Source organism: Deferrisoma sp., assembly GCF_054681715.1.
In genome coordinates this window covers 1-57,427 of the sequence record NZ_BAAHFQ010000008.1, presented here as the reverse complement: position 1 = coordinate 57,427, position 57,427 = coordinate 1, and the positions used below count along the sequence as shown (strand labels likewise).

Here is a 57,427-nt window from a genome sequence, read left to right as displayed (position 1 = left end):
CCTGGGACCCGTCGACCCGGGCGATCTCCTCCACCGCGATGATGTACGACACGTAGTCGAGCCCGCTGCCTCCGTACTCGGGGCTCACGAAGATCCCGAAGAGCCCCATCTCCCCCATCTTCCGGGTGAGGTCGTAGCTGAACTCCTCCTTGGCGTCGAGCTCCCGGGCCACCGGCCGGATCTCCTTCTCGGCAAACTCCCGGACGCTTTGGCGCAGGATGTTCTGTTCCGCTGTGAGATCGAACGACAAAGCCATGGATGGTACTCCTCGTAGAAAGCTGGAAGGCTGGAAGGCTGGGAGGCTGGGAAGCCGCCGTTGGCGCGAACTCTCCCGCCGCCTCCACGACCAGCGACGAACGACGAACGGGATGCACCGCGCCCCGGGCCCCTCTCCGGGTTCTCCGTGCCCTCCGTGGTGTTCAACTCCCGATCGGCGCTCAGAGCTTCGAGCGGATGTGCTCCCGGTAGGCCTCGATGTCGCGCTGGAGCATCCGCAACTGCTCGATCCGGTGCTCGATCTGCTCCGGGTGGCGGTCGAGGAGCTCCAGGAGCCGGGGCAGCACCTTGGCGTTGGAGCGGTGGGTGCGGTAAAGCTCCTCGAGCTCCTTCATCTCCTCGAGGCTCAGGCCCAGGAGCTTCAAGCGCTTGATGAACTTGAGCCGCCGCACGTCGGCGTCGGTGTAGATGCGGCGGCCCCCCTCCACCCGGCGCACGCTGTTCAGCAGCCCGATGTCCTCGTAGTACCGGATGGTGCGGGGCGTTAGGCCCACCCGCCGGGCCAGCTCCCCGATCTTGATGGGCGCTGCCGCGCCGTTGCCCCCGTTTTGCGCCATGTCTCGTCAATCCCAGGTGCGCTGGTCGTCCAGCACCTTGCCGTCGTCGGGGAGGCTCTCGGCCCACTCCACCTCGGCCCCGATCCGCAGGACGTCCCGCAGCCGCCCCCCGATCTTCTGGGCCAGGCCCTCCGAGCGCTCCCGGCTCACCACCCGCACCACGAGCCGGTCGCGGTTGGCCTCGCGGGTCACCACGGCCCGGAACCGCTCCACCTCGGGGAACTCCTTGAACACCGTCTGGAGCTGGCCGGGGTGCACGAACATGCCCTTCACCTTGACGAGCTGGTCCGCCCGGCCCAGCCATCCCTTGAGCTTGGGGGTCGCCCGACCGCAGGCGCAGCCCCCCGGCAGGAACGCCGAGAGGTCCCCGGTGCCGAACCGCAGCAGCGGGTAGGCCCTGTGGAACAGCGTGACCACCACCTCTCCGGTCTCCCCCTCGGGCACGGGCTGGCCCGTGGTGGGGTCCACGATCTCCACGACGGCGCGGTTCACCACGTGCATGCCGCCCTTGTGGTAACACTCGTAGGCGATGCAGCCGCAGTCGGCCGTGCCGTAGCCCTGGCGCAGCACGAGCCCGAACATCTCCTCCACCGACGAGCGCAGCGTCTCGGGCAGGGGCTCGGCCGTGACGAAGGCCACCTCCAGGTTGAGGTCTTGGCGCGGGTCCACCCCGAGCTCCTTCGCCTTCTCGCCGATCTGGAGGAGGAACGAGGCCATGCCCACGAACCCCTTCACCCCCAGGCGCTGCATGATCTCCACCTGGGTTTCCCGCTCGCCCACGCCCGTGGGCACCACGGGGCAACCGAGGCTGCGCAGGGCGTCGTCGAACATCATGCCGGCCGGGGTCATGTGGTAGCTGAAGGTGTTGATCGCGATGTCCCCGGGCCGGAACCCGGCCGCAAAGAGGGCCTCCTCCCAGCCCCAGCCCTCGCCCGGCCCCTGGGGGTCGTAGATGGGCCCGGGGGAGCGGAAAATGCGCTGCATGCGCTCGAGCTCCACGCCCAGGAGCCCCCCGAAGGGCGGCTCCGCCCCCTGGATCTCCACAAGCTTGGCCTTGGGGGTCACCGGGAGCTTGGGGAGATCGTCGAGCCCCTGGATGTCGCCGGGCTTGAGCCCCGCCTCGTCCATGACGCGCCGCCAGTAGGGGGCGTTCGCGTAGGCGTGGGCCACGGTGTCCCGGAGCTTCCGCGACAGCTCGGCCCGCTGGGCCTCCCAGCTCTGGGTTTCCAGTGCCTCGTTCAGGAATCCGGTGGTTCGGTCCATGTCAGGGCCTCCGGGGGATTACCGTTCGTCGTTGGTCGCAGGTCGTGAGCCGTTGGGGAACCCTGAACCAAGAACGACCAACGACCCGCGACGAACGACCTCTTAGCGTTCTAGCGTCCCAGCCTCCTAGCCTCCTAGCCTCCCAGCTTCCTAGCGTCCCAGCTTGCCGGACGCCGCTACGACAGCCACCGCTTCCGGCGCTTGTAGTGCTTGGCGTTCTTGAACGAGCGCTTGTGGCCGCTTTCGCCCACGCCCAGGTAGAACTCCTTGACGTCCTCGTTCTGGCGGAGCTTTTCGCTCGGGCCGTCGAGCACGACCTTGCCGTTTTCCATGATGTAGCCGTAGCTCGCCACCTTGAGCGCCAGGTTCGCGTTCTGCTCCACGAGGAGGATCGTGGTCTTCTCCTCCTCGTTGATCTTCTGGATGATCTCGAAGATCTCCTTCACGAGGAGCGGCGCGAGCCCCAGGCTCGGCTCGTCCAGGAGCATGAGCTTGGGCCGGGCCATGAGCGCCCGGCCGATGGCGAGCATCTGCTGTTCGCCCCCCGAGAGGTAGCCGGCGAGCTGGTTCCGGCGCTCCTTGAGCCGGGGGAAGAAGTCGTAGACGAGATCGAGGTCCCGGCGTACCCCGGCCTTGTCCTTTCGGGTGTAGGCCCCGCACAGAAGATTCTCGTGGGTGGTGAGGTCCTCGAACACCCGCCGGCCCTCCATGCACTGGAAGATGCCCATGCGGACGATCTCCTCGGGCTCCTTCCCGTTGATCTTCTCACCCATGAACTCGATGGTGCCCTCGGTGACCTCGCCCTCCTCGCTCTTCAAAAGCCCCGAAATGGCCTTGAGCGTGGTGGATTTGCCCGCCCCGTTGGCGCCGAGGAGGGTGGTGATCTTGCCCTCCTCGCACTCCAGCGACAGGCCCTTCAGCACCAGGATCACGTCGTTGTACACGACCTCGATGTTGTTCACCTTCAGCATGGAACTCGGCTCCGTGGGGTCGGGGGTTGGCCCTTTCCGAGACGCCGCCAGGGTCGGGCGGCGTCTCGGAAAGGGGGAGGCCCCGACGGGGCCTCCCTTCCGGTTCGCGGGCGCTAGAAGCCCAGCCAGTCGGCCCGGCGCTCCAGCACCACCGTGGCCTTGTAGATCATCTTGCCGTCCTGGAACTCGTAGATCTTGGCCGACATGTTCGGCCGGTGGTCGTCGGGCGTGTAGGTGATGGGGGCGGTGAGCCCTCCGGTGTCGAAATCCTTCAGGGTCTCCAGGTGCTTCTTGAGGCCCGGGCCGGTGAGTTCGCCCGCGGCGTCGGCCCGCTTCAGGCCCTCGGCCATGACCATCATCGACACCCAGCCCCGGATGAAGTGGGTCATCTGGTGCTCGCCCTTGGTGACCTCCAGGATCGTCTTCATACCCGGCACGTCGTCGCCGTACACGGCCGCGGCCTGGAGGCCCAGGGCGCCGTTGGCCGCGTCGCCGGCCAGCTTGAACAGGTTCTCGTCGTTCCCCCAGATGTTGATGAGGAACTTGGTCTTGAGGCCGAGCTTCTTCGCGTCCTTCAGGATCACGGCCGTCGAGGGGGTGGTGCCGCCGATCCAGGCGAAGTCGGGCTCGTTCTTCTTGAGATTGAGGAGCTGGGTCGTGGCCTCGATGGCCCGCAGGTCCACGTTCTCCTCCCCCACGATCTCAAATCCGAGCTCCTCGGCGTACTTCTTGCCCGCCGGGATGGGGGCCTTGCCGTAGGGGTCGTCCGGATAGATGAAGGCGATCTTGGGCTTGCGGCTCTCCTTCCAGTTGTCCTTGATGTACTTCAGGCCCGCCCGGAGCTGGGTGGAGTAGTCGGCCGCGATGAAGAAGTTGTAGGGGGCCTTCTTCGGGTCGGTCAGGTGGGCCGAGTACGAGGCCGAGAAGTAAACGATCTTGTCCTTGGCCACCATCTTCGTCAGGGCCTCTGTGTCGCCGGTGCCCCACCCCTGGATGGCGAACACCTTGTCCACGGTCTTGAACTTCTTGTAGAGGTTCAGGGCCTCGGGGATCTTGTAGGCGTAGTCGGACCGCAGGAGTTTCACCTTCTTGCCGTTCACGCCGCCGTTGGCGTTGAGCCAGTCGGCGTAAGCCTGCACGCCATCGGCATAGGGCTTTCCAACTGCTCCGGTCGGCCCCGTAATGTCCGCGATGTGGCCGATCACGATCTCGTCGGCGGCCGGGGCGCTGGCGGCGAGCCCGAGGGCCGCCACCACCGAAAGGGCTTGGATCCAGCGTTTCATGTTTCGTCCTCCTCTTCCCTAGGGTTGGCGGGTACGCCAAAAAGCCAGTGAACCGAAACCGAAAATCCTCCCTCCACGTGCGCTGCTACGCGTTGGGTCTTCGTCTCCGCCGGTTCACCTCCTTTCCCGATCAGTAGCTGAACGGATAGAGTTTCCAGTACGCCTTGATGAGCTTCCACCGGTGGGCCAAGCCGTCGGGCTCGAAGATGAGGAACAGGATCACGATCAACCCGAACACCCCCTCTTTCATGCTCATGATCAGGTCTCCAATGGCGACCCCGCCTCCCACCACGTTAGCTATCACCGACGATCCGTAACTCAGGAGGTTCGGGACCAGGGTCATGAAGATGGCGCCGTAGATCGATCCCAGCACGCTGCCCATCCCGCCGATGATGATCATGGCCAGGTAGTTGATGGACTCGTGGATCGTGAAGTGCTCGGGCGTGATGTACTGGGTGTAGGCGCCCCAGAGGCTCCCGGCGATGCCCACGATGAACGAGCTCACCGCAAACGACAGGAGCCGGTACTTGAAGAGGTGGATCCCCATGATCTCGGCCGAGAGGTAGTGGTCGCGCACCGCCACAAACGCCCGGCCGTCCTTCGACCGGAAGAGATTCGTCGTGTAGATCGTGGCCAACACGGCCACGGTGATGATGACGTAGTAGATGCGCTGGTCCGTGTCGAACGTGAACTCCCCGACCTGGGGCGCGGGGAACATCACCCCGTTGGACCCGCCCGTGATGCCCTCGAGGTGAAGGAACAGGTACTCCAGGATGAACTGGGCCGCAAGGGTGGCGATGGCGAGATAAAGCCCCTTGAGCCGCAGCGACGGGATCCCGAACACCATCCCCACCCCGGCCGTGACGAACCCGGCCATGGGCATGGCGATCCAGAACGGCCACCCCCACTCGTTCATGAAGAACGCGCAGGAGAACGCCCCCACCCCGAGGAACGCGCCCTGTCCCAGGGAGATCTGGCCCGTGAACCCGGTGACGATGTTGATGCCCAGGGCGCCGATCACGGCGATGCCGATCATGTTGGTGAGGCTCACCACGTAGGCGGAGGCGATCAGCGGGAACACGTACAGGAACACCACGAACCCGTACACCCAGAACCGGATGAACCGGGTCTGGAGCACCCGCATGTCGTCCTTGTAGGTCTGCTTGAAATCCCCGCAGTGATTGACGCTCATGTCGGTATTCCGCCTTCTTCGAGAAGGGCGGCCGGTGCCGCCGTGAGTCCGTTCTCCTCAGCCTCGGCGCCCCCTACACCCGCTCGATCTCCTCGGTGCCGAACAGTCCGTAGGGCTTGACCATCAGGATGATCACGAGGAACACGAACGGCGCCACCTCCTTGATGCCCTGGAGCCCGAACCAGGTTTTCAGCAACCCGTCCGAGAAGTTCTCGAGCACCCCGATGATGATGCCGCCCACGGCCGCGCCCAGGATCGAGTCGAGCCCGCCCAGGATCACGGCCGGGAACACCTTGAGCCCGAAGTGGCCCAGCGCGATGTTGATCCCGTTGATGTTGCCGATGAGGATCCCGCCGATCGAGGAGACCACGAGCGAGATGCACCAGGCCAGGGCGAAGATGCGCTTGACGCTGATGCCCATGGAAAGGGCCACCTGGTTCGAGAACGCCGTGGCCCGCATGGCGATACCCGCCTTCGTGTACTTGAAGAAGAGCCCGAAGAGAACGAGGAGCACGATCGAAAGCCCGAAGCTCCACAGGTACACCTGGCTGATGGGGATGCCGGCCACGTTGATCGGCGCATCCGGAAACAGGGGCGGGTTGTAGGTCTTGATCTGGGTGCCCCACACGGCGGTGACGATGGACCTCAGCACCGACGAGAGCCCAATCGTCACCATGATGATCGAGATCACCGGCTCCCCGATCATGGGCCGCAGGATCAGGCGCTCCACCAGGAGCGCGAGCACGATCGAGAACACCATCGTGATCAGGAACGCCCAGAGCCACGGGATCTTGAACTGGACCACCATGGAGAAGCAGAAGTACGCCCCCACCATGAGGAACTCGCCCTGGGCGAAGTTCACCACGCTGGTGGACTTGTAGATGATGGCGAACCCCAGGGCCACAAGGGCGTAGATGGAGCCCAGCACGAGCCCGCTGATGAGAAGCTGAACGTAGAATTCCATGACGCCTCCGAAACCGGTCTACGGGAGCCCGCCCTACTCCAGGGTGCGGACCGCCAGGGTCGTCTTGAGCTGGGAGGTCTTGCCGTCCTGGTACCGGATCACGGTGTCGATGTGGATCTGGTCCTGGCCGGCGTAGATGCCCTCGATGATGTCGGCGTATTTCTGGTCGATGAACCGGCGGCGCACCTTCCGGGTGCGGGTGAGCTCGTCGTCGTCCGCGTCGAGCTCCTTGTAGAGCAGCACGAACTTTCGGATCCGCTGGTGCTCGGTGAGGGTCTCGTTGACCTTGCGGACCTCCTTCTCGATGAGGTCATAGACCTCGGGCTTGGAGGCCAGGTCGGTGTAGGTGGTGTAGTTGATGCGCCGGTCCTCGGCCCATTTGCCCACGATGCCGTAGTCGATGCAGATCATCGCGATGATGTAGTCGCGCTCGTGGCCGATGCACACGGCCTCTTTGACGAACGGGCTGAACTTGAGCTTGTTCTCGATGAACTGGGGGCTGAACCGCTCGCCGCCCTTCAGGGTCATGATGTCCTTCATCCGGTCGATGATCACGAGGTGCCCGTCCTCGTCGAAGTACCCCGCGTCGCCGGAGTAAAGCCACCCGTCCACGATGGTCTCCCGGGTGGCCTCCTCGTTCTTGTAGTACCCCATGAACAGCGCCGGGCTGCGGGAGATCACCTCGCCCACCCCCTTGGGGTCGGGGTTCGCGATCCGGATCTCGGTTTCCGGGATGGGTTTGCCCACCGTGTCGAACTTGACGTCGCCGTCCCGGTGGATGCAGGAGATCCCGGAGATCTCGGTCTGGCCGTAGATCTGCTTGAGGTTCACCCCGAGGGCGTGGAAGAACCGGAACGTGTCGGGCCCCAGGGCCGCGCCGCCGGTGGAGGCCGACCGGATGTAGGTGAACCCGAGCCGGTCCTTGAGGGCCCGGAACACCGCCAGGTACGCGAACGCGTACTGGATCTTCTGCCAGAGGGTGGGCTCCTTCTTCTGGAACTTGAGGTCGGCCCACATGTACCCGATGGGCAGGCACTTGTTGAACATGAACCGCTTGAACGGCGAGGCGTCCATGATCTTCACCTGGACCGTGGCGGCCAGGTTCTCCCACACCCGGGGCGGGCTGAAGATGACGTGGGGCCCGATCTCCCGGATGTTCTCGGTGGCGGTCTCGGGCTCCTCGGGGAAGTTCACGGTGAACCCGAACAGCAGCGCGCTCGCCACGCACATCATCTGCTCCCCGATCCACGGGAGCGGCAGGAAGCTCACGAACTCATCGGACTCGTACTTGGGGTCCACCTTCCCCAGGTTCGCGGCCATGCTCAGCATGTTCCGGTGGCTCAGCATGGCGAGCTTGGGGTTCCCGGTGGTTCCCGAGGTGGTGCAGATCTGGGCGCAGTCCTCGGGGTTGGTGGCGTCGACCATCTGGTCGAAGATGCCGGGGTTCTTCTTCTCGTACTCCCGGCCCCGCTCCTCCACCTCGGGGAAGTAGATCAGCCGGGGGTCGTCGTATTTGCGCATGCCCCGGGGGTCGGTGTAAATGATGTGCTCCACCGTGGGGATCTCGTCGCCCATGTCGAGCACCTTGTCCACCTGCTCCTGGTCCTCGGCCACCACGAACCGGGAGGCGGCGTGGTTGATGATGTAGGAGACCTCCTTGAGGATCGAGTCCTGGTAGATGCCGATCCCGATGGCGCCGGCCGACTGGGCCGCGAGCTCGGCCCACAGCCACTCGGGCCGGTTGTCGCCGATGATCGAGATCGTGTCGCCCTTCTGGAGGCCCATCGAGACGAGCCCGAGGCAGAAGTACTTCACGTGCTCGTAGTAGTCCTTCCAGGTGTAGGGCTGCCAGATCCCGAACTCCTTCTCCCGCATGGCCACCCGGTCGTCACCCCATTTGCGGGCGTTGTGGCGCAGGAGCTTCGGGAAGGTGTCGAGGGGAAGGTCGACCATGGGCTCTTTCTCCTCCAGGCGAATGCGGTCGACGGTCGCGGCTCCCAACGGCCTACCGGCCCAGGAACGTCTCGTCTTCGGCGCCCAGGTAGGCGCGAATCACGTCGGGGTTCTTCTGGACCTCCTCGGGGGTGCCCTCCCCGATCTTCTGGCCGAAGTCGAGCACCACGATCCGGTCCGAGATGTCCATGACGACGCCCATGTCGTGTTCCACCAGCACCACGGTGACGCCCCGCTCCTGGTTGATGTCGAGGACGTACCGGACCATGTCCTCGGTCTCCTCGAGGTTCATGCCGGCCATGGGCTCGTCGAGGAGGATCAGCTTGGGGTCGAGGGCGAGCGCCCGGGCGAGCTCCACCCGCTTCTGGAGCCCGTAGGCCAGGGTCCCTACGATCTTCTTGCGGATGTGCTCGATCTCGAGGAAGTCGATGATGTCCTCCACGAACTCCCGGTGCTCGATCTCCTCGCGCTGGCACGGGCCCAGGTAGATGCCCCCCTTCAAAAACCCGCTCTTCAGGTGGATGTGCCGGCCGATCAGGAGGTTGTCGAGCACGGTCATGCCCTTGAAAAGGGCGATGTTCTGGAAGGTGCGGGAGATCCCGATCTTGGCCCGGGTGGCCGGGGGCTGGTTCGTGATGTCCTGGCCCTCGAACAGGATCCTCCCCTTCTGGGGGTGATACCGGCCGCTGATGCAGTTGAGCATACTCGTCTTGCCGGCGCCGTTGGGGCCGATGATCGAGAAGATCTCGCCCTGGTACACCTTGAACCCCACGCCCATGAGGGCGTTCACTCCGCCGAAGCTCAGATGGATGTCCTCCACCTCAAGCTGCACAGGCCGTTCGCCCATAGCTCCTCCTTATCCACCCTGCGGTCGGTTTCCGGGCTCGGCGTGTATAACATCGTTCGGTTTTGTGAGTCAAACGAAAAACGCACCTAACGTCAAGTGCCCGCCCCTCCCCTTGCGCCCGCCGGCCGGGGCGGGACCCCGGATTCCCACGCGCCCAATGGCGTTTGCGAAGCCTCCCCCCCAAAAAGGGCCTTTCGTGGGCGCCCCGGGGCCCTCCGTTGTCTCCCACAGCTCCCGAGGGGCCGGCCACGGCGGCAGCCCTGGGGTGGAGCGGGAAACAATGTTGACCCAGGCCGAACGAACTCGGTATACAACGGTTCCCATGGAAACCACGCCGCGCAGTCCACCCAGTTTACGTGAACTGGCCCGAAGGGCCCCGAAGGCCGTCATCCTCGTGGACGTTTCGGCGCGGGACGGGCTGCAATCCCTTCCCGTTCGCCTCTCCGCTTCCGCCCGGGCCCATTGGATCAAACGGGTGCTGGAGTCCGGCGTGCCCGAGGTGGAGGCGGGGAGTTTCGTCCACCCCGGCAAGGTGCCCCAGATGGCCGGGACCGACGAGGTGCTGGCCCGCCTGCGGGGGTTCGAACCCCGTCTGTGGGTGCTGGTGCCCAACGCCAAAGGGCTCGAACGGGCGGTGGCGGCCGGCGCACAAAACGCGATTTTCCTGGCGTCGGCCACCGAGGCCCACAGCCGAGCCAATCTGGGCCGCCCGGTGGCCGAGGTCCTCCGGGACCTCGAACCCATGACCGAAACGGCCCGTGCCCACGGGGTGCGGGTTCGGCTCGCGGTGTCCATGGCGTGGACCGACCCGGTGGAGGGCCCCGTTCCAGAAGCCCGCCTCTTGGAGCTGTGCGCCCGGGCACACGACCTGGGTATCCACGAGATCACGCTCTGCGACACCCAAGGGGGAGCATCCCCCCTCGCGGTGGCGCAACGGGTGGAGGCGGTGTCCCGGGTGGTACCCCTCGAGGCCCTGGGGGTTCACCTCCACGACCCGTTCGGAACGGCCGGGGCGGCGGCCTGGGCGGCCTGGCTGTGCGGGGTTCGGCGGTTCGACGGTTCCCTCGGGGGCCTGGGGGGCTGCCCGGTGCTGGAAACGCCCGAGGGGAACCAGGATCTCTTGGAACTGGAGGTCCTGTTTCGCGGCCTGGGGGTCGAGACCGGCGTGGACCGGGAAAGGCTCCAAGCCGCGGCACGGTTCCACCGGGACCTCCTGGCCCGGGCGGAACCGTTGAGACGGTAGGACGTTAGGACGTTGGGACGTTGGACGGTAGGACGTTGGGAAGCTAGAACGGTAAAGCTTTACGGGCCTCCCAGCTTTCCAGCTTTCCAGCCTTCCAGCCTTTACCCGAGGAGGATCCCATGAGCGAACCCACGGTGCTGGTCGAACGAAAAAACGGGCTGTGCCTCATCACCCTGAACCGCCCCCAGGTCATGAACTCGATCTCGTTCCAGATGCTCCTCGACCTCAACCGGGTGCTGGACGAGGTGCGGTTCGACACCTCGGTGCGGTGCGTGGTGATCACGGGCGCCGGGGACCGGGCGTTCTGCGCGGGCGCGGACCTCAAGGAACGGGCGGGCATGACCGAGGACCAGGTTCGCCGGTACATCCACACCATCCGCAACACCTTCACCGAGGTGGAGAACCTGCCCATGCCCGTGATCGCGGCCGTGAACGGGGTGGCCCTGGGGGGTGGCACCGAGCTCGCCCTGGCCTCGGACCTGCGGATCGCGAGCGAGAACGCCACCCTCGGGCTCACCGAGACGAGCCTCGCCATCATCCCGGGAGCCGGCGGCACCCAGCGGCTCCCCCGGATCGTGGGCAAGGCCAAGGCCAAGGAGCTCATCTTCACGGCCAAGCGCATCACGGCGGCCGAGGCTCTGGAGATCGGCCTGGTCAACCGGGTGGTGCCCCTGGCCGGGCTCCTCGACGCGGCCCGGGAGCTCGCGGCGGCCATCGCCAAGAACGGCCCCCTGGCCGTGCGCGCCGCCAAGCGGGCCATCGACCGGGGCATGGAGATGGACCTGGCCGACGCCCTGGTGTTCGAAAGCACCTGCTACGAGACCCTCATCCCTACCGAGGACCGCCTGGAGGGCCTCAAGGCCTTCCGCGAAAAGCGAAAGCCGGACTATCAGGGGCGTTAGGACGTTCGGACGTTAGGACGCTTGGACGTTAGGACGTTGGGAGGCCGCCTAGCCGCCTAGCCGAGCAGGAGGAGGACTGCCATGTGCGATACGATGAGACTGCACCGGATGGACCTGCCCGAAGAGGTGATTATCGGGGAGTGCTGGGCCCGGGACGGGCTCCAGAACGAGCCGCTGATCGTGCCCACCCGCAAGAAGGTCGAGATGATCACCGGCATGGTGGAGGCCGGATTCAAGAAGATCGAGGCCACCAACTTCGCCCACCCCAAGTACCTCCAGCAGTTCGCCGACGCCGAGGAGGTGCTCCGACAGATCCCCCGAAAGGAGGGCGTGGACTACCGGGCCATCTGCACCACCATGAAGGGGATCGAGCGGGCCGTGAGATCCAAGGAGGAGGGCTACGGTGTGGACGAGATCGCCATGGTGATCTCGGCGAGCGAGGCCCACAACCTGGCCAACGTGAACATGACCCACGATGAGAACAAGAAACTTCTCGAGGAGATGACCCGACGGGCCATCGACACCGGCCACACCGTGTTCGGCTGGGTGCTCACGAGCTTCGGGTGCCCGATCAACGGCGACGTGCCCCTGGACCACGTGGCCAAGATGGGCAAGTGGTGGAAGGACATCGGAGCCACCTTCATCGGGTTCGGCGACACCACCGGGGTGGCCAACCCCCGGCAGGTGAGCGAATTCTACGAGTACATGCTGGCCGAGGGGTTCACCACCGACGAGGTGGTCGTGCACTTCCACGACACCCGGGGCTGGGGAGTGGCCTGCTCGCTGGTGGCGCTCACGTTCGGGTTCCGCTACTTCGACACCTCCCTCGGGGCCATCGGCGGCCAACCCAAAACCGGAGCCGCCGAGTACCACCGGGGATACGCGGGGAACACCTGCACCGAGGATCTCGTGGGCATGTTCGAGGAGATGGGGGTCCGGACCGGCCTCGACATGGACAAGCTCCTGGAACTCGGCCGCAAGGCGGAGCAGATCCTGAATCGCCAACTGCGGAGCAACTTCCTGCGGGCCGGCCCGGTGCCCCACCAGGGCATCGTGTACGACAAGGAGAAGGGGATCATCGCGGAGAAGCGCTGATCCGTTGCCAAACCACCGGACCCCGACCGGGGGCGGCCGCGAGGCCCCCCCGGTTTTCCTTTGCCTTCACCGGGGAGTTTCCACTATCATCCGCCACCCCTTCGGTTTTGGCCCGTTCACGACGAAAGGAGGAACCAATGCGCAGGTCCTGGATCCAGACAACGGCCCTTTGCCTCGCCCTGGCGGCGCCCGCCTGGGCCGGCGACACGATCAAGATCGGGTTCAACATCCCGCTCACCGGCGACATCCCCAAGGTGGGCGAGTCGTCCAAGTACGCGGCCGAGATGCTCCGGGAGGACATCAACGGGGCCGGCGGCCTGGAGGTGGGGGGCAAGAAGTACACCCTCGAGTTCGTGTACGAGGACAACGAGTCCAAGGCCGAGTCGGCCGTGACCGCGGCCCTGAAGCTCATCGAGCAGGACGAGGTGCTCGCCATCGTGGGCCCCAACTCCTCGAAGCAGGCCGTGCCCGCCGGCCAGGTGTGCGACGACAACGAGACCCCGATGATCTCCCCCTGGTCCACCAACCCCGACACCACGAAGGACCGGCCCTGGGTGTTCCGGGCGGCGTTCCTCGATCCGTTCCAGGGCCCCGTGGCCGTGGATTTCGCCACCAAGACCTTCGGGGCCAAGACCGCGGCCGTGATCTACGACCTCTCCAACGACTACTCCAAGGGCCTGGCCGAGATCTTCAAGGCCGACTTCGAGAAGAAGCACGGCGCCGGCTCGGTGGTGGCCTTTGAGAGCCACGGCACCAAGGACCAGGACTTCAGCGCCCAGTTGACGAAGATCATCGCGGCGAAGCCCGACTTCATCTTCGTGCCCGACAACTACAACCAGGTGGCCCTCATCGTGAAGCAGGCCCACAACCTGGGCTGGACCGGCCCCTTCATGGGTTCGGACGCCTGGGGCTCGGCCGAGCTCATGGAGCTGTGCGGCGACGACTGCAAGGGCCACTACTTCTCCACCCACTACGCCGCGGCCGGGGCCACGGGCGCCACCAAGGAGTTCATCGAGCGCTACAAGGCGAAGTACGGCTACACCCCGGACGACGTGGCCGCGCTCACCTGGGACGCCACCCGGATCGTGCTCCAGGCCATCCAGGACACCGGCGGGCTCACGGGCGACCTGGAGAAGGACCGCAAGGCCATCCGGGACGCCATGGCCTCGATCAAGGAGTTCGACGGTATCACCGGGAAGATGCGGTTCGACGAGCAGGGCGACCCGATCAAGTGCGCCGTGGTCGTGAAGATCAGCGACCAGGGCGAGTTCGTGTTCACCGAGTCGGTGTGCCCGTAGCCCTCTGCACCTGAACCGACCGGGGGCGGCGGCGCGGGCCGCCGCCCCCGGTTCGTTCTTCCAGCCAAACGAGGCCGGCGTTGCTTTCCACCGTCATCCAGAACGTTCTGAACGCCCTCCAGTGGGGCAGTTTCTACGCCCTGATCGCCCTGGGCTATTCCCTGGTGTACGGCGTGCTCCTCCTGATCAACTTCGCCCACGGCGACGTGTTCATGGTGGGCGCGTACATCGGGTTCTTCGTGGCCACGTTCCTCCTGACCCAGGCCGCGGGATTGCCCGGGTGGGTCGTGCTCGCTGTGACGATCCCGGCCACCATGGCCCTGACCTCGGTGGTGGGGGTGACCCTGGAGCGGGTGGCCTACCGGCCGCTTCGGCGCAAGGGCGCGAACCGGCTCTACGTGGTCATCACGGCCCTGATGGCCGGGCTCATCTTGGAGCACGGGAACCTGGCGCTGCTGGGGGCGAGCCGGAAGAAGTTCCCGGAGCTCATTCCCGAGACCGTGTACACCCTGGGCGGGGTGAGCTTCACGAACCTCAAGGTCGCCGTGATCGTGGCCACGCTCCTCGTGTTCCTGCTCCTTCACTTCATCGTGACCCGCACCAAGATCGGCATGGCCATGCGGGCGATCTCCTACGACAAGTTCGCGGTGCCCCTCATGGGGATCCCCATCGACACCGTGATCGTGTTCACCTTCATCCTGGGTTCGTCCATGGCAGGGCTGGCCGGGGTCCTCTTTGCCATGTCGTACCCCGTGCTCGAGCCCTACATGGGCGCGCTCATCGGCTGGAAGGCGTTCATCGCGGCCGTGGTGGGGGGCATCGGCGACATCCGGGGGGCGTTCGTGGGCGGGTTCCTCTTGGGGGCGGTGGAGATTTTGGTGGTGGCGTTCTTCCCGAGCACGTTCCGGGACCTCATCGCGTTCACCGTGCTCCTGGTGATCCTGTCGTTCAAGCCCACCGGGCTGTTCGGGGTGGCGAAGACGACGAAGATTTAGCTGGGAAGCTAGGAAGCTGGGAGGCTGGGAAGCAAAAGGTCTCCGTCCCAACATCCCAACGACCTAACGTCCCAACATCCCAACGACCAACGACAAACGAGCCGATGACCTCACAACCCTCGACCATCGCGGTGCGGCCCGACGGCGGGGCCGCCGAACCCACGGTGCTCCAGCGCTGGAGCGTGCCGGGCCTGACCCTCGCCGGGCTGGGCCTCATCCTCTGGATCGGCCAGGGCGGGCTCCTCGACAAGTACACCCAGACCGTTCTCATGTTCATGGCGGTCAACGTGATCGTGTCGGCGAGCCTGAACCTGGTCAACGGCTACATGGGGGAGTTCTCCTGCGGCCACGGCGGGTTCATGGCCGTGGGGGGGTACGTGTCGTCGATCCTCGGGGTGCTCCTGTTCGCCAAGGACCGGGTGTTCGGCCCGCCGCTGCTGCCGCCCGAGTGGGCCCTGGTGGGGTTTCCGCTCCTGGTGCTCGCGGGAGGGCTCGCCGCGGCCCTGGCCGGGCTCCTGGTGGCGATCCCGTCGTTTCGGACCCGGGGCGACTACCTGGCCATTATCACGATCGCGGCCAACTACATCGTGATCAGCGTGATCGAGAACCTGGACGTGATCGGGGGCTCCCGCGGGTTCATGGGCATGAAGCGGGTGGTCAAAGCCATGGGCAAGGCCTGGGACCTGCCCTGGATGCTCCTGTGGTCGTTCGTCTTCGCGGTGTTCACGATCTGGATCCTGCGGCGGTTCGTGTACTCCACCTACGGCAAGGGGGTCATGGCCATCTGCCAGGACGAGGTGGCGGCCGAGATCATGAGCGTGGACACGAACCGCATGAAGATCGCCGCCTTCATGCTGAGCTCGGGGCTCGCCGGGGTGGCCGGGGCCCTGTTTGCCCACATCGTGGGGTACGTGAACCCGGGGTCGTTCGGGATCCTCAAGTCCACCGAGGCCCTCGTGATGGTGTACCTGGGCGGCATGGGGAGCCTGTCGGGATCGGTGCTCTCGGCCGTCTTATTCACCCTGCTCCTCGAGGCCCTGCGGCCGCTCCAAATCATCAAGTGGATCGTGGTGCCGCTCCTCCTGATCCTGCTCATGCAGTTCCGGCCCGAGGGGATCCTGGGCAACCGGGAACTCGCCGACGTGTTCCCGTGGCTTCGGTGCTTCTACCGGTTCAAGTAGGGGAGAAGCGCCATGGCCGTGCTGGAGATCCGCAACCTGACCCACTACTTCGGGGGCCTCTGCGCCCTGTCGGAGCTCAACATCACCCTGGAGCCGGGAACGCTCACGGGTCTCATCGGCCCCAACGGCGCCGGCAAGACCACGGTGTTCAACCTGGTGAGCGGGTTTTACAAGCCCAGCCGGGGGGAGATCCGGTTCGAGGGCCGAAACATTGCGGGGCTCAAGCCCCACGAGGTCACGGCCCTGGGGGTGGCCCGCACGTTTCAGAACATCCGGCTGTGGAACGACCTCACCGTGCTCGACAACATCCGCATCGCCCAGCACCACCGCCTGGGATACGGCTTCGCCGACGCGGTGCTGCGTACCCGCAGGTATCAGAGCCGGGAGGCCGAGATCGCCGCCTACGCCAGGGAACTCCTGGAGGTCCTCGAACTCGACCACGTGGCCTCGGAACTCCCGAAGAATCTGCCCTACGGGCTCCAGCGCAAGGTGGAACTCGCCCGGGCCCTGTCGGTGGAGCCCAAGCTCCTGCTGCTGGACGAGCCGGCCGCCGGCCTCAACACGGCCGACGTGGAGGAGCTGATCCGGCACATCCGGTGGATCCGGGAGCGGTTCGACGTGACCATCTGGATGATCGAGCACCACATGGACGTGGTGATGGAGCTGTGCTCCCACATCACCGTGATCGACTTCGGCGAGACGATCGCGTCGGGCACCCCCGACGAGATCCGCACGAACCCGGCCGTGATCCAGGCCTACCTGGGAGACGACGAGATCTGACCCGGGCGCGCGCCCAGGGCGCTCCGGAGCGAGCGGTCGGGGCGGCCGGCCGAAGCTTGCGGCCGAGCCGCGCTAAGCCGCTTGGCGAGGGGAGCGCCCGCGGCGCGTGCCCTCACGCGCCGCAGCGTACCGAGCCATAGCGGCTTCGGCGAGGCCGCCTTTCTTCGCGAAGGACCGGCCGTCCCGACCGCGCCGATAACAGAAGACGGAACAAACCATGCTTCTCGAGATCGAAAACCTGGTCGTCCGGTACGGCAACATCGAGGCGCTCCATGGCATCAGCTTCACCGTGGACGAGGGGGAGGTTGTCACCCTGATCGGCGCCAACGGCGCCGGGAAGACCACCACCCTGCTGAGCGTGTGCCGGCTGCCCCCGCCCGAGGCGCCCCGGGTCGTGGAGGGCGACATCCGGTTCGCCGGGCAGAGCCTGCTGGGGGTGGAGCCCCACGACGTGGTGCGGCGGCTCAAGATGGCCCTGGTGCCCGAGGGCCGGCGGATTTTCGGGAACCTCACGGTGGAGGAGAACCTGGAACTCGCCACCTACGCCCGGCGGGGCGACCCGGGGGTGGCCAAGGACCTCGACCACGTGTTCCAGCTCTTTCCCCGGCTCAAGGAGCGCCGGCGCCAGCGCAGCGAGTCGCTCTCGGGCGGGGAGCAGCAGATGCTCGCCGTGGGCCGGGCCCTCATGACCGGGTGCCGGGTGCTCCTTTTGGACGAGCCTTCCATGGGGCTTGCGCCCGTGCTCAAGTACGAGATGTTCCGGGCCCTGAAGCGGCTCAACCGCGAGGGGGTGACGATCCTGCTGGTGGAGCAGAACGCGGCCCTCGCGCTCAAGTTCGCCCACCGGGGCTACGTGCTCGACACCGGCCGCATCGTGGCCGAGGGCCCCACCGACCACCTCCTCTCCAACGACGAGGTCAAGCGGGCGTATCTGGGCGGGTAACGCCCCTTCGCATCGCCCGATGGATGTCATGGGCCAGCGCCACCCGCCGGAAAAACGGGGGGATTGAGTACCCCCAGCGCCAGGAGACGACCGCGTCCGCATTGTCCTACGGGGCGTAGGGCCGAAACCCGGATCCGCCCCAGGCCGGGAGCCGCGATCGCACCCGGCCGGCCCCAGTCTCCCACCCGCGCCTCGGCAGTGGTTCCGGAGGGTTTCGTATCGGCTTGCCCTCCCCGGGGCGCAGACCGCGGTTACCCGGCCCCCTTCCGAAGGCCGTTGTGACCGGGGAGAAGGAGTAGGAGCGGGGCAATCGCCAGAAACATGAACCCCAGGGCCCACGACACGTCGTTGTAGGCCATCATCGTCGCCTGCCGGTCCACGAGCCGCGAGGCCAGGGCATGGGCCCCCAACGTCCCCGTCCCTCCCAGCGCCGTGGCCCCCACGGCTTGCTCGAACAACCGGTACAACGGATTCAGAGGGCTCACGTGCTTGACCATGTGGGCCCGGTGGAGTTGCTGCCCGCGGGCTACCAAGGTGGCCACGAGCGCATAGCCCACGTTGCCGCCCACCCTTCGCGCCAGGGTGTACAGGCTGGAAGCATCCGTCATATCTTTTCTCGCCACCGTGCTCAGGGCCACGGTGGTCATGGTCACGAACAGGAACGGCATGCCGGCCCCCATGATCAGCAGCATCGGCACCAGGTTCCAGAATCCCGCGTCGAGCGACAGGTGGGACAGGTCGTAGTACGACCAGAAGTTGAGTCCGATGCCCACCAGGATGAGCAGACGGGGATCCACCCGCCGGTACAACCAGCCGGCCAAAGGCATGCATGCCAGCAGGGTGAGGGAGCGCGGCGCGAGCACGAGACCCGCCTCGAACGCCGGATACCCGAGCAGGTGCTGGGTAAACTGAGGAAGCACAAAAGTGGTTCCGAACAGGGCAACCCCGAAGATGGCACCAATGGTCGACCCCACGGTCAACGGTATGTTGCGAAGCAGCCGAAAGTTCACCACGGGTTCCGAAACCCGAAGTTCCCACAGAACGAGCGCAAGCAGGGTCACGCCCCCGACCAACGTGCCCCCCACGATGAACCCCGAATCGAACCAGTTTTTTTCCTGCCCCCGTTCCAAGACCACCTGCATGGCGGTCAGCGACACGGTGAGCAAGCTGATCCCCACCCAATCCACCTTCTTGACTCCCCGGCGCAGGTAGGGGGGATCGTGCACAAACGTGCCGATGAGGGCCATCCCCAGCAGGCTCACGGGCACGTTGATAAAGAAAATCCAGGGCCAACCGTACCGGTCGGTGAGCCAGCCCCCCAGAATCGGGCCCACCGCCGGCGCCAGCACCACCCCCATGCCGTAGATGGCCATGGCCATCCCCTGCTCCTCCTGGGGAAACGTTTCCCGAAGAATGGCCTGGGACACGGGGATCAGCGCCCCTCCCCCGACCCCCTGCAAGACCCGGTACACCATCATCTGGCCGAACGTCTGTGCGGTTCCGCACAACACCGATCCCACGGTAAAGAGCCCGAAGGAGGCCAGATACAGCCGCTTGCGCCCGACGAGGGTGCTGAGCCATCCCGCCATTGTCGCGAGGATGATCTCCGCGATGCTGTAACTGGTGGCCACCCAGGTGATGGCCGAAAGGTCCTGGCCAAAACTCCCCATCATGTGGGGCAGGGCCACATTCACGACGCTGACGTCCATCACGGCCATGAACGTTCCGAACATCACGGTGAACGCCACCAGCCACTTGTCCACCGCGGGGTGGGAGGCGTTCACGGCCGACCTCCTCCGGTTCGGGCACGCGCGACCGCCCCATGGGTCTCAATCCGGGGCGCCCCACAGCGCATCTTCGCCGTGGAGGTCATTGCACCCACACCCGGGGCACCGCCGAAAGACCCGGCACGAGATGGAGTTCGGAAGGAATCGTCTCGTCGAAGCAGATCTTCACCGGAACGCGCTGCACGACCTTCACATAGTTCCCCGTCGCGTTCTCCGGGGGAAGCAGGCTGAATCGCGCTCCCGTACCGGACTGGAAACTGTCCACGTGGGCCCGGAACGTCCGGTCCGGATAGGCGTCTACCCGCACGTCCACCCTTTGGCCCTCGCGCATGCGCGTGATCTGGGTTTCCTTGAAGTTCGCCACCACCCAAAGATCCCCCGGCACCACGGCAAGGAGCGCCTGGCCGCGTTGGACGAACATGCCCGGCTCGACGGCTTTTCGGGTCACCCGCCCGGCCTCCGGCGCCACGATGCGGGTGTACGACAGTTCCAACTCGGCCTTCCGCACTGCGGCGCGGGCGCTCTCCACCTCGGCTTTCGCCGCCTCCAGCCGCGCCGCGCTTTCGGCCACCTGTTGCGGGGCGCCCTTGGCCCCTTCCAGACGGCTCAGCGCCTCCTTGAACCGCGCCTCGGCCTGGTCGCGCTGGGTTCGCGCTTTGGCCAGCTCGTTTCGCGCTGTTTCCTCGGCCGCCCCCACCCGGGACACCTCGGCTCGGGCGGCGTCAGCGGCTTTCTGCGCCGCGGCCAACCGGGCCGCGGCGGCGCGCGCAGTGGAGGCGGCCTGGTCCACCTGCTGGCCCGTTGCCACCCCCCCTTCCCCCAGGGCCCGGTAGCGCTCCCAGTCCGCTTCGGCACGCCGGGCCTCGGCGGCGGCCGCCTCCACCTCCGCCTCTGCCTGCCTTTCCCGGGCCTCGGTCGATCCAAGCAGAGCCCGGACCTCGGCCACCCGACTCTCGGCCGCACGCACCGCGGCTTCGGCCGACCGGACATCCGCTCGGGCCCGGGCCACCGCCGCCTCGGCTTCCCCCAGACCCGCCCCCGAGGTGACGTCCACCAGTTCCAGCGCCTTTTCCGCAGCCCGTTCCCGGGCGAGCGCCACGCCCAGCCCGGCCCGGGCCTCTTGCAGGCGCACCTCGAAATCCGCCGGGTCCAGTTCGACCAGGAGGTCCCCGGCCCGAACCTCCTGGTTGTCGGTCACGTGGACCCTCAGCACGTGGCCGGCGACCCGCGGACTCACGAAGATCACCCGGCCTTCCAGGAAGGCGTCATCCGTGGTTTCGTAGGACTGCGCGCGAACCCAGTACCATGCCGCCGCCCCCCCGGCCCCCAAAACGAGGAGCACCAAAAGCACTCGGACAAGCCGCTTGCCGGCCGGCCGCCGGACTTGGTCGGCCGCCGAAACGCTTTCCGACGTCCCCGCCCCCTTCGCCGTTGTGTCCATGCCTCACCTCGAAAACGAAGCCCCCGCCCATCCTCTCCATCCGGCGCACCGGGCGTCCGGGAACGTTTTGGAAGGAGAGCGGAGAGTGGGGGGCAAATCGCTCTAAACTTGTGCAATATCCGCTCGTTACGAGCGGCAGGACACGTCGTCTGCGGCCTGCCGCTCACGCCCTCGCGGCGAGGCTTCGCCGACAAAACGCCGCCACCTCCGCCTCGAGGGGCGGCGGTTCCAGGGGCCCGAGAAGCCGGTGCCGGCTGATCCCATACAGCAGTCCGCGCAGGATGAACGCGGTCTCCTCCGACGGCACGTCTCGGATCGATCCGTCCTCCCGGCCCCGCTCGATGCACCGCCGGAACAGCCCCACCATGCGGGAGAAACGGTTTTTGAACTCCTTCGCGAACGGCGTGTCGGTCCGCAGAAACGAGTAGGGAACGTCTCGCAAAACCACCCGAAACTCTCTCGTCCTTTCCCGGGTGAAGCGAAAGTGGAAGCGGATCAACTTCTCCACCCCTTCCATCCCGGAGGCCGCGTTCCTCACTTCCTCTTCCCCCCCTCGGATGTAATCATCCAGCATCTCCAGAAGGATCTCTCGGAGCACCCCTTCCTTACTTTTGAAATGATGGAAGATGGTTCCCTCGGCCACCCCCGCCCGTTTCGCAATTTCCGACGTTGGGGTCGACCCGTACCCTCTTTCGGCGAAAAGCTCGATCGCCGCTCGCAAGATGGCCTGCCTGCGGTTCATCACAAACGTCTCCAAAGCTTCCAAAGGGGCGGATCAGGGCGTGCAGGATCTCCGCGTGCGGGCACGGCGGGATGCGGGGAAACGCACGACGGTGGCATTGAGTGAGGACTCAGTCGAAAAACTAACACGGCGATCCCAACAGGTCAACTCGCCATGGACCTGTCCCCAGGTGAACTTGGCCCGCTTTCATAAGCATCGTAGGAGGCGATCGCCCTGGGCGAGGCGGCCCGCGTCCTCTCATACCGAGTCGCGTTCAAAGCTATTTGGCCGTCTGCCTGGAGGGGCAAGGGGCCTGTCGGAGAGCCGGGCGCGGCTCCCTAGCTCGCCGCGCCCCGCCTCTGACGCTCGGACCGCGAAAGGGTTCGGATTCTGCCGCACTGCCATGAAACCAGCTCTTCGGTCCTGTGCCGGCGCGGCGAATCTCAATGTCCGGCTTCGCGCCCGGCCGGAGGCAGGTTCCTTGCCCCTCCCCCGGAACCCTATGCGATGGATGGCAACTTGGTATCACCCGGGGGTGGCCCGCGTGGTGGAGTTCAAGAAGGGACCGATGCCCCATGGCCCTCCACCGTCGATCCGGCTGGCGCCGGAGGACCTGGCTCGGCTGGAGCGGCCGATGGGATTCTCCGAGCCCCAGGTCACGGATCTCGGGGCCGACGCCTACCTGGCGCTGTTCGAGCGGGCCGGAGGGTTGAAGGGGTAGACGCTGGCATCAAGGGGGTTGAGTTTTCATCAGGATGGCCGGGCAAGGTCCAGGCGTTTCATCTTGGAGATCAGGGTGGTGGGCTTCATGCCGAGGCGTTCCGCGGCTCCCCGGGGACCGTAGATCTTCCAGTTGCTGGCCTCGAGGGTACGAAGGAGAAGTTCCCGTTCCAATCGCTTGAGGTCCTCCAGGGTGCGAACCGCCGGGAGGTGCTCTGGAGCCGGGGCGCGAGGTTCGGGCGGGGCAGGGGCCAAAGGGAGGTCCAGCACCAGGCGCCCGCCGCGCGCGAGGATCACTCCCCGTTCGAGCACGTTCTGGAGCTCGCGCACGTTCCCGGGCCACGGGTAGGCGCGCAACCGTTCCAGATCCTCCGCGGTGTATCGGGGCACGGGAACACCCTGGCGCTTCCCGGCCCGCTTGAGAAGGTGGGGAACGAGGACTTCGATGTCCTCGAGTCGCTCCCTCAGGGGGGCAGAGCGATGGGGAACACATTGAGCCGGTAGTAGAGGTCTTCGCGGAACCGACCCGACGCGACCGCTGCGGCGAGATCCCGGTTCGTGGCCGCCACGATCCGGACGTCCACGGTGAAACGGGTAGCGACCCGAGCCTCCAACTAGGGCTTGGCCCGGGGGGGGCCTCCCCCGGGCGCCCTTCTTGACAACAACCGCGGCGGCGGTATGTTCGCGTCCCCGCAAGGACAGGCCTCGGATACTGCGGAGTCCAAGAATCGAAAGGAGACGACGCAAATGAAGATCCAGGTGATTTTCTACAGCATGTACGGTCATGTGTACCGGTTGGCCGAGGCGGTGGCCGAAGGCGCCCGCCAGGTGGAAGGGGCCGAGGTGACGTTGTACCAGGTGCCCGAACTGGTGCCCGACGAGGTGCTCGAGGCCTCGGGGGCCAAGGCGGCCCGGCAGGCCTTTGCCCACATCCCCGTGGCCGAACCCGAGCAACTGGCCGAGGCGGACGCAATCCTGTTCGGCACGCCCACCCGGTTCGGCAACATGTGCGCGCAGATGCGGAACTTCCTCGACCAGACCGGCCCGCTGTGGATGCGGGGCGCCCTGGTGGGGAAGGTGGGCAGCGTGTTCGCCTCCACGGCCACCCAGCACGGGGGCCAGGAGACCACGATCACGAGCTTCCACACCACGCTGCTCCACCACGGCATGATCGTGGTGGGCGTGCCCTACGCCGAGCAGCGCCTCCTGGAGATGGGGGAGATCACCGGCGGCACCCCCTACGGGGCCACCACGCTGGCGAATGCGGACGGCTCGCGCCAACCTACCGAGAACGAGCTGGCTATCGCGCGGTTCCAGGGCCGGCACGTGGCCGAGATCACCCGGGCCCTCGTCCGGGGCCGCGGGGCGTCGTAGCGCGGGCTCACGCAAAGGCGTGTAGACGTGCTCCAGCCCGCCCTGTTCGTGGGGCACGGAAGCCCCATGAACGCGCTCCTCGAGAACGAGTATGCGCGAAGCCTCCGGGAGTTGGGTCGCACACTGCCCCGCCCCAAGGCCGTGGCGGTGGTATCAGCGCACTGGATGACCCGGGGCACCCGGGTTTCTTGCCAGCCCTCGCTGCGGCAGATCCATGACTTCTACGGGTTCCCGGCGGAACTCTACTCCATCCGGTACCGGCCGCCCGCCGCCCCCGGGGTGGCGCGGCGCGCCGTGGGGTTGCTGAGAGAGGTCGCCCCGGACGTTTCCTGCGACGACGGGTGGGGGCTGGACCACGCGGGGTGGACCGTTCTGTTGCGGCTGTTCCCAGGGGCCGACGTTCCGGTGTTCGTGATCAGCGTCGACGTGGAGGCCCCGGCGCCGAAGCACCTGGCCCTCGCCCGGACCCTTCTGCCACTCAGGGAGGAGGGGGTCCTGGTCCTCGGAAGCGGGAACGTGGTGCACAACCTGTGGGAGGCCGACCTCGGGAACATGAACGCGCCTCCCGATCCGAGGGGCGTGGCGTTCGACCGGAAGGTGGCAAGGGCCGTGGAAGACGGCGACCTGACGGCCCTGGCGAACTACGGGGATTGGGGGGAGGAGGCCCGGTTCAGCGTACCGACCCCGGACCACTACCTTCCGCTCCTGTGGGTGGCTGCGCTTCGGCCCCCGGGGGATCGGGTGACGTTTCCCTACGAAGGATTCCAGAACCGGGCGGTCTCCATGCGGGCCGTGAGGGTGGGAAGCCCGTGAGAATCCATGATTCCACGGTCGCGCTGAACCTCGGATCTTTCGACCCGCAACAACGAATGGAGAAAATCCATGAACGTGATCGCATTTTGTGGCAGTGCGCGCCCCGAAGGGAACACGGAAGCGCTCGCGAGCGCCGTGTTGGATGGGGCACGGGAAAAAGGGGCGGGCATCCGCTTGGTGCGGATCGCCGACCTGGATCTTCGGCCGTGCCAGGGGTGCGGCGCCTGCCGCCCCGAAGGGAACTGCGTGCTGCGCGACGGCATGGATGAGGCGGCCTCGTCGATCCTGGCTGCCGACGCCGTGGTGTTCGCCTCACCGGTGTACATGTGGCAGGTGCCGGGCCCGGCCAAGACCTTCATCGACCGAATGTGCCGGTTCCTCACCCCGGAACTGACCTCCCGGATTCCTGCGGGCAAGCGGATCGGCTTTGCGTACACCCAGGGGAACCCCGACCCCGACGCCTTCGCCGCCTACTTCGACTACCTGGAGCGGATGTTCGGGTTCCTGGGGTTCGCCCCCGCCGGCCGGGTTCTCGCCACAGCCACCCGGGAGAAAGGCGACGTGCTTCGCCAGTCGCAGCCCTTGGCAAGGGCGCGGGAACTGGGCGCTCGCCTGGTGGCTGCGGCCCCGGAGGGGTAGTCGCCCGGGAGAGACGAGGTTCTTGCGCCGCAGGGCAAGTTTTCTGTTGACAGAAAGTTTGCATGCGGAATATACACACGGAAACATCGCGCATCGAAACCAACACGAAGACACTCCCATGCGGATCCTTTTCTGCGACACCTCCTTTCCGGCGGCCCGGGCCACCCTGGGCCGGTATCTGCCAGATGACGAGATCGTCTGCTGCCCCCAGTCGGAACTGGCCGACCACATCGGCGCGGCCGAGGTGGCGATCCCCCTCATGGCGCGCCTGGACGCCGAACTCCTGGAAAACGCGGGGCGGCTCCGGCTAATCCACCAGTTCGGGGTGGGCCTGGAAGGCGTGGACATCGAGGCTGCGCGGCGCCGGGGCATCGCCGTGGCCAACGTGCCGAGTGGCGATACGGGCAACTCGGTGTCGGTGGCCGAATGGGTCCTGTTCCTGATGCTGGCTCTGGCCCGGGACTTCCCCAGCGCCGCGAGCGCCGTGAGGGAACGCCGCCTCGGCGTGCCCGTGGGCACGGTGCTCTTCGGCAAGCGCGCTGGCGTCGTGGGGTTGGGTAACCTGGGCCGGGCCATCTCCGCACGGCTCAAGGCGCTGGGAATGGAAGTCTGGGCCGTGCGCAGGACCCCGGCGCCCACCCCGCCCGAGGATCTGGACTTCCTGGGCGGGCCCGGGGACCTGGGGGCCCTGCTGGAGGCGGTGGACTTCCTGATCCTCGCCGTGCCCCTCACCCCGCAGACCCGGGGGCTCATCGGACGGCGCGAACTCGCGCGGATGAAGCCCACCGCGTTCCTGATCAACGTTTCCCGGGGACCGGTGGTGGACTACGACGCACTGCTCGAAGCGCTGGAGAATCGCCGCATCGCCGGTGCGGGGCTCGACGTGTTCTGGACCGAGCCACCCGATCCCGAGGATCCCCTGTTCCGCCACAACGTGATCGCCTCGCCCCACATCGCGGGGGTCACGGACTTCTCCTACGACCTGATCGCCAAGGCGGTGGCGGACAACGTGGAGCGGCTGCGCAGCGGCCGTCCCCTCCGGCACCTAGCCTGGTCGTAGAGGGGGTCAGGGAAAGGGCCGAGCATGCGCACCCTGTTCTACCCCCGAAGCGTCGTGATCGTCGGCGTGTCCGACGCCCCCCACAATCTGGGCCGCACCATCGTGGAGAACCTGGAGCGGTTCTCGTTTCCGGGCCGGGTCCACCTGGTGGGCCGCAACGGCGGCCGGCTCGGCGGCCGTCCGATCCACCGGACCCTCGAGGAGGTTCCCGACACGCCGGACCTGGCGGTCATCCTGATCCCGGCCCCGTACGTGCCAGACGCGCTGGAGGTGTGCGGACGACTAGGCATCCGGCGGGTGGTCATCGAGTCGGGCGGGTTTGGCGAGTACGCGGAGGAGCGGCGAGAGGACGAGCGCCGGCTCCTCGACATCGCCGAGCGGTACGGGATCCGGTTCGTCGGTCCCAACTGCATCAGCATCGTGAACCTGGACAACGGGCTGGTCCTTCCGTTCATGGCCATGGACCCGGCCGCGATCCGCAAGGGCCCCGTTTCCCTGATCTCCCAGAGCGGGGGGGTCGTGTTCGGGGGGATCAAGCTGTTCTCGTGCGAGAACCTCGGGGTGAACAAGCTCATCAGCATGGGCAACAAGCTCGACCTGGACGAGAATGACTACCTGGAGTACCTCATCCGCGACCCGGGGACCCGGATCATCGCCCTCTACCTGGAGAGCATCACCGACGGGCGACGGCTGATGAATCTTGCGGCCTCCACGGACAAGCCCATCGTAGTGCTCAAGGCCAATACCGCCCCGACCAGCCACGAGATCGCCCGGTTCCACACGGCGGCCCTGGCCGGCGACGAAACGGTGTGCGACGCCGCACTGGCCCAGGCCGGGATGCACCGGGTGCACAGCCTTTCGGAGTTGGCCGCCCTTCTGAAGGGGTTCCAGCTTCCCCCCATGGCCGGCCCCAACCTGGCGGTGATCGGCCGGTCCGGGGGGCAGATCGTGATGGCGGCGGACGCGGCCGCCGCCAACGGGTTTCGCCTGGTTCGCTTTCCCGACTCCCTCCTGGAGAAGATCCGCAGCCGGGTCCGGGCCGGCGTCATCCGGCTCACGAATCCCCTGGACCTGGGCGACGTGTTTGACCTGGGGTTTTACGCCGACGTGGTGGAAGCGGCCCTGGCCCAACCCGAGGTGCACGGCGTGCTGCTGCAGCACCTCCACAGCCGGGGGAAAGAGACCGAGGCCACCCTGGAACTCCTCCGGGCCGTGCGGGACCTCTCCTCGAGATACGAAAAACCCGTGGCCGTGTGCTTCATGACGGAACGGGACGAGTGGTTCACCGTGAAGACGGCCACCGACTTCCCGCTCTTTCTGGAGCCGGCTGAAGCCCTCCGGGCCCTTGCGGCCTCGCGCCGACACGCGCAAAACACCAGAAAACCGGTGCCCCTCACGGTCACCGGCCCGAGGTCTCCGGCTGGCACGGGCCGTGTGGCAGAGGCGGAAGAGACGTTTGCGCGTTTGGCGGCGGCCGGCTTGCGCGTTCCCCCATACGCCTTTGCCGGGAGTGCGGACAAGGCGCTGCAAGCGGCAGACCGGTTGGGCTACCCCGTGGCGCTCAAGATCGCGTCCGCCGAGATCGTGCACAAAACCGAGGCCGGCGGCGTGCGGGTGGGCGTGCGGGGCCGCCGGGAACTGGAACGGGCGCTGGAGGACATGAAGGCCCGGTTCGGGCCGCTCCTTACGGACGGCCGGGCCGTCTTCCTCGTGCAGCGGATGGCCCCATCGGGGGTGGAGGTGCTCCTCGGAACGAAGCACGACCCCGAGTTCGGGCCCGTGGTGCTGTTCGGCATGGGTGGTGTGTTCGTGGAGGTGTACCGGGACGTGGCGGTGCGGGTGGCCCCCGTGTCTGAGTCCGAGGCCGCCGAGATGATCGCCGAGGTCCGCGGGAGCCTTCTTCTGGAAGGATTCCGGGGCCACCCAAGAGCCGACGTGGCCGCCCTGGCCCGAACGATCGCCGCGTTCTCCCGGATCCCGATCGGGACCCCCGACATTGTGGAACTGGAGATCAACCCCCTGCTCGTCCTGGAAGAGGGCCGGGGTTGCGTGGCCGTGGACGCCCGCATGAGGGTGCGAACGCCGGAACCGTCGACCCGCGCGGACGTGCGCCCTGCCCCACCGGCCGCGCTTGGGGCCTGAGCCCCGGGAGCAGACGCCATGCTGTTTCGAGAGTGTCTGTGTTTCGCCTTGGGGAAGGTGTCCCGGGCCATGGCCCGGGTCTACCGGGAGAGGCTGGAGCCCTACGGCCTGACTCAGCCCCAGTTCTTCCTCCTGATCGCCCTGTACGAAGAGGACGACATCCCCATCTCGCGGCTCGGGGCCAAGGCGGCTTTGGACAAGTCCAGCCTCACCGGCATCCTCGACCGCTTGGAGCGGGATGGCTTCGTGGTGCGGGCAGCGAGCCCTGACGACCGCCGGGCGATCCACGTGCGACTCACCCCGAAGGCCCGGGCGTTGGAAGGGGATCTGAGGCGCATCTACGAAGAAACGAACCGGGCATTCCTCTCCCGGCTCACGGACGAGGAACGGGCCGTTGTGGACCGGGTGGTGGCGAAACTCGAGGGAGAGGATCCAGGGGCAACGTGCGCGGGATGGGACACGGAGCGCGCGACGACCGACGCCGGTGGCGCCTGCGAAGGAGAGTCGGGATGAACGGGGTCGAAAGGGCCGCACGGGAGGGGCGTACCGTGCTCTCCGAGCACGAGGCCAAGCGCCTCTTGGCAGCGTACGGGATCCCCGTCACCCGGGAGATCCTCGTGGGACGGCGCGAGGATCTTCCCGGAGCAGCCCGGGAGGTCGGGTATCCCGTGGTCTTGAAAGCATGTTCCCCAGAGATCGCCCACAAAACCGAAAAGGACCTGATCCGTCTAGACATCCGAAGCGACGAGGAACTCCTGGGCGCCTACGACGCGGTGCGGGCGCGCATGGAAGGCGCCCGACCGACCGTTCTGGTCCAGGAAATGGTGAAGGGCCCCAGGGAACTCGCGATCGGCATGATCCGGGATCCCCAGTTCGGGCCGTGCGTCATGTTCGGGCTGGGGGGCATCTTCACCGAGATCCTGAGGGATGTCTCTTTCCGGATGGCGCCGATCGGAACCGAGGATGCCCTGGAGATGATGCATGAGATTCGGGGGCACAGGATCCTCGAAGCGGTCCGGGGCATGGAGTCGGCCGACCTGGACCGGCTGGGCGAGATCCTCGTCCAAGTGGGCCGGATCGGGCTCGAGCACGAGTCCATCCGGGAAATCGATATCAACCCGGTGATCCTGTGCGGCGCCCGGCCCGTCGCGGTGGATGCTCTGGTGGTGCTCAAACGGAAGGACGAGGCGTGAACCGCGGGCTACGAGCCTTGCTGTCCCCCCGCAGCGTGGCGGTCGTTGGGGCCACCCCCGACCCGGGCAAGCTGGGGTACAGCGTGTGTGAAAACCTTCTTCAGGGTGGCTTTCCGGGCGAGGTGTACCCGGTGAATCCCCGGCATCGAGAAATCATGGGCCGGCGGGCGTACCGGTCGCTGGAGGACATTGGGCGGCCTGTGGACCTGGTGCTGAGCGCCGTGGGCGCACGGGCCACGATCGATCTGGTGGAGAGGTGCGGCCGGGCAGGGGTTCGCGCTGTTGTGGCTTTTGCCGCCGGGTTTCGGGAGGTCGGCGGGACCGGGCAGCGGCCCGAGGAGGAACTCGGCGCCGCGGCGGACCGGGCGGGGGTGTGCCTCCTGGGACCCAACACCCCGGGTCTGATCCACGCCGGGCTTTCCCTGAACGCGACCTTCTTTCCGTTCCGGGTCGAGCCGGGTCCGGTGGCGGTGATCACCCAGAGTGGCGGTGTGGGCGGGGCCATCTACCGGAAGCTCCTGGAGGAGGGAACGGGCATCGCCTACTGGATCGGCGTGGGAAACCGCACGCGCACCGACTTCGCCGACCTCGTGCCCGCTGTGAGCGAGAACCCTGCCGTACGCGTGGTGGCCCTGTACCTGGAGGGGACGGAGCGGGGCCGCGACCTGATCGCCGCCCTTCGGGCTGCGTCGTGCCGTAAGCCCGTGGTGGTGCTCAAGGGCGGGCGCGGGGAAGGCGCCGACTCCCTCACCCTGGGCCACACCGGGAGCCTGGCAGGAGCCGGGCCTGTGGTGCAGGGCGTGTTGCGGCAAGCCCGGGCGATCCAAGTGGGCACCGCCACCGAACTCGCCTGCGCCTGCAAGGCGCTTGCCCTGTGCCCGGCCCCGCCCGGTGGTCGGGTCGGGATCCTCACCCCCTCGGGGGGCGGGAGCATCGTGATCCACGACATCCTGGCCGAATGGGGAACGCCCCTAGCCGATCTATCGGACAACACCCGGCAGAGGCTCCGGGATTCGATTGGCAATGTGTCAGCGGTGATCTTGAAAAATCCACTAGACCTCACCACCTCTGGGTTCGACGCGGGGCTGTACGGCCGGGTCGCACGGCGCATGGCAGAAGCGCCGGAGGTGGACATCCTCCTGGCCGTGTTCCCGATCCACAAGGACTTCCCGCCGCCCGACGAGCATCTGGTCGAGATCCGGCGGAACACGGGAAAGCCGGTGGTGGTCTACTGGATCGCCATCGACCGCCTGGCCCAAGAGGAAGATACCCGACGCCGCGCCCTGGAGGCCCAAGGGGTGCCCGTGTTCCTCCTGCCCGAGGAGGCCGCGTGGGCCGTGCGGAGCCTGTCCCTCCGAGGTGGATGGCGAACCGGGCGGGTGAGTCGGCGGGACACAAGGCTGTCTGCTAGACCCCCCGTGAACCTTCTGGGGGAAACCGGAGAGTAGGACATGCGCACCGAACCGGAATGTTTGGCGTGCATTCGACGCGTGGCACTTTCGGCGGCCCGGAACGCTGCGGGGCCGGATGCCCGGGCCCAGACGATCCTCGCAACCGAGGTTTCGAACCTTCCCGTGTGGGGCGAACTCCCAGACCACCGCACCCCGCCGGAAGCGCTGGAGACGGTCCTCACCTGGCTTCGCGACCGCACGGGGGTGTGGGACCCGTTCCGGGAATCCAAGCGCCACGAGATGGAGGGGGCGAAGCGCGCCCTCCCCAAGGTGGAGGAGACGCTTCGCCGGTCCGCCAGCCCCTTCGAGACCCTGCTGCGGATCTGGTGCATCGGAAACGCGCTGGATCGGATGGTGCACCCGAACGGCACCCCCGACGTGGAAAAGGAGATCAGGGAAAAGCTGGAGCACCCGGTGCAGGGCGGGGGGATGGACGAGGCGATACGGCTATTCGAAGGAGCCACACGGATCGTCTGCCTGGCGGACAACGCCGGGGAAGCCGTTCTGGATCGCGTGGCGATTTCGACCCTCCGGGATCTGACCGGTGCGGAGGTCACCTATGTGGTCCGGAGCGAACCGGCCCTGAACGACGTCACCGAAACGGAGGCCAGGTGGGTCGGGCTCGATGGGGTGGCCGCGGTGGTCCCCAACGGGATCCGGGGCCCCCTGCCCGGAACCATTGTTCGCCGGTGCTCGCCGGACGTACGCGAACGCATCCGCGAGGCAGACTTAGTGGTTGCCAAGGGCGGCGGAAACCTCGACACCGTGGACGAATACGGCTGCCTTGGACGACCGACGGTTTTCCTGTTCCAGGCGAAATGCGCCGTGCACGAAAGGCGGCTCAATCTGACCCCGGGGTACCCGACCGTTCTGGTCCGCCGGGCCCCCCAACTGCCCCCGCACGGTGACCCGGCGCCCGGCCGCCTAGCCGCCGAGCCGCCGAGCCAAGATGTCTTGCAGGGCCCCCTCCAGGTCCGGGTACCGGAACTCGAACCCGGCCTCCAGGAGCCTTCGGGGCACCATGCGCTGGCTCGCGAGCAGGGTGCTCCCGAACTCTCCCAGCACGAGCTTCACCGCGAACGCCGGGGCCGGGGTGAACGCCGGCCGGCCCAGCACCCGCCCGAGGGTGCGGGCGAGATCGATCTGCCGCACGGGGTTGGGGCTGCACAGGTTGAACACCCCCTCCAAGTCGGGCCGTTCCAGGAGGAACCGGATGGCCCGGCACAGGTCCTCGAGGTGGATCCACGAAAACCACTGCCGGCCCGAGCCCACCGGACCGCCCAGGAACCGCTTGGTCATCTTGGCGAGCTCGGCGAGCGCCCCGCCCCCGGGGCCCAGCACGATGCCGAACCGGGGGATCACCACCCGGGCGCCCTTCTCCCGGGCCCTTAGGGCCTCGGCCTCCCAGTCCCGGGCCACCTTCGCGAGGAAGTCGTTCCCGAGCGGGGCGTCTTCGTCGAGCTCCCGCTCCCCCGCGTCCCCGTAGATCCCCACGGCCGAGGTGCTGACCAGGGTGAACCCATTGGCCTCCTGGGGGATCGCGTCCACCAGGTTCCGGGTGGTCCGGACGCGGCTTTCCCGGATCATCACCTTTTTCTCGGGGGTCCATTTGCCCACGATCGGCGCCCCGGCCAGGTTCACGGCGGCGTCGCACCCGGCCACCGGTTTCCACCACGGACCCCACTCCATGGGGTTTCCCGTGACGAGCTGGTCGCAGGCGGGCACCGCCCCGGTCTTCTCCGACGGGCGCACGAGGAGCACGGCCTCATGCCCGGTCTCCCGCAGGAACGGCACGAGCCGGCTCCCCACGAACCCTGTGGCTCCGGTGAAAAAGATGCGCATGGGAGACTCCCTCCGGCGGTTTGCGGTCTACGGTCTACGGTCGGCGGTCCACGGTCGCCGGTCTACGGTCTGCGGTCCGCGGTCGGCGGCGACGCGGCGAGAAACGGCCGCAGGCGCTCCAGGGTCTTGGGGCCGATGCCCGGGACGGCGGTGAGTTCGTCCACGGTGCGAAACCCTCCCCTTCGCTCCCGCTCGGCCACGATGGCCTCGGCCCGGGCCGGGCCGATCCCCGGCAGGGCCGCGAGATCCACGGCCGTGGCCCGGTTGAGATCCACGGGTTCGCCCACGAGGAGCCGCTCCCACTCGGCCCGGGGCGTAAGCGGCGGGAACTCGGCCGGGGGCGGCCGCAGCACCGAGAGCCCCACCCCGAGCCAGGCCACCCCGGCCAGGAGCAGCACGCCGATGGGCCAGCGGCTCTCCCGGGCCTGCCCGGTCACCCTCTCCCCTCCTCCGCCGGCAGGAGCACCTCGTCGGTCTTGATCCGGATCCAGCCCCGCCGGGTGAGCCGAAGATCGGGCAGAAAATCGCACGACAGGAACAGAAGCGTGTAGTTGGGGTCGGAATGGGCGTAGCCTCCGGCCTCCATCGCGGCCTGGAAGGCCGAGGCCGCTTCGGCTGCCCCCTCGAAGGGGCCCGGCATCTGGATCCCAGCCAGGGGAAACGGAAACTCCCGGGCCCCCTCCCCGTCCCCGATCACGGCGATCCCCCCGCCCATGGCCCGGACCCGCCCGAGGGCCTCGGCCATGGCCTCCGGGTCCCGGCCGGCCACGAGGATGCCGGCGTTGGTGGTGTAGGTGCTGGCCACAGCCCGGAGCCCGTCCCCCAGGCCCAGCACCACCCCCCGGCCGATCCAGGCCCCCGTGCGGTCGGTGAGGGCGAGCACGTGGGCCTCCGGGTGCGCGGGCCACAGGCCCGGGCCCCGGGGCTCCAGCGCCACCGGCTCCTCCCGGGTGATGACCGCGTTCGCAAGCCGGCCGGCCGGAAAGGGGTTTGGCGCGTGGGGGGGCAACACGAACCGCTCGGGCCCCCAGGCCGGCACGGGGGGCTCCCCTCCCCGGTACGCCTCGGCCCAGGGGAACGACGCGCTCGGGGCCGGCACCACGAGCCGCCCCTCCCGGGCCGCAACCCGGCCGGCCACCACCACGGCCACCGGGGTGGGATCGCGAAGGTCGGTGAGGAGATTGAGGTCGGCAAGCCGCCCCGGCGCCACGGCCCCCAGGTCCTGGTCGAGCCCCAGGAACGCGGCGGCGTTTCGGGTGGCCAGGGCGTAGGCCGTGTGCTCCGGCACCCCGGCTCCGAGGGCGATCCGGATCAGGTGGTCGGTGAGGCCCTTTCTGACGATCTGGTGCGCCTTGGCCCCGTCGGTGGTGAGGGTGAGCCGGTCGTGGAAGGCGGTGCGGCCGAGCACGGGCAGAAGCGCCTCCAGGTCCTCCCGCAGGCTCGAGTGCCGGAGCAGAACCCAGAGGCCCTGCCGGAGCCGTTCGAGCGCCTCGTCGGCCGTGATGGCCTCGTGGCACGACCGGATCCCGGTGGCCGCGAGGGCCGGAAGCCGGCGGGCGCTCGCCCCGGCGGTGTGCCCGTCGGCGAACCGGCCCCGGGCCCGGGCGTCCTCGATGCGCCCGAGGAGCCGGGGCGCCCGGTCGGGCCGCAGAAAATCGGTCCACCGGGTCATCTCGCCGGTGCACAGCACCTCGGGCCGCTCGAGGAGCCGCCGGAGCGGTTCTTCTCCAAACACCTCGGCCTCCTCAGGGAACCAGGACTGGCTCGCGATCCGGGCCACCCAGAACACCCGGCCTAGGGCGGCCCGGCTGAGCGCCCCGGCCAACTCGGCGAACCGGTCCGGCCCCAGGGCCAGGTAGAGGAGCAGGTTGTCGTAGACGAGGCAGGTGGTCCCCCGGCATACGGCGGCCTCGGCCAGGGCCAGGGGGTTGTGGAACGGCCAGGGGTGGGTGTGGGGCTCGATGTAGCCGGGCACGACGACGAGGCCCCGGGCGTCCAGGACCGCCGTCCCCTCCCCCACCGGACCGTCCCAGGGCCCGACCCGGGCGATCCGGTCGCCGCACACGGCCACGTCGGCCGCGGCCACCTCGCCGGTGAACGCGTTCCACACCCGACCGCCCCGCACCAGGAGGTCCGGGGCCTCGAGTCCCTGGGCCACCCGCACGAGGCGCCACCGAAGGTCAGGACTGCACGGGATCGCCAAGCACGCCTCCTTTCCTTTGGCTGGGCGGCGCAACAGCCGCAAATTGTGAAGTCGTGGATCGTGAATCGGTGTAACGTGCGAACGCTGGGACGTGCGGACGCGGGGACGGGTCCACTGCCGCAGGTCGTTCGTCGTTTGTCGTTCGTCGAGAGAACAGCCGTCAACCACCGCAAGTCGTTCGTTACCGCTCGTACGAAGACCAACGAAAGTATTGTCAGATCCACGGCGTTGCTGCGGAAACCTGCGGGTGGGGGGCTGGTGGAGAGCCGGGTGCGGCCCCTTACCTCGCCGTGCCATCACCACGCCCGGATCGCTTTGAAAGATCCGGAACGTCCGCCACCGCCGCCCCGCCCTGCCGAGCCGACAACGGCATGGAAAGGCGCGGTGATCGGGTGCCGCACTCGCGCCCGGCCGGAACCAATCCCCCACCCGCCCCCGGCAATACTTTATGAAGGTATTCGTAGTAACGGGCGAAGCCCCACGACCAACGACTTACGACCAACGACCTACGACCGACGCCCTAACGTCCTCGCGCCCGCCGCCCGCAGCCTAGCCGCCTAGCCGCTCAGCTGCCTAGCTGCCCAGCCGCCCAGCCATGCCACCGCGGACAGACCTCCGGCGTCGGGAGTCCCTCGAGGCACAGGAGCCTCCGGTGATGGCGCACCCCCCCGCCGTCGTCCCGGTACACGTCGAGGAGGGTTCCGCCGGGGCATCGGAGGCAGGTCTCGGGCTGGTGGGGGAACGCCGTGGCCGCGGCCTTGGCCACGAGCCCGTCGGCCGCGGTCCAGACCCGGCCCGTCCCCCGATCGCCGAACTCCACCCGGCCCACCCTCCGGATCACGATGCGGCCACGGTCTTCGGCCACCTCGCCCAGGCACTCGACCCGGTCCCCCGCCCGGAACCCGTGCCGGTCCTGGGCCGCCCGGGACACCCGCAGGTACACGGGCGCGTCGATCCGGGTCCAACCCAGGTGGGCGCCGGCGAGCACCACCAGAAACCCCTGGTACCGCACCCGGCTCCCGGCGTCCACCTCCTGGACGAAGCGGGGCTTCACCTCGGCCACCTCGCCCGACACCTCCACCCGCCGGCCCACCGTCTCGTCGAACCAGCGCTCGAAGGCTTCGAGCTCCCTGCGGAAATCGAGCCACTGGCCGGGCGTGAGCAGAAGCCGGGGCTGCTGGTGAACCTTCTCCTCGTCGTACTCGGGGCATCCCCGGCACAGCCGGCCCACGTGGCGGAATTTGCGTTTGCAGGTCTTGCCCTTCTCGAGCCGCTTGCACCGCCACCGGAAGTAGAGGCACCCCCGCGGGTAGCACCCCTTTTCCCGGAGCACGTGGTACGGGCTCACTGACCCCGCGAAGTCCTGGTGAGCCACGTGATCGCAGGCGAACACCCCCCTTCGCTTCCAGGGGTTCGAAAACCGCTCGGCCTTTCGCATCCCGCGCCTCCGCTCCGCCCGGCGAATGGGGGAGCCTGGGAGTGTACCCCGGCGGGGACCCGGCTGCCACGTCCCCGGGGTTGCAACGGCCCCGCCCCCCGGCGTACGGTACGCGCCTGAATTTTCATTCAGCACGGCACGCGGCGGAGTTGCCGCGGGGAGGAAGGCCATGAAGCGGGGTTGGGTACGAGGGGTCTGCGCCACCTTCACCGCCGCCCTGTTGGCGGGCACGGCCGCGTACGCGGCGGATCCGCTCCGGCTCGACCTGCCGGGCGCGGTCACCCTGGCCCTGGAGCAGAACCACGAGGTGCGGCGGGCCCGGGAGAAGCTCCTCCAACTCGAAGGTCAGATCACCGAGGTCAAAAGCCAGGTCTACCCCCAACTCGGCGTGGAGGCGGCCTACCGGCGAAGCTACGACGAGAGCTTTCTCGACACCTTCGGCGGGTTCATCCAGCCCGAGGCGACGAACTTCTACCAGATCAAGGGCACGCTGGATCAGATCCTCTTTTCCTGGGGCCGGGTGTCCACCGCCATCGAGATCGCCCGGGTGGCCCGGGAGCAGGCCTCCTGGGAACTCCAGGCCGTGGAGCGGGACGTGAAGCTCCGGGTCCACGAGGCGTTCTACGACCTCCTGCTCGCCCGCCGGCTGGTGGAGGTAGCCCAGGAGACCCTGACCCAGAAGGAGCGGCACCTGGAGGTGGCGCAGAAGCGGTTCGAGGCCGGGGTGGTGAACGAGTTCGAGGTGGTCCGGGCCCGGGTGGCGGTAGCGAACGCCCGGCCCCCCGTGATCCAGGCCCAAAACCGGGTGCGCCAGGCCCAGGCGCGGCTCAACAACCTGCTGGCCCGACCCCAGGACGCCCCCCTGGACCCCGTGGGCGAGCTCGCCCAGGAACCGCTGGCCGTCGGGGATCTGGGGGCCGTGATCGAGCAGGCCTGGGAGCGGCGGCCCGAACTGGCGGCCCTGGCCCGGGCCCGGGAGATGGCCGAAAAGAGCCTCAGGCTGGCCGAGGCCGAGAACAAGCCCACGGTGGGCCTGCGGGGGGAGTACGGGTTCGGCAGCCAGGAGTGGGACCGGCTCGATTTCCGCCGCGAGCAGTGGGTCGTGGGGGTGCAGCTGCGCTGGCCCTTCTTCGACGCCGGGAAGACCCGGGGCAAGGTGGCTCAGGCCCGAAGCCAGCTCAGGGACGTGGAGATCGCCATCGACCAGGCGAAGCAGGGGATCGCGCTGGAGGCCAAGGTGGCGCTCGATGCCGTGGAGGAGGCCCGCCAGATCATCGAGGCCGCGGGCCAGAACATCGAACAGGCCGAGAAGGCCTTGGAGCTCGCCGAGGCCTCGTACCGCTACGGCGTGGGCACGGCGCTCGACGTGACCGACGCCGAACTGGGCCTCACGGCGGCGCGCACCGATCTGGCCCGGGCCCTGCGCGACTACATGGTGGCCCGGGCCCGGGTGCTGGCCGTCACGAACGATCTTTGACCGGCCCCGAAACCTTTCTTCGGTTCCCGGGTAGAAGAAGGTCCGTTTTCCCCGGCCCCGGCGGGGGCCGAAGACCCTTGAGCCCATGACGATACCGCACGAACTGGCCGGGATCGGCCAAGACCTGCTGGCCGAGATCGCGGAGATCTGGCCCTACTTCCTTGTCGGGGTGGCCCTGGAGGCCTGGATCCGCACGAAGAAGTGGCACCTCAAGATCCGCCGGACGCTCACGCGCTACGGGCCGTGGGCCGTCCTGATCGCCACGGTGCTGGGGGTGGTGAGCCCCCTGTGCGCCTGCGGCATCCTGCCGCTCACGATCAGCCTGATCCTCGGGGGGCTGCCGCTCGCGCCGGCCATGAGCCTTCTGGTCACCTCGCCCCTCATGAGCCCGGCCGGGTACACCCTGGCGGTGAAGAATCTGGGGCCATACTGGGCCAACGCCGAACTCGCCGCCGCGGTGCTCATGGGGCTCTTCGCCGGCATGGTGACCCACTGGTTCGAGACCCGGGGGCTCCGGCTCGAGACCCTGTTCCGCAAGGAACTGCCCCAGGGAAACTTCCACGACCCCGATTACCCCGAGGAGATCCTTCGCTGCCACTGCAACGAGATGCTGAGCAAGCGGGTCGAGGCCCGCGGCGGGCACCCCGTGCTCGTGTACCTGGCCAAGGCCTGGGAGGGCGGGGTCAAGGTGGGGAAATACGTGCTCCTGGGGCTCCTCATCTCCGTGGTGGCCCAGCGGTACGTGCCCAACGAGTGGATCGACCGGCTCCTCGTCTCGGGGAGTCCCCTGTCCGTGCTGGGCCTCACGGTGGCCGTGGTGCCCCTTCACATCACCCAGATCACCGCCACGGCGATCCTGTTCGGGTTCAGCGACCTGGCCGTGTCCCGCGCCGCCGGCATGGCGTTCCTGGTGGGCGGACCGGTCACCGCCCTTCCGGTGATGGGCGTGTTCGTGACCCTCTTTCGGCCGCGCCTTCTCGCCCTGTACTTGGGCATCTGCCTCGTGGGCACCCTGCTCGTGGCCTGGTCGTTCCAGGCGCTCGGGTGGGTGGGCCTGTGAATTTTCGCCTTTACACAAAACGCTTTCGCTGATACCCTTTCGCTCTTCGCTTCGAGGCACTCCGAAGTGGGCCATTCGCCCACTTTTTTCGTTTCGGCCCGGCTATGCACAGAAGCGCAAAGGAAACCGAACTCGTGGGCCTCCTGGGCCCGGTGGTGGAGGACGCCGGCTACGAGCTGGTGGACCTGCGGCTTCGCACCGAGGCCGGCCGGCTGGTGCTGCGCGTTCTTGCGGACCGCCCCGGCGGGATCACCCTGGACGAGTGTGCCCGGCTGAGCCGGGAACTGAGCGCCCACATGGACGTGGCCGACCCGATCCGTGGGGCCTACGTGCTCGAGGTGTCGAGCCCGGGCATCCGACGGCCCCTGACCCGGCCCGAGCACTTCGACCGGTTCGCCGGGGAACGGGTGGTGGTGAAGACGACGACGGCCCTCGAGGGAAGAAAAACCTTCCGGGGCACGAACGCCGGGCTTTCGGCCGACGGCCGGTCGGTGCGGGTGGAGGAGCACGGCGGCGGGACGGTGGAGATCCCGCTCGAGATCGTCCGGGAGGCGCAACTCGACCCGGAAATCCGGTTCTGAGGCGCCGCGACAAGGGACACACGAGACCGTACGGGGAAACCATGAAAGATCTGAACCGCGTCATCGATCAAGTCGTCCGGGAGAAGGGAATCGATCGGGAGGTCCTGATCGACGCCCTGGAGCAGGCCATGGCCACGGCCGCCCGGCGGCAGTTGGGCAACCGGAACATCGAGGCCCAGTTCAACGAGGAAACCGGGCAGGTGGAGATCCTGGAGTACATGACCGTGGTGGAGGAGGTGGAGGACTCCTACACCCAGATCAGCCTCCAGGAGGCCCGGGAAAAGTACGACCCCGAGTGCGAGGTGGGCGACGAACTCGGCATCCCCCTGGAGTTTCGCGACATGGGCCGGATCACGGCCCAGGTGGCCAAGCAGGTCATCATCCAGAAGGTGCGGGAGGCCGAGCGGGAGCTCATCTACAACGAGTTCATCGACCGCCGGGGCGAGATCATCAACGGCATCGTCCAGCGGTTCGAGCGGGGCGACATCATCGTGAACCTCGGCCGCACCGACGCCGTGCTCCCCCACTCGGAGCAGATCCGCAGCGAGAACTACCGCCAGGGCGACCGGATCCGGGCGCTACTGCTCAAGGTGCAGAAGGAGTCCCGGGGCCCCCAACTTGTGCTCTCCCGGACCCATCCCGATTTCGTGAAGAAGCTCTTCGAGGCCGAGGTGCCCGAGATCCGCGAGGGCATCATCGAGATCAAGGGCTGCGCCCGCGACCCGGGCGAACGGGCCAAGCTGGCGGTGGTGTCCCATGACCCCGACGTGGACCCCGTGGGCGCCTGCGTCGGGGTGCGCGGGAGCCGGGTGCGCGCCGTGGTCCAGGAACTCAAGGGCGAGCGCATCGACATCGTGGTGTGGAACGAGGAGCCCGCCCTGTTCGCCGCCAACGCCCTCTCCCCCGCCCAGATCTCCCGGGTGCTGGTGGACGAGGAGCGCCAGACCATGACCGTGATCGTGCCCGAGGACCAACTGAGCCTCGCGATCGGCCGCCGCGGCCAGAACGTCAAGCTCGCGGCGAAGCTCATGGGCTGGAGGCTCGACATCATCACCGAGCAGGAGGCCCGGCGCCGGGAGGAGGAACGGGGTAAGATGCTCCAGCTTCCCGGCATGGACCCCCTCAAGGTGGCCCTGCTCGGCCGGATCGACGTGCACACCCAGGAGGATCTCTCCAAGGTGCCGATCCCGAAGCTCTGCGAGGCGCTCGGCATCGAGACCGAGGAGGCCGAACTCCTACGCGAGGCGGCCCGCAAGGCCTTCGAGGCGGAACTGATTGCGGCCACGAGCCAGGAACAGGAGGGGGCGGAGGCCGAACCGGAGGAATCGCAACCGGAGAGCCCGGCCGAAGAGGCGGCGGCCGGAACCGAGGAGGACGCCGCGGAGGAACCGCCGGCGCAGGAGTAAAGCCCCACCGGACCGGGAGGGCTCCCCACGGGGTATCAGAAACCACTCTTCCCTGGTAGGAAGGCGGGAATGGCGAAGATTCGGGTATTCGAAGCGGCAAAGAAGCACGGGGTCGAGGTCCAGGATCTCCTCAACGCGCTGACGGAACTCGGGGTGAAGGTCCGAAGCCACCTGTCCCCGGTGGACGAGGCCGAACTCCAGCCGGCGTTGAAGACGCTGGGCGCCGGTGAGGCCGAAGAGGAGAAGCCCGCCGCCCCGAAGCCGGGTAAGGTGGTCCGCCGGCGACGCCGGAAGAAGGAAGAGCCCGAGGAGGCCGCAGCCGAGGCGGCCCCTGCGGAACCCGCCGAGGCCCAACCGGAGCCCGAACCCGCCCCCGTGGTAGAAACCGCACCCGCCGAACCGGCCCCATCCGAGGAGGCGCCGGCGCCGGAAGCCGAGGGCGAGGCCCGGGCCGAACCGGCCGAAGCCGCGGAGGCCGCTGCGGAGCAACCCGCCGAGGAAGCCGCCGAGAAGGAACCGGAGGAGGCCGCCGAAGCCGCCAAGGAGGAATCCGAGGGGGAGGAGCGGTTCAAGCTCAAGGTGGTGCGGTTCATCCACCATCTGCCGGAGCAACCGGCCCCTCCGCCGCCCTCCTACCAGATGTCCAAGGAGGAGCGCGAGGCCGCCAAGGCCGCCCGCAAGGCCCAGAAGGGCAAGAAGGGCAAGAAGGCCAGGCGCGAGGAGGCCCGGGGCAGGCCCCAGAAGAAGGCCGCCCCCCAGCCGCTCAGCACGGTGGCCCCCAAGGCCCAGAAGCGCAAAATCCGGATCGGCGAGGTCATCACGGTCTCCGACCTGAGCCAGCGGATGGGCGTGAAGGCCACCGAGCTCATCCGCCAGCTCATGGGCCTGGGGGTGCTCGCCACCATCAACCAGACCATCGACGTGGACACCGCGGCCCTAGTGGCCTCGGAGTTCGGCTACGAGGTGGAGAGCTACCAGGTGGGCGAGGAGGAGATGCTGGCCCAGGCCGAGGACCGGCCCGAGGACCTGAAGCCCAGGCCCCCCGTTGTCACGGTTATGGGCCACGTGGACCACGGCAAGACCTCGCTCCTCGACGCGATCCGGGAAACCCGGGTGGCCGACCGGGAGGCCGGCGGGATCACCCAGCACATCGGCGCCTACGAGGTGGAGACGAGCCGCGGGAAGCTCGTGTTCCTCGACACCCCCGGCCACGAGGCGTTCACCGCCCTTCGGGCCCGGGGCGCCAAGGTCACCGACATTACGGTGCTGGTGGTGGCGGCCGACGACGGCATCATGCCCCAGACCATCGAGGCCATCGACCACTCCAAGGCCGCCGGGGTTCCCATCATCGTCGCCATCAACAAGATGGACAAGCCCGACGCCGACCCCGACCGGGTGAAGCGCCAACTCACCGAGCACGGCTTGGTGCCCGAGGAATGGGGCGGCGACGTGATCTGCGTACCGGTGTCGGCCAAGAACCGCACCGGCATCGACGACCTCCTCGAGATGATCGCGCTCCAGGCCGAGCTCATGGACCTCAAGGCCAACCCCAACAAGCCGGCTCGGGGCGTGGTGATCGAGTCCAGGGTGGACCGGGGCCGAGGCCCGGTGGCCACGGTGCTCGTGCAGGACGGCACCCTCAAGGTCGGCGACGTGGTGCTCGCCGGCCAGCACTACGGCCGGATCCGGGCCCTCATCAACGACCAGGGCAAGCGGGTCAAGGAGGCCGGCCCCGCGATTCCCGTCGAGATCCTGGGGCTCGGGGGCGTGCCCACCGCGGGCGAGGCGTTCCAGGTGGTGGAGAGCGAGCGGGTGGCCAAACAGATCGCGGCCCGCCGCGCCGAGAAGGCCCGCCAGGAGGAGATGGCCAAGACCCGGAAGGTCAGCCTTGAAGACCTCCACGCCCGGCTGGCCGAGGGCGAGGTCAAGGACCTCAACCTCATCGTCAAGGCGGACGTGCAGGGCTCGGTCGAAGCTCTCACCAAGGCCCTGGAGGAGTGCTCCACCGAAGAGGTGCGGGTGCGGGTGATCCACGGCGCGGTGGGGGGCATCACCGAGAACGACGTGAACCTGGCGGCGGCCTCCGAAGCGATCGTCATCGGGTTTAACGTGCGCCCCGAGGCCAAGGCGGCCCAACTGGCCGAACAGCAGGGGGTGGACGTGCGCGTCTACAACGTGATCTACGAGGCGATCGACGACCTCAACAAGGCGGTCCAGGGACTCCTGGCCCCCACCGTCGAGGAGAAGGTGCTCGGCCGCGCCGAGGTGCGCCAACTGTTCCGGGTCCCCAAGGTGGGCACCGTGGCGGGGTGCTACGTCACCCAGGGCGTGGCCCAGCGCTCCGCCCGGGTGCGGCTCCTGCGCGACAACGTGGTCGTGTACGAGGGCCAGCTCGCAAGCCTCAAGCGGTTCAAGGACGACGTGCGCGAGGTGCGCGAGGGGATGGAGTGCGGGCTTTCCATCCAGAACTTCAACGACATCAAGGAGGGGGACGTCGTCGAGTTCTACGTGGTGGAAGAGAAGGCCCGGGGCGAGGACTAGGACGGGAGCCGTGGTCATCGGCGTCGCCCGGTTCGATCTCTATATTCCGGAGGCCCGGAGCCTCAAGGAGAAGCGCTCGGTCGTGCGTCGGGTGGTGGATCGGGTGCGAAACCAGTTCCCCGTGAGCGTGGCCGAGGTGGACAGCCTCGACCTCCACCAGCGGGCCACCATCGGATTCGCCGTGGTGTCCGGATCGGCCGAGGTGGCCGACCGGGTGGTGGAGGGCGTGCTCCGGTTCGTGGAGGACCAACACCTGGCCCAGATCCTCTCGGTGGACCGGGAGTTCGTCCACTTCTGACGTCCGTCGGCCCCGGACCCAACGGTGGAGATTGCGCCGACGTCGGACCGCGGCCATTTGGACAAGGCGGGGAATTGGCTTCCTAGCCTCCAAGCCTCCCAGCCTCCCAGCGTTTCAGCAGAGCCCATGGAAACCCGACGAACCCGCCGCGTGGCGGACCTGCTTCACCACGAGATCGCCTGGGTCCTGGAACGGGAACTCAAGGACCCCCGCGTGGGGTTCGTGACCGTGACCGGGGTCCGGGTGAGCGCCGACCTGCGCCACGCCCGCGTGTATTACACCGTGCTGGGCGACGAGGCCCAGCGGGCCGAGACCCAACGGGGCCTCGACAGCGCCCGGGCCTTTGTGCGGCGCGCGGTGGGAATGCGCATGCGCATCAAGGTGGTGCCGGACCTCAAGTTCGTCTACGACGAGGCCTTCGAGCGGGGGCTTCGCACCCAGGCCGCCATCGAGGACATCGCCGATGACGCGGAAAACCCGGATCGTTGAGGTCCGCCGGGCCCTGCTGTCGGCCCGGCGCGTGCTCCTGCTGTCCCATAAGAACCCGGACGGTGACGCCGTGGGCTCGTCGCTCGCCCTTCTCTCGGGCCTTTTGGCCCTGGGGAAGACATGCGACGTGGTGAACGTGGACGGAGTGCCGGCGAACCTGCTGTGGCTTCCGCTCGCCGAGCGGGTGGCGCTCCTCCCGGAGGACGGGGGCTACGACACCGTCGTGTTCCTGGACTGCGGCAACCCCGACCGGCCCGGGCTCGACCTCGAACCGCTGCGCGGGGCCCGCTGGGTCAACATCGATCACCACCCGGGCAACGGGGAGTTCGGCCAGGCCAACCTGGTGGACCCCGGGGCCTGCGCCACGGCCGAACTGGTGTACGAGGTGCTCCAGGCCCTGCAGGTGCCCGTGGGGTTCACGGCGGCCACCAACATCTACACGGCCATCCTGACCGACACGGGTTGCTTCCGGTTCTCCAACGCGAACGCCCGCGCCTTCGAGATCGCCTCCCGCATGGTGAACCGGGGCGTGGACCCCTCCTGGGTGGCCCAGATGGTATACGACCAGCAGCCGGTCAACCGACTGCGCCTCCTGAGCCGGGTGCTCGAGACCCTGGAGCTTTCGCCCCGGGACAAAGCGGCCTGTGTCACGGTGACCCGGGAGATGTTCCGGGCCACCCACACCGGGGTCGAGGACGTGGAAGGGTTCGTCAACTACCCCCGGTCGGTGTACGGGGTGGAGGTGGGATTCCTGCTCCGGGAGGAGGCCGACGGGAGGTACCGGGTGGCGTTCCGGTCCAAGGGCCGGATCGACGTTGCCGAGATCGCAAGCGAGTTCGGGGGCGGTGGCCACCGGAACGCCGCCGGCGCGACCATCGAGGGCACCGCCGCCGAGATCCGGCAGCAGATCTTCGACCGGGTCGAGGCGGCGTGGGACGACCTGCTTCTGCGGCGGCGCGAAGCCGGATGAGTGTACCCGGCGCGGGCCTGCTGGTCGTCCGAAAGCCCCCCGGCCCCACGTCACACACCACGGTCGCCCGGGTCCGGCGCGCCCTGGGAGCGGACAAGGCGGGCCACGCCGGCACCCTGGATCCGTTCGCCTCGGGGGTGCTCCTGGTAGGGCTCGGCCGGGCCACCCGGCTCCTCGAGTACCTGGTGGGGCATCCCAAGACCTACCGCGCCCGCGTCCGGCTCGGGGAGGAGCGGGACACCCTCGACCGCACCGGGGAACTCCTGCGCTCGGCCCCGGTGCCCCCCCTCGACCTCGCCGAACTCGAGGCCCTTCTGGCCCGGTTCCGGGGCCGCATCACCCAGGTTCCCCCGGCCCACTCCGCCATCAAGGTGGGGGGCGAGGCCCTCTACCGGAAGGCGCGGCGGGGGGAGGAGGTCGCCCCGCCGCCGCGGACCGTGGAGATTTTCCGGCTCGATCTGGTGGCCTGGCGTCCCCCCGACCTCGACCTGGAGGTCGAGTGCTCGGCCGGGACCTACGTACGGTCGCTCGCCCGGGACATCGGCGCGGCCGCCGGGTCTGGGGCCGTGCTCTGGGAGCTCGTGCGCACCCGCTCGGGGCCCTTCGGCCTCGACGAGGCGATGGACCTCGAGGAGGTGGAGCGGCTGGGGCCCGACGCCTGGGATCGGGTGCTTCCGCCCGAGCGCATGGTCGCGGCCCTGCCCCGGGCCGACGTGGGCCCGGCCGAGGCCCAGCGGATCCTCCACGGAACCGCCGTACCGTGGGAGGGGCCGGACGCCCCGGCCCTTGCCGTGTTCGGCCCGGATGGGACCCTCCTCGCCGTGGCCCGGGCCGACGCGGGGCTCCTGTGGCCCACGAAGGTGGTGGGGGGGCCGGAAGGCGGGAACGCTCGGAAGCTCTCGTAGGCCACGAGGCACGGCCTGTTCGCGATACACTGCCACGGGGTAGGCGCCGGTGCTCTCGCTGGCGGGCGGGGCAAGGGGCCTCCGGAATTGGGGGCGATCCCCGCCGTGCCAGTCGGAAGCCGGCAGGATCGGGATGCGGCCGTCCTTCCCGTACCCGGGTTCGTCGGAGCGGCGGGGCGGTTCCTTTACCGGATTCGGCGATTGTGCTAAAAAGTGGCGTTCATCCCCGCTCGGCGGGGTTCGTGTGCCGGCTCGGGGCCGGCGTGCTGACGGAAACGAGGAAACACCAGGAGGATACGAAGATGGCCCTCACCCCCGAACGAAAGCAGGAGATCATCCAGCAGTTCCAGACCCACGACGGGGACACCGGATCCCCCGAGGTCCAGATCGCCCTTTTGAGCGAGCGGATCAACTATCTGACCGAGCACTTCCAGCACCACCACAAGGACCACTCGTCCCGGCGGGGCCTCCTGAAGCTCGTCGGCCAGCGCCGGCGGCTCCTGGAGTACCTGAAGAAGAAGGACATCGAGCGGTACCGCACCCTGATCGACCGGCTCGGGATCCGGAAGTAACTCCCAGTCCCCTTCCCCTTTTCGTTGGAGTATCGCGTTGTTTGACACAAAGACCGTAGAGATCGACCTCGGGGGCAGAGCCCTCACCATCGAAACCGGCCGCATGGCCCGACAGGCCCACGGCGCCGTGGTGGTGAGCTACGGCGGCACCGTCGTGCTCGTCACCGCCGTCGCCGCCGAGGAACCCCGGGAAGGCATCGACTTCTTCCCCCTAACCGTGAACTTCCAGTCCAAGACCTTTGCCGCCGGGAAGATCCCCGGCGGCTTTTTCAAACGCGAGGGCCGCCCGCCGGACTACGACACCCTGGCGTCCCGGCTGATCGACCGCCCGATCCGGCCCCTGTTTCCAAAGGGATTCCGGTCGGAGACCCAAATCATCGCCACGGTGCTCTCCCACGACTCCCAGAACTCCCCCGACGTGCTGGGCATCGTGGGGGCGAGCGCGGCGCTGTCCATCTCGGACATCCCGTTCCAGGGCCCCATCGCGGCCGTGCGGGTGGGCTACGTGGACGGCGAGTACGTGGTGAACCCCACCCTGGAGCAGCTCGAGCGCAGCCGGCTCAACCTGGTGGTGGCCGGCACCCGCGACGCCGTGACCATGGTGGAAAGCGGGTCCAAGATGCTGTCCGAGGAGGAAGTGCTCAAGGCCATCGAGCTCGGCCACGACGAAATCCGCCGCCTGGTGGAACTCCAGGACCGGCTGGTGGAAGAGGCCGGCAAGCCCAAGAGGGAGGTCCCGGCCGTGGAGCCCGATCCCGAGATCGAGGCCCGGGTGGCCCCGATCTTCGCCGAGCACGGGGTCGCGGCCTACAACGAGCCCCGGAAGAAGGCCCGTTACGCCCTCCTCCGCCAGGCCAAGCAGGCCCTACTCGAGGCCCTCACCGAGGAGGAGCGCCTGCGGGAGAAGGAGTACCTGGCCGCGTTCGACGACCTCGCGAAGCGGCACGTGCGGCGGATGATCCTCGAGGAGGGCCGGCGGATCGACGGCCGGGGCCTCGCGGACATCCGGCCCATCGACTGCCAGGTGGGGGTGCTGCCCCGCACCCACGGCTCGGCCCTGTTCACCCGGGGTGAGACCCAGGCCCTGGTGGTCACCACGCTGGGCACCTCCAGCGACGAACAGCTCATCGACGCCCTGGAGGGCGAGTACTACAAGCGGTTCATGCTCCACTACAACTTCCCGCCGTTCTCCGTGGGCGAGGCCCGGTTCCTCCGGGCCCCGAGCCGGCGGGAGATCGGCCACGGGGCGCTGGCCGAGCGGGCCCTGGAGCCCCTGCTTCCCGATCAGGAGACGTTCCCCTACACGATCCGGGTCGTGTCGGAGGTGCTCGAGTCCAACGGGTCGAGCTCCATGGCCACGGTGTGCGGCGGGAGCCTGAGCCTCATGGACGCCGGGGTCCCCGTGGCCGCGCCGGTGGCGGGCATCGCCATGGGCCTCATCATCGAGGGCGACCGGTACGCCGTGCTCTCCGACATCCTGGGCGACGAGGACCATCTGGGCGACATGGATTTCAAGGTGGCCGGCACCCGCGAAGGGATCACGGCCCTCCAGATGGACATCAAGGTGGCCGGCATCACCCCCGAGATCATGCGCCAGGCCCTGGAGCAGGCGCGACAGGGCCGGCTCCACATTCTGGGGGAGATGGAGAAGGCGATCGCGGCGCCGCGGCCCGACATCTCGCCCTACGCCCCGCGGATCACGGTGATCAAGATTAACCCCGAGAAGATCAAGGACGTGATCGGCCCCGGCGGCAAGACGATCCGGAAGATCATCCAGGAAACCCAGACCTCGATCGACATCGAGGACGACGGCAGCGTCATGATCGCCAGCACCAACGAGGAGCAGTGCAAGAAGGCGATCAAGATGATCGAGGACCTCACCCAGGAGGCCGAGGTGGGCCGGGTGTACGAGGGCATCGTGCGCCGGGTCACCGACTACGGGGCCTTCGTCGAGATCTTCCCGGGCACCGACGGGCTGCTGCACATCAGCGAGATCGACAAGGACCGCGTGAACAAGGTCACCGACTACATGAAGGAGGGCGACACCGTGCCGGTGAAGGTGATCAGCATCGACAACACCGGCCGGATCAAGCTCTCCCGCAAGGCGGCCCTCTACCCCGACGAGCCCTCGGGCGGAAACGGCCTGGAGGAAGGCGGCCGGAACCACCGGCGCGGCGGCCGGCGGTAGCGTTCTTGAGCCGAAAACGCCGAAACGGGCAGCCCGGGGAAGGGCTGCCCGTTTTCGTTCGCCGGGACGGGTGCCGGGCCGCGCCGGAGGCGGGCGGTTCAGGACCCGATTCCCAGCAACTCCCGGGCGTTGCCGCCGAGCACCCGCCGTCGGTCCGTCTTGGTGAGATACGGAAGCGACTCCAGGTACCGCCGGTCCTCGGCCGGGTGGCCCCAGGGATAGTCCGTGCCGAACACGATCCGCCGGCTCCCGTGGCGCTCGAAGAACCGTTCCAGCACCTCGGGCGGCATCTTCCGCAGCACGAAGGAGGTATCGAGGTACACCCCCGTGCCGAGGAGTACGCGCGTGGTTTCCTCGTACACGTCCTCCCCGCCCATGTGGGCCGCTACGACCCGTAGCTCCGGGAACCGCTCGTGCACCTCCCGGAGGCCCCGGGGGGTCGCGTGCACGGGGTACCCCGGGAGCCCCCGGTCGAGACCCGCGTGGTAGAGAATGAACAATCCGGCCTCGGCCGCCGCGCGATACACCGGAAACATCCGGGGCTCCTCCACCCGGAACCCCTGGTAGTCGGGATGGAGCTTGAGCCCCGGGAACCCGGCGTCCCGGAGCCTCCACACCTCCGCCTCCGGGTCCGGAAGGTCGGGGTGGAGCGTGGCCAGGGGGACGATCCGGGGGCTTCGCAGGCCTTCCAGCCACCGGTTCACCCGGTCCACCTGCTCGGCCCGGGTCGTGATCCGCGAAACCACCGCCAGATCCACCCCGGCCTCGTCCATGGCCCGTTCCAGGCCGGCCACCGTGCCGTCGTAGTAATGGGGAATCCGGGCCCTACGGCCCATGTCGGCCAAGACCACGGAGGCCCGGTCGGGCTCGAACACGTGGGCGTGGAAGTCGATGATCACCTCGCTCACTTCTCCCCCCCTGCCGCGGCCCGCAGCCAGGCCGCGAGGCCGTCAACCGGGCCGGCATACCCCTCCTCCACGGCAAGCCCCCGCCCCTTTCGGGGCACCCAGACCCGCCCTCGGAACGCTACGTCGCCGGACCGGCCGATAAGGGCCTCCTCGGGTTCGGCGGCCATGCCGTCCACCCTCACCGAAACCTGCCCCGCCAGCCGCACCGCCCCCCGACCCGGGGAGAACGTACCCCGCCGGGCCGAGGCCTCCAGGGTGATCGTCCGGGATCGAAGGCGCACGGAAACCGCCTCCAACGCCACCTCGCGTCGCAAGGGGGTGCGGAAAAACCCCAACACCTTGGCGTCGCGCTCCACGGCGCGTTTCGCCCGGATCTCGAGGGTCGTTCCCCCGCCCGGATCCTCCTCGACGTACTCCACCCCCTCGGCCGCCTGGCGCACACCGGAGAAACCCGCCCTCGTCGTTGCCGGGGTGTGGCGCGGGCTCGGGTGAGGCCTCCCGAGGAACCAGTAGAGCGCCCCACCGACGAGGGCGCCCAAAACGAGGAGCATGAAAAGCGACCTACGCGTCATGGCGACCCGGGTACGTCGATACGAGAAGGGGGAGGCCCGCCCTCGCGCGGGTCTCCCCCTGGGGAGGGGACGAGCACGCGGAGTCAGGGTTGTGGTCCCTGCTCCCCGTAAAATTTCCACGGATCGGACGAGTCACCCTCCCGATACACGAACTTTTGATTCTTGGGGTGATCGCCCCAGGTGTGCGTTTTCTCGAACCCGGGCAAACCGGAGACCTCGATCCAAAGGTTGTAGGGCACCGAGTCCCCGAATGTGGCGGCCGTTTCCGTGATCAGCGTGAAGCACCCGTCACTTCCCGTGACCGCCGTCCCTCCATCCAACCTGGTGCCCACCACGGCTCCCTGGATACGGGTCATGGCGTCCCACGGGATATCGTCGTTCGCTCGCCGCACGCACCCTACATCGCGCCAAGGTCGGCTTCCCGCTGGTAGGTATAGTGGTCGATCGTGATCCCCTCGGTGGACCCGGAACGCTGCACGTATTCCTTGGCGGTTACGGGTTCGCCGTTGACGAGGGGAATCCGCGTGCCGTTCGTGGCACTCCAGAAGTACACAACTGGTTCGCCGCCCGCGGGCCACTCGACGTCCCCCAGCAGGCTTTCGAAATACGACGTGAGGTACGCCTGCCCCTGGGCATCCGGCGTGACCTTGGTGCCCTCGAACGGCTGGTCGAAGAGCACCGAGAGGTCGGCGCTCAGCACCGTGAGGTACACGGACACGGAACAGTCCAGAGTCCCCTCCGTGGAACCAAACCCGCACGACTCGTCCCCGACCTCCCAAATCCGGATGGGTACATGGCCGCCTTGGGAAAGCGAGGTTTCAAGATCCGAGAGCGTCTCTTGGAGGAACGGCACGTACCCCTCATCCTCCGGATCCAGGGTGAAGAGGTCGTCCGACTGGTCGTCGGTTTCGCCGGTGAGCGCATCGAGGGCCCGGTCCAGGTTGCCCAGGGCGTCCGCAAAGGACGATTTCGCGGTGGCGAGCCGCGCTGACGCGTCGCTTTGGAGGACAACGTTCGCGAGATCGTCCGGGAGCACCGGCTCGGCGGCCGGATCGCCCGTGTACTCGTACGCCAAGGCGAACGAGAGGACCCCCTTCAGCCCCTGGAGGACGGCCCGCCCGAGGTACACGTCGGCGTCGTCCACCTCCACGGTGTCGCCCTGAACCGTGAGGGTGAAATTCACGCCGGGGCCCACGCCGTCCAGAAGCGCCAACGCCTCATCCAGATCGCTGAGAAGCGCCTGCGCCGCCGACGGATCCACGGCCACCTGTGCCACGGCCCGGGCCGCCCTTCGAGGGAGACCGGAGGCAAGGGGAACGAGTTCGAGATCCCACAGGGACGTGCCGCTGAGTTCGTAGCCCGCCTGGGCGAGCAACTCATGCAAGGGGTCGTCGGGGTCCTGGAGGGCATTCTCCACCACCTCGGCCAGTGTGAGGCCCGAGAGCACCACCTTTCCCTCGGTCGGCAACTCGTCCGGAGCTATGCCCTGGAGTTTCTGCGCAGCCCCCTCGAGATCCCCGCTTGCCAAGGCCGTCTTCGCCTCGTCCAGGGCAGCCTGTCCGGCCGGGGGCCCTCCCCCGCCCGCCCCGGTGTCCCCGCCGCCTCCTCCTCCGCAGGCGGCCAGGCCGACGACCGCGGCCAGACCCAGACCGAAACACGCCCTTCGCCACCGTCCGCTCAGCGCTCGTACGTCCATGGCACTCCTCCTTTCGCTGGTGCCCGTTACCCTCCGGCTATTCCCGAATCGCACAGGACAATACGAATACGCTCGCCCCCTCACCGAGTCAACCGGGGGAGCGTGCCGCAAAAAAAGCGCGCCCCCTCCCCGGCCGGAACGGGCCGAAGAGGGGGCGAGGGGATGCCGGGGGGGAGACCCGATGGGGCCCTACTCCACCGTGTAGGTGAACTCGTCGAGGAGCGTCGTGTCGCCGGCCACGATCTTCGTCTTGATCGTGTAGGTGCCCTTGGCCTTGAAGTTCACGTCGGCCCCGAACCCGCCGCTCATGGCCATGCACATGACCTTCTGCTCGGTGCCGTCGGGGCCCACGATCTTGTAGCCCGCCTTCCCCTGGGTCACCTTCTCACCGTTCGGGCCCATCACGTACACCATGAGGTGGTGGGTGCCCATCTTCGACATGTCCATGCCCTTCATGGACATACCCTTCATGCCCTTCATCGCTTCCATCTTCTCTTTCATGTCGATCAGGTGGTAGGCGAGTTCGTAGCCGTTGACCTTGGTCTCCCGGATGTCCTCCCCCATGTGCTCGGAGTGGTCCATCCCCATGGACCCGTGGTCGTCCATCTTCATGCCCTTCATCGAGCCGTGGCCCGAATCGGCCAGGGCCGGCGTGCCGAGGGCGAGGCCCGCGAGGGCCACCAGGGTGAGGATGGTTCGCTTCTGCATGGCTTCTTCTCCTTTTCGTTTGAAACCGTTTCGCGGGTTGGGTCCGGTTCGTCCGCCCTCCCCGGCAACCCGCCACCGGGGAGGGGGATGTTGGTGTAGGGTTCACGACTCACGCCGACGGAAGTATTGTCAGATCCCCGTGGCCGCTACGGGAACCAGCAGGTGGGGGGCTGGTGGAGAGCCGGGTGCGGCCCCTCACCTCGCCGCGCCATCACCACGCCCGGACCGCTGTGGAAGATCCGGAACGTCCGCCACCGCCGCCCCGGCCCGTCGTGCGCACAGCGGCATGGGAAGGCGCGGCGATCGGGTGCCGCACTCGCGCCCGGCCGGAACCAGTCCCCCACCCGCCCCCGGAGATCCTTCTGAAGGGATTGGTAGGATGCTGGGCGGCGAAAGGCATTCCCGGCTCTAGCGCCACAGGGCCTTCGGGCGGGGACTCCCCGCCCCCCGGGTCACAGCGCCTCGGTGCTCTCGGCTCCGGAGCGGATCTTCACCAGACGGTTCAGGTTCTGCACCGCGACCACCCCGTCGCCCGGCTGGCCGGTGCAGGCCGCGCACCGGATCACCTCCACCATCTTGGCCTCGTCCTTGTCGGGGCAGATGAGTTCCAGCTTCACCATGCGGTTCACCCGCCGGCCGAACTCCATGCTCACCTTGCTCTGGTCCGGGTCGAGGTTCGGCCCCACGGCGAGCACGTGGGTAAGCGTGGCGTTCAGGATGCCCTCCTGGGTCAGCGCGTCGAGCACCTCGTCGGCCCGCTCCACCCGGATGTAGGCTCGGATCAGCTTCATGGGTCGTCCTCCGTCGGTTCAGGGTTTTTCGTGGGCCGGGCCGCGCCCGCCCCGTTACTCCGCGTCGTCCGCCGGCTCGGCGTCGGTGGCCGGGCCGTGGGCCAGGGCGCCCCGGAGTTCCCAGCGCTTCCAGATGTCGTACACGGCAGGGATGATCACCAGGGTCAGGATCGTCGAGGAGATCAGCCCGCCCACCATGGGCGCCGCGATCCGCTTCATCACCTGGGAGCCGGTCTCGTGGCCCCACATCACGGGCAGGAGCCCGATCAGGGTGGTGGCCACGGTCATGAGCTTGGGCCGCACGCGCTCCACGGCACCCTCGATGATCGAGGCGTGGAGATCGCCCGTCGTGTTCAGGAGGCCGTGGGTCCGCCGGCGGTGGAACGTCTCGTCCAGGTACACGAGCATCACGACCCCGGTCTCGGCGGCGAGCCCGGCCAGGGCGATGAAGCCCACCGTCACGGCCACCGAGAGGTTGTAGTTGAGCAGATAGAGCAGCCACACCCCGCCCACCAGGGCGAAGGGCAGGCTCGCCATCACGATGGTGGCCTCCACGGCGCTGTGGAAGTGCACGTAGAGCAGGATGAAGATGATCACCAGGGTGACCGGCACGATCACGTTCAGGGTCTTCCGGGCCTTCTGCATGTACTCGTACTGGCCCGACCACACGATGGAGTATCCCGGCGGGAACTTGACCTCCCGCTCGACGATTTTCTTGGCGTTCTCCACGTAGCTCCCCACGTCCACGCCCTTCAGGTCCACGTAGATCCACGCGGTCTGCCGGGCGTTTTCGCTCTTGATGCCCGGGGGCCCCTTCTTGATCTCGAGCCGGGCCAACTGTCCCAAAGGCACCTGGGCCCCCGTGGGCGTGGGCACGAGCACCCGCCGGAGCTTCTCCAGGTCGTCCCGGAGTTCCCGGCTGTAGCGCAGGTTCACGGGGTAGCGCTCCAGCCCCTCCACCGTGTAGGTCACGTTCATGCCGCCGATGGCGGTCATGATCACGTCCTGCACGTCCTGCACCGTGAGCCCGTACCGGGCGATCTCCCTGCGGTCGATCTCGAAGTCCACGTAGTTCCCGCCCGTGACCCGCTCGGAGTAGGCCGAAAGGGTCCCCGGGATGTCCCGCACCACGGCCTCGATCTCGGCCCCCAGGTCCGAGAGCACCTGGAGATCGGGGCCCATGAGCTTGATGCCCACCGGGGTCTTGATGCCCGTGGAGAGCATGTCGATCCGGGTCTTGATGGGCATGGTCCAGGCGTTGGTGAGGCCCGGGAACTGGATGGCCCGGTCCAGGTCCTCCACGAGTTCCTCGATGGTGATGTAGCGCTCCTCGGGCCAGATCTGGGCCAGGGGCTTCTTGAGCCAGCCCGGCCAGTCCGAGAAGAACCGCTCCACCTTTTTCTTGCGCCACTCGTGGAGCACCTTGCCCCGCTTCACCTCGGGCCAGATCAGGGTCAGGGGTTTTTTGAGCCACCCGGGCCAGTCCGAGAAGAACCGGCGCACCGGGATCTCCTCGTACTCCACCGGGGGCCGGAGCATGATCGTGGTCTCGATCATGGAAAGCGGCGCCGGGTCGGTGGCCGTCTCGGCCCGGCCGATCTTGCCCAGGGTGTGGTGCACCTCGGGGAAGCTCTGGATGATCTTGTCGGTCTGCTGGAGCAACTCCTTCGCCTTGGTGATGGAGATCCCCGGGAGGGTGGTGGGCATGTAGAGGAGGTCCCCCTCGTTCAGGGGTGGCATGAACTCGCTTCCCAGCCGGCTCAGGGGAAACCAGGTCACCACCACCACGGCCACCGCCACCAGTACCGTGGTTTTCCGCCACCTGAGGACCACCCGGATGAACGGCAGGTAGAGCCGGATGAAGAACCGGCTGATCGGGTTACGGGCCTCGGGGATCATCCGCTGGGGCACCAGGCACACGACGGCGAAGGCCGACACCGCGAGCGCGGCCAGCAGGCTCCAGTCGGGCAGTTCGAGCCCGGCCAACCCCCCGGCCACCACCAGGAGCGGTGGGCCGACCACGGCCCCCACCCAGGTCCAGAACCGGCGGCGACGGGTGGTGTCGGGCGAAAACGTCTCCTCGCGCACGAAAAACGTCATGAGCACCGGGATGATCGTGACCGCCAGGATCGACGAGGCCGCCATGGCGAAGGTTTTGGTGTAGGCCAGGGGCTTGAACAGCCGGCCCGACTGCTCCTGCAGGGCGAACACCGGCAGGAAGCTCACCGTGATGATGAGCAGGCTGTAAAAGAGCGCCGGGCCCACCTCCTTGGACGCCTCGAGGATGATCTCCAGGTGGGGCCTCCGCCCCCGGTCCCGCTCCAGGTGCTTGTGGGCGTTTTCGACGAGCACCACCGAGGCGTCCACCATCACGCCGATGGCGATGGCGATGCCCCCCAGGCTCATGATGTTCGCGTTGATGCCGAGCGGGTACATCACCAGAAACGACATCAGGATGCCCACCGGCAGCGTAAAGATCGCCACGAAGGCCGACCGGAAGTGCAGGAGGAAGATGACGCAGATGAGGGCCACCACCGTCATCTCCTCCAGGAGCTTTTTCGTCAGGGTGTCGATGGCCCGCTGGATGAGCCCAGACCGGTCGTAGCCCGTCTCGATCACCACCCCCTCGGGCAGGCCCTTTTCCAGGTCCTTGAGCCTCTCCTTCACCCTGCGGATCACCTCCAGGGCGTTCTCCCCGAACCGCATCACCACCACGCCCCCCACGGCCTCGCCCTCGCCGTTCCACTCGAGGATGCCGCGCCGGAGTTCCGGGCCCAGGTGCACGTGGGCCACCTGTTTGAGCAGCACCGGGGTGCCGTACTTGTCCACCCCCACGGCGATCTGCTCGAGGTCCTCGATGCCCCGGAGGTACCCCTTGCCCCGGACCATGAACTCGGTCTCGCCCATCTCGATGAGCTTGCCGCCCACGTCATTGTTGGACCGCTGGATGGCCCGCCGGACCTTCTGGATCGGGATGCCGTAGGCCAGGAGCTTATTGGGGTCCACCTCCACCTGGTACTGCTTGACGAACCCGCCGACGCTCGCCACCTCGGAGACCCCGGGCACGGCCGTGAGCTCGTAGCGCAGGTACCAGTCCTGGATGGACCGGAGTTCCGAGAGGTCGTGGGTGCCCGTGGTGTCCTTGAGCACGTACTCGTAGATCCACCCCACCCCGGTGCCGTCCGGGCCCAGGCTGGGGGTCACGCCCGGCGGCAGACGGCCGGCCACGAAGTTGAGGTACTCGAGCACCCGGCTTCGGGCCCAGTAGAGGTCGGTGCCGTCCTCGAAGATGATGTACACGAAGGAGAACCCGAAGAACGAGTACCCCCGCACCACCTTGGCGTAGGGCACCGCCAGCATGGCCGTGGTCAGCGGGTAGGTGACCTGGTCCTCCACCACCTGGGGCGCCTGGCCCGGGTACTCGGTATAGATGATCACCTGGACGTCGGAGAGGTCCGGGATCGCGTCCAGGGGGGTGTTGGTCATGGCCAGCACCCCACCCAGGATCACGAACACCGTGGCCAGGATCACCATGAACTTGTTGTTGATGGACCATTCGATGATTTTTTCGATCATGTCGGGTATCCGCTCAAAAGCTGGGAGGCTAGGGCGCTGGGAGGCTGGGAAGCAAAGCCACCTGTGCTCAGGCAGCGTTGCCCGGCCCCCTGCCTCCCTCTCCCCCCACCGGGGGGAGAGGG

Annotated in this window: 52 protein-coding genes and 1 pseudogene (1 of these 53 cut by a window edge); 29 read left to right on the top strand and 24 right to left on the bottom strand. The window is 67.9% G+C overall.

Annotation, left to right across the window (positions count from 1 at the left end; all coding sequences use genetic code 11):
- From ACY0I8_RS02575 to ACY0I8_RS02535, 9 genes are all read right to left on the bottom strand, one after another.
- Positions 1-250, bottom strand: part of the annotated coding region (locus tag ACY0I8_RS02575; protein ID WP_461393463.1) for an acyl-CoA dehydrogenase family protein (this coding region is incomplete at its 3' end). The annotated region extends 299 nt beyond the left edge of the window; 250 of its 549 annotated nt are in view.
- A 187-nt stretch (positions 251-437) separates the two neighbouring features.
- Complete coding sequence (locus ACY0I8_RS02570; RefSeq protein WP_461393461.1) at positions 438-833, bottom strand: MerR family transcriptional regulator; 396 nt, start codon at positions 831-833, stop codon at positions 438-440.
- Positions 834-839: 6 nt separating this feature from the next.
- The gene (locus ACY0I8_RS02565) at positions 840-2,096 is read right to left on the bottom strand and encodes a phenylacetate--CoA ligase family protein (protein ID WP_459940405.1); all 1,257 of its coding nucleotides are present in this window, start codon (positions 2,094-2,096) and stop codon (positions 840-842) included.
- 176 nt (positions 2,097-2,272) lie between these two features.
- Positions 2,273-3,067, bottom strand: coding sequence for an ABC transporter ATP-binding protein (locus ACY0I8_RS02560; RefSeq protein ID WP_459940404.1), 795 nt, complete (start codon positions 3,065-3,067; stop codon positions 2,273-2,275).
- Positions 3,068-3,180: 113 nt separating this feature from the next.
- Positions 3,181-4,350 carry an ABC transporter substrate-binding protein gene (locus ACY0I8_RS02555; RefSeq protein WP_461393460.1) on the bottom strand — a complete coding sequence of 390 codons (1,170 nt, stop codon included), beginning with the start codon at positions 4,348-4,350 and terminating at the stop codon, positions 3,181-3,183.
- 130 nt (positions 4,351-4,480) lie between these two features.
- A complete protein-coding gene (locus ACY0I8_RS02550) occupies positions 4,481-5,542 on the bottom strand; it encodes a branched-chain amino acid ABC transporter permease (protein WP_461393459.1) in 1,062 nt (353 codons plus the stop codon).
- Positions 5,543-5,615: 73 nt separating this feature from the next.
- Entirely contained in the window at positions 5,616-6,506 is an 891-nt protein-coding gene (locus ACY0I8_RS02545) for a branched-chain amino acid ABC transporter permease (RefSeq protein WP_461393458.1), read from the bottom strand.
- 33 nt (positions 6,507-6,539) lie between these two features.
- Complete coding sequence (locus ACY0I8_RS02540) at positions 6,540-8,459, bottom strand: AMP-binding protein (RefSeq protein WP_461393457.1); 1,920 nt, start codon at positions 8,457-8,459, stop codon at positions 6,540-6,542.
- Positions 8,460-8,511: 52 nt separating this feature from the next.
- Entirely contained in the window at positions 8,512-9,306 is a 795-nt protein-coding gene (locus tag ACY0I8_RS02535) for an ABC transporter ATP-binding protein (protein WP_461393456.1), read from the bottom strand.
- Between ACY0I8_RS02535 and ACY0I8_RS02530 the strand changes: the two genes are divergently transcribed.
- From ACY0I8_RS02530 to ACY0I8_RS02495, 8 genes are all read left to right on the top strand, one after another.
- Positions 9,191-10,549: a hydroxymethylglutaryl-CoA lyase gene (locus ACY0I8_RS02530; protein ID WP_461393455.1), complete on the top strand. Its 1,359-nt coding sequence runs from the start codon at positions 9,191-9,193 to the stop codon at positions 10,547-10,549. The two genes, ACY0I8_RS02535 and ACY0I8_RS02530, sit on opposite strands and share 116 nt — an antisense overlap.
- A 119-nt stretch (positions 10,550-10,668) precedes the next feature.
- Complete coding sequence (locus ACY0I8_RS02525) at positions 10,669-11,451, top strand: enoyl-CoA hydratase (protein ID WP_461393454.1); 783 nt, start codon at positions 10,669-10,671, stop codon at positions 11,449-11,451.
- An 81-nt stretch (positions 11,452-11,532) separates the two neighbouring features.
- On the top strand, positions 11,533-12,546 hold the full coding sequence (locus ACY0I8_RS02520) for a hydroxymethylglutaryl-CoA lyase (protein ID WP_461393453.1): 1,014 nt from the start codon (positions 11,533-11,535) through the stop codon (positions 12,544-12,546).
- Positions 12,547-12,683: 137 nt separating this feature from the next.
- Positions 12,684-13,844: an ABC transporter substrate-binding protein gene (locus ACY0I8_RS02515; RefSeq protein ID WP_461393452.1), complete on the top strand. Its 1,161-nt coding sequence runs from the start codon at positions 12,684-12,686 to the stop codon at positions 13,842-13,844.
- 80 nt (positions 13,845-13,924) lie between these two features.
- Positions 13,925-14,839 (top strand): branched-chain amino acid ABC transporter permease, encoded by a 915-nt coding sequence (locus ACY0I8_RS02510; protein ID WP_461393451.1) that lies wholly within the window; start codon positions 13,925-13,927, stop codon positions 14,837-14,839.
- Positions 14,840-14,943: 104 nt separating this feature from the next.
- Entirely contained in the window at positions 14,944-16,020 is a 1,077-nt protein-coding gene (locus tag ACY0I8_RS02505; RefSeq protein WP_461393450.1) for a branched-chain amino acid ABC transporter permease, read from the top strand.
- Positions 16,021-16,032: 12 nt separating this feature from the next.
- Entirely contained in the window at positions 16,033-16,800 is a 768-nt protein-coding gene (locus ACY0I8_RS02500) for an ABC transporter ATP-binding protein (protein WP_461393449.1), read from the top strand.
- 217 nt (positions 16,801-17,017) lie between these two features.
- The gene (locus tag ACY0I8_RS02495; protein ID WP_461393448.1) at positions 17,018-17,743 is read left to right on the top strand and encodes an ABC transporter ATP-binding protein; all 726 of its coding nucleotides are present in this window, start codon (positions 17,018-17,020) and stop codon (positions 17,741-17,743) included.
- Between the two features lie 251 nt (positions 17,744-17,994).
- On the opposite strand, the gene ACY0I8_RS02490 is transcribed toward ACY0I8_RS02495, so the two are convergent.
- From ACY0I8_RS02490 to ACY0I8_RS02480, 3 genes are all read right to left on the bottom strand, one after another.
- Entirely contained in the window at positions 17,995-19,527 is a 1,533-nt protein-coding gene (locus ACY0I8_RS02490) for a DHA2 family efflux MFS transporter permease subunit (protein ID WP_461393447.1), read from the bottom strand.
- 85 nt (positions 19,528-19,612) lie between these two features.
- Positions 19,613-20,971: an HlyD family secretion protein gene (locus ACY0I8_RS02485; protein WP_461393446.1), complete on the bottom strand. Its 1,359-nt coding sequence runs from the start codon at positions 20,969-20,971 to the stop codon at positions 19,613-19,615.
- A gap of 163 nt (positions 20,972-21,134) precedes the next feature.
- On the bottom strand, positions 21,135-21,713 hold the full coding sequence (locus ACY0I8_RS02480; protein WP_461393445.1) for a TetR/AcrR family transcriptional regulator: 579 nt from the start codon (positions 21,711-21,713) through the stop codon (positions 21,135-21,137).
- Positions 21,714-22,203: 490 nt separating this feature from the next.
- On the opposite strand from ACY0I8_RS02480, the gene ACY0I8_RS02475 reads away from it, so the two are divergent.
- Complete coding sequence (locus ACY0I8_RS02475; protein ID WP_461393444.1) at positions 22,204-22,413, top strand: hypothetical protein; 210 nt, start codon at positions 22,204-22,206, stop codon at positions 22,411-22,413.
- A 29-nt stretch (positions 22,414-22,442) separates the two neighbouring features.
- Here the strand turns inward: ACY0I8_RS02475 and ACY0I8_RS02470 are convergent, their stop codons facing one another.
- Positions 22,443-22,859 (bottom strand): AAA-type ATPase lid domain-containing protein, encoded by a 417-nt coding sequence (locus ACY0I8_RS02470; RefSeq protein WP_461393462.1) that lies wholly within the window; start codon positions 22,857-22,859, stop codon positions 22,443-22,445.
- Between the two features lie 17 nt (positions 22,860-22,876).
- Entirely contained in the window at positions 22,877-22,996 is a 120-nt protein-coding gene (locus ACY0I8_RS02465; protein ID WP_461393443.1) for a sigma 54-interacting transcriptional regulator, read from the bottom strand.
- Between the two features lie 163 nt (positions 22,997-23,159).
- On the opposite strand from ACY0I8_RS02465, the gene wrbA reads away from it, so the two are divergent.
- The 9 genes and pseudogenes from wrbA to ACY0I8_RS02420 all read left to right on the top strand — a co-directional run.
- Complete coding sequence (gene wrbA / locus ACY0I8_RS02460) at positions 23,160-23,786, top strand: NAD(P)H:quinone oxidoreductase (RefSeq protein ID WP_461393442.1); 627 nt, start codon at positions 23,160-23,162, stop codon at positions 23,784-23,786.
- Positions 23,787-23,813: 27 nt separating this feature from the next.
- Complete coding sequence (gene ygiD / locus ACY0I8_RS02455) at positions 23,814-24,599, top strand: 4,5-DOPA-extradiol-dioxygenase (protein ID WP_461393441.1); 786 nt, start codon at positions 23,814-23,816, stop codon at positions 24,597-24,599.
- A gap of 69 nt (positions 24,600-24,668) precedes the next feature.
- The gene (locus ACY0I8_RS02450) at positions 24,669-25,238 is read left to right on the top strand and encodes a flavodoxin family protein (protein WP_461393440.1); all 570 of its coding nucleotides are present in this window, start codon (positions 24,669-24,671) and stop codon (positions 25,236-25,238) included.
- A gap of 118 nt (positions 25,239-25,356) precedes the next feature.
- On the top strand, positions 25,357-26,298 hold the full coding sequence (locus ACY0I8_RS02445) for a 2-hydroxyacid dehydrogenase (RefSeq protein WP_461393439.1): 942 nt from the start codon (positions 25,357-25,359) through the stop codon (positions 26,296-26,298).
- Positions 26,299-26,322: 24 nt separating this feature from the next.
- The gene (locus ACY0I8_RS02440; RefSeq protein ID WP_461393438.1) at positions 26,323-28,440 is read left to right on the top strand and encodes an acetate--CoA ligase family protein; all 2,118 of its coding nucleotides are present in this window, start codon (positions 26,323-26,325) and stop codon (positions 28,438-28,440) included.
- An 18-nt stretch (positions 28,441-28,458) separates the two neighbouring features.
- Entirely contained in the window at positions 28,459-28,953 is a 495-nt protein-coding gene (locus ACY0I8_RS02435) for a MarR family winged helix-turn-helix transcriptional regulator (protein WP_461393437.1), read from the top strand.
- The gene (locus tag ACY0I8_RS02430) at positions 28,950-29,633 is read left to right on the top strand and encodes an acetate--CoA ligase family protein (RefSeq protein WP_461393436.1); all 684 of its coding nucleotides are present in this window, start codon (positions 28,950-28,952) and stop codon (positions 29,631-29,633) included. Before ACY0I8_RS02435 ends, ACY0I8_RS02430 begins: the two co-directional genes overlap by 4 nt.
- Entirely contained in the window at positions 29,630-31,081 is a 1,452-nt protein-coding gene (locus tag ACY0I8_RS02425) for an acetate--CoA ligase family protein (protein ID WP_461393435.1), read from the top strand. The genes ACY0I8_RS02430 and ACY0I8_RS02425 overlap by 4 nt, the downstream gene beginning before the upstream one ends.
- A gap of 3 nt (positions 31,082-31,084) precedes the next feature.
- Positions 31,085-31,912 (top strand): annotated as a pseudogene (locus ACY0I8_RS02420) (damage-control phosphatase ARMT1 family protein); the annotation flags it as partial.
- A 96-nt stretch (positions 31,913-32,008) separates the two neighbouring features.
- Here the strand turns inward: ACY0I8_RS02420 and ACY0I8_RS02415 are convergent.
- The 4 genes from ACY0I8_RS02415 to ACY0I8_RS02400 form a co-directional block, all read right to left on the bottom strand.
- Complete coding sequence (locus ACY0I8_RS02415; protein WP_461393434.1) at positions 32,009-32,926, bottom strand: TIGR01777 family oxidoreductase; 918 nt, start codon at positions 32,924-32,926, stop codon at positions 32,009-32,011.
- Between the two features lie 62 nt (positions 32,927-32,988).
- Positions 32,989-33,363, bottom strand: coding sequence for a ComEA family DNA-binding protein (locus ACY0I8_RS02410; RefSeq protein ID WP_461393433.1), 375 nt, complete (start codon positions 33,361-33,363; stop codon positions 32,989-32,991).
- Positions 33,360-35,129: an adenine deaminase C-terminal domain-containing protein gene (locus ACY0I8_RS02405; RefSeq protein ID WP_461393432.1), complete on the bottom strand. Its 1,770-nt coding sequence runs from the start codon at positions 35,127-35,129 to the stop codon at positions 33,360-33,362. The genes ACY0I8_RS02410 and ACY0I8_RS02405 overlap by 4 nt, the downstream gene beginning before the upstream one ends.
- A gap of 565 nt (positions 35,130-35,694) precedes the next feature.
- The gene (locus ACY0I8_RS02400) at positions 35,695-36,567 is read right to left on the bottom strand and encodes a hypothetical protein (RefSeq protein WP_461393431.1); all 873 of its coding nucleotides are present in this window, start codon (positions 36,565-36,567) and stop codon (positions 35,695-35,697) included.
- Between the two features lie 169 nt (positions 36,568-36,736).
- On the opposite strand from ACY0I8_RS02400, the gene ACY0I8_RS02395 reads away from it, so the two are divergent.
- The 11 genes from ACY0I8_RS02395 (at position 36,737) to pnp (ending at position 49,054) form a co-directional block, all read left to right on the top strand.
- Positions 36,737-38,044: a TolC family protein gene (locus tag ACY0I8_RS02395; protein ID WP_461393430.1), complete on the top strand. Its 1,308-nt coding sequence runs from the start codon at positions 36,737-36,739 to the stop codon at positions 38,042-38,044.
- 85 nt (positions 38,045-38,129) lie between these two features.
- On the top strand, positions 38,130-39,104 hold the full coding sequence (locus tag ACY0I8_RS02390) for a permease (protein WP_461393429.1): 975 nt from the start codon (positions 38,130-38,132) through the stop codon (positions 39,102-39,104).
- A gap of 134 nt (positions 39,105-39,238) precedes the next feature.
- On the top strand, positions 39,239-39,685 hold the full coding sequence (locus ACY0I8_RS02385; RefSeq protein WP_461393428.1) for a ribosome maturation factor RimP: 447 nt from the start codon (positions 39,239-39,241) through the stop codon (positions 39,683-39,685).
- 41 nt (positions 39,686-39,726) lie between these two features.
- Complete coding sequence (gene nusA, locus ACY0I8_RS02380; protein WP_461393427.1) at positions 39,727-41,091, top strand: transcription termination factor NusA; 1,365 nt, start codon at positions 39,727-39,729, stop codon at positions 41,089-41,091.
- 69 nt (positions 41,092-41,160) lie between these two features.
- Positions 41,161-43,632: a translation initiation factor IF-2 gene (gene infB / locus ACY0I8_RS02375; RefSeq protein WP_461393426.1), complete on the top strand. Its 2,472-nt coding sequence runs from the start codon at positions 41,161-41,163 to the stop codon at positions 43,630-43,632.
- Positions 43,633-43,642: 10 nt separating this feature from the next.
- Positions 43,643-43,930, top strand: a complete 288-nt coding sequence (locus ACY0I8_RS02370) for a DUF503 domain-containing protein (protein ID WP_461393425.1) — start codon at positions 43,643-43,645, stop codon at positions 43,928-43,930.
- Positions 43,931-44,056: 126 nt separating this feature from the next.
- Complete coding sequence (rbfA, locus tag ACY0I8_RS02365; protein WP_461393424.1) at positions 44,057-44,419, top strand: 30S ribosome-binding factor RbfA; 363 nt, start codon at positions 44,057-44,059, stop codon at positions 44,417-44,419.
- Entirely contained in the window at positions 44,394-45,389 is a 996-nt protein-coding gene (locus tag ACY0I8_RS02360; protein ID WP_461393423.1) for a DHH family phosphoesterase, read from the top strand. Before rbfA ends, ACY0I8_RS02360 begins: the two co-directional genes overlap by 26 nt.
- Positions 45,386-46,294 carry a tRNA pseudouridine(55) synthase TruB gene (gene truB / locus ACY0I8_RS02355; RefSeq protein WP_461393422.1) on the top strand — a complete coding sequence of 303 codons (909 nt, stop codon included), beginning with the start codon at positions 45,386-45,388 and terminating at the stop codon, positions 46,292-46,294. Before ACY0I8_RS02360 ends, truB begins: the two co-directional genes overlap by 4 nt.
- Positions 46,295-46,596: 302 nt before the next feature.
- Positions 46,597-46,866 (top strand): 30S ribosomal protein S15, encoded by a 270-nt coding sequence (gene rpsO / locus ACY0I8_RS02350; protein WP_459940365.1) that lies wholly within the window; start codon positions 46,597-46,599, stop codon positions 46,864-46,866.
- A gap of 37 nt (positions 46,867-46,903) precedes the next feature.
- Positions 46,904-49,054 (top strand): polyribonucleotide nucleotidyltransferase, encoded by a 2,151-nt coding sequence (gene pnp, locus ACY0I8_RS02345; RefSeq protein ID WP_461393421.1) that lies wholly within the window; start codon positions 46,904-46,906, stop codon positions 49,052-49,054.
- Positions 49,055-49,152: 98 nt separating this feature from the next.
- On the opposite strand, the gene ACY0I8_RS02340 is transcribed toward pnp, so the two are convergent.
- The 6 genes from ACY0I8_RS02340 to ACY0I8_RS02315 form a co-directional block, all read right to left on the bottom strand.
- The gene (locus ACY0I8_RS02340) at positions 49,153-49,962 is read right to left on the bottom strand and encodes an amidohydrolase family protein (RefSeq protein WP_461393420.1); all 810 of its coding nucleotides are present in this window, start codon (positions 49,960-49,962) and stop codon (positions 49,153-49,155) included.
- Positions 49,959-50,513: an LptA/OstA family protein gene (locus ACY0I8_RS02335; RefSeq protein ID WP_461393419.1), complete on the bottom strand. Its 555-nt coding sequence runs from the start codon at positions 50,511-50,513 to the stop codon at positions 49,959-49,961. Before ACY0I8_RS02335 ends, ACY0I8_RS02340 begins: the two co-directional genes overlap by 4 nt.
- A gap of 418 nt (positions 50,514-50,931) precedes the next feature.
- Positions 50,932-52,230, bottom strand: coding sequence for a hypothetical protein (locus ACY0I8_RS02330; RefSeq protein WP_461393418.1), 1,299 nt, complete (start codon positions 52,228-52,230; stop codon positions 50,932-50,934).
- A 189-nt stretch (positions 52,231-52,419) separates the two neighbouring features.
- Entirely contained in the window at positions 52,420-52,938 is a 519-nt protein-coding gene (locus tag ACY0I8_RS02325; protein ID WP_461393417.1) for a hypothetical protein, read from the bottom strand.
- A gap of 452 nt (positions 52,939-53,390) precedes the next feature.
- Positions 53,391-53,729, bottom strand: coding sequence for a P-II family nitrogen regulator (locus ACY0I8_RS02320; protein WP_461393416.1), 339 nt, complete (start codon positions 53,727-53,729; stop codon positions 53,391-53,393).
- 54 nt (positions 53,730-53,783) lie between these two features.
- Entirely contained in the window at positions 53,784-57,305 is a 3,522-nt protein-coding gene (locus ACY0I8_RS02315) for an efflux RND transporter permease subunit (RefSeq protein ID WP_461393415.1), read from the bottom strand.
- Positions 57,306-57,427: the final 122 nt, after the last annotated feature.

Coding starts and splice junctions, on each gene's coding strand:
- ACY0I8_RS02570 (WP_461393461.1), bottom strand. CDS start 833: ATGGCGCAAAACGGGGGCAACGGCGCGGCAGCGCCCATCAAGATCGGG.
- ACY0I8_RS02565 (WP_459940405.1), bottom strand. CDS start 2,096: ATGGACCGAACCACCGGATTCCTGAACGAGGCACTGGAAACCCAGAGC.
- ACY0I8_RS02560 (WP_459940404.1), bottom strand. CDS start 3,067: ATGCTGAAGGTGAACAACATCGAGGTCGTGTACAACGACGTGATCCTG.
- ACY0I8_RS02555 (WP_461393460.1), bottom strand. CDS start 4,350: ATGAAACGCTGGATCCAAGCCCTTTCGGTGGTGGCGGCCCTCGGGCTC.
- ACY0I8_RS02550 (WP_461393459.1), bottom strand. CDS start 5,542: ATGAGCGTCAATCACTGCGGGGATTTCAAGCAGACCTACAAGGACGAC.
- ACY0I8_RS02545 (WP_461393458.1), bottom strand. CDS start 6,506: ATGGAATTCTACGTTCAGCTTCTCATCAGCGGGCTCGTGCTGGGCTCC.
- ACY0I8_RS02540 (WP_461393457.1), bottom strand. CDS start 8,459: ATGGTCGACCTTCCCCTCGACACCTTCCCGAAGCTCCTGCGCCACAAC.
- ACY0I8_RS02530 (WP_461393455.1), top strand. CDS start 9,191: ATGATCGAGAAGATCTCGCCCTGGTACACCTTGAACCCCACGCCCATG.
- ACY0I8_RS02535 (WP_461393456.1), bottom strand. CDS start 9,306: ATGGGCGAACGGCCTGTGCAGCTTGAGGTGGAGGACATCCATCTGAGC.
- ACY0I8_RS02525 (WP_461393454.1), top strand. CDS start 10,669: ATGAGCGAACCCACGGTGCTGGTCGAACGAAAAAACGGGCTGTGCCTC.
- ACY0I8_RS02520 (WP_461393453.1), top strand. CDS start 11,533: ATGTGCGATACGATGAGACTGCACCGGATGGACCTGCCCGAAGAGGTG.
- ACY0I8_RS02515 (WP_461393452.1), top strand. CDS start 12,684: ATGCGCAGGTCCTGGATCCAGACAACGGCCCTTTGCCTCGCCCTGGCG.
- ACY0I8_RS02505 (WP_461393450.1), top strand. CDS start 14,944: ATGACCTCACAACCCTCGACCATCGCGGTGCGGCCCGACGGCGGGGCC.
- ACY0I8_RS02500 (WP_461393449.1), top strand. CDS start 16,033: ATGGCCGTGCTGGAGATCCGCAACCTGACCCACTACTTCGGGGGCCTC.
- ACY0I8_RS02495 (WP_461393448.1), top strand. CDS start 17,018: ATGCTTCTCGAGATCGAAAACCTGGTCGTCCGGTACGGCAACATCGAG.
- ACY0I8_RS02485 (WP_461393446.1), bottom strand. CDS start 20,971: ATGGACACAACGGCGAAGGGGGCGGGGACGTCGGAAAGCGTTTCGGCG.
- ACY0I8_RS02480 (WP_461393445.1), bottom strand. CDS start 21,713: ATGAACCGCAGGCAGGCCATCTTGCGAGCGGCGATCGAGCTTTTCGCC.
- ACY0I8_RS02475 (WP_461393444.1), top strand. CDS start 22,204: ATGGCAACTTGGTATCACCCGGGGGTGGCCCGCGTGGTGGAGTTCAAG.
- wrbA (WP_461393442.1), top strand. CDS start 23,160: ATGAAGATCCAGGTGATTTTCTACAGCATGTACGGTCATGTGTACCGG.
- ACY0I8_RS02450 (WP_461393440.1), top strand. CDS start 24,669: ATGAACGTGATCGCATTTTGTGGCAGTGCGCGCCCCGAAGGGAACACG.
- ACY0I8_RS02445 (WP_461393439.1), top strand. CDS start 25,357: ATGCGGATCCTTTTCTGCGACACCTCCTTTCCGGCGGCCCGGGCCACC.
- ACY0I8_RS02440 (WP_461393438.1), top strand. CDS start 26,323: ATGCGCACCCTGTTCTACCCCCGAAGCGTCGTGATCGTCGGCGTGTCC.
- ACY0I8_RS02435 (WP_461393437.1), top strand. CDS start 28,459: ATGCTGTTTCGAGAGTGTCTGTGTTTCGCCTTGGGGAAGGTGTCCCGG.
- ACY0I8_RS02430 (WP_461393436.1), top strand. CDS start 28,950: ATGAACGGGGTCGAAAGGGCCGCACGGGAGGGGCGTACCGTGCTCTCC.
- ACY0I8_RS02415 (WP_461393434.1), bottom strand. CDS start 32,926: ATGCGCATCTTTTTCACCGGAGCCACAGGGTTCGTGGGGAGCCGGCTC.
- ACY0I8_RS02400 (WP_461393431.1), bottom strand. CDS start 36,567: ATGCGAAAGGCCGAGCGGTTTTCGAACCCCTGGAAGCGAAGGGGGGTG.
- ACY0I8_RS02395 (WP_461393430.1), top strand. CDS start 36,737: ATGAAGCGGGGTTGGGTACGAGGGGTCTGCGCCACCTTCACCGCCGCC.
- ACY0I8_RS02390 (WP_461393429.1), top strand. CDS start 38,130: ATGACGATACCGCACGAACTGGCCGGGATCGGCCAAGACCTGCTGGCC.
- nusA (WP_461393427.1), top strand. CDS start 39,727: ATGAAAGATCTGAACCGCGTCATCGATCAAGTCGTCCGGGAGAAGGGA.
- infB (WP_461393426.1), top strand. CDS start 41,161: ATGGCGAAGATTCGGGTATTCGAAGCGGCAAAGAAGCACGGGGTCGAG.
- rbfA (WP_461393424.1), top strand. CDS start 44,057: ATGGAAACCCGACGAACCCGCCGCGTGGCGGACCTGCTTCACCACGAG.
- ACY0I8_RS02360 (WP_461393423.1), top strand. CDS start 44,394: ATGACGCGGAAAACCCGGATCGTTGAGGTCCGCCGGGCCCTGCTGTCG.
- truB (WP_461393422.1), top strand. CDS start 45,386: ATGAGTGTACCCGGCGCGGGCCTGCTGGTCGTCCGAAAGCCCCCCGGC.
- rpsO (WP_459940365.1), top strand. CDS start 46,597: ATGGCCCTCACCCCCGAACGAAAGCAGGAGATCATCCAGCAGTTCCAG.
- ACY0I8_RS02335 (WP_461393419.1), bottom strand. CDS start 50,513: ATGCTCCTCGTTTTGGGCGCCCTCGTCGGTGGGGCGCTCTACTGGTTC.
- ACY0I8_RS02330 (WP_461393418.1), bottom strand. CDS start 52,230: ATGGACGTACGAGCGCTGAGCGGACGGTGGCGAAGGGCGTGTTTCGGT.
- ACY0I8_RS02325 (WP_461393417.1), bottom strand. CDS start 52,938: ATGCAGAAGCGAACCATCCTCACCCTGGTGGCCCTCGCGGGCCTCGCC.
- ACY0I8_RS02320 (WP_461393416.1), bottom strand. CDS start 53,729: ATGAAGCTGATCCGAGCCTACATCCGGGTGGAGCGGGCCGACGAGGTG.
- ACY0I8_RS02315 (WP_461393415.1), bottom strand. CDS start 57,305: ATGATCGAAAAAATCATCGAATGGTCCATCAACAACAAGTTCATGGTG.